The organism is Stenotrophomonas rhizophila, assembly GCF_020857975.1.
Taxonomy (GTDB): Bacteria; Pseudomonadota; Gammaproteobacteria; order Xanthomonadales; family Xanthomonadaceae; genus Stenotrophomonas; species Stenotrophomonas rhizophila_C.
In genome coordinates this window covers 1-57,671 of record NZ_JACWUO010000012.1, presented here as the reverse complement: position 1 = coordinate 57,671, position 57,671 = coordinate 1, and the positions used below count along the sequence as shown (strand labels likewise).

Sequence of the window (57,671 nt, the reverse complement as noted above, 5' to 3'; positions counted from 1 at the left end):
TAGGCCAGCGGCGGGCCCATGAACGGGGCCACGCAGGGGCTGGCCACCACACAGGCCAGCACGCCGGCCCAGAAATCGCCGGCGTAGCCGCGCTTGGCCAACAGCTTCTGCCCGCCCTGCCCTACCGCGCCGCCCAGGGTGAACATGCCGGCCAGGCTCAGGCCGACCAGCACCATCAACCAGGCCAGCGCCGCCACGAACACCGGCTGCTGCAGCTGGAAGCCCCAGCCGAGCACGTTGCCGCCGGCGCGCAGCGCGATGATCAGCAGGCCGATCAGTGCGAACGACAGCACCACCCCGGCGGTATAGGCCAGCGCATGCCGCCGCGCCTGGCCGGGCGCGGCGCCGGCGTCGAGCAGCGACAGTACCTTCAACGACAGCACCGGCAGCACGCACGGCATCAGGTTCAACACCAGGCCGCCCAGTACCGCCAGCGCAAGGATCAGCGGCAGGCCGCCGGCCAGCGGGGCCAGGTCGGCGGGCACGGCGGCGTGAGCCTGGCTGCTGGCCAGCAGCAGGAAGGGAAGCAGCAGCCGGCGCGCGGCAGGACGGGAGCAGAGCATGGGCATTCCTGTGGGATCGCGGCGTGCCCGGCAGCGCAGCGCGCCCGGACCAAGGCCAATCGATCAAGCTAGACAACAGCGCTGCCGATGTCTTTACAACTTTTCGTAAAAATGGGGGTGTTGTGGTTCCCATAGCGCCGGGCTCTGCCGTTTCGGTAGTGCCGGCCGCTGGCCGGATGCTTTTGCTTTTCCGCTTCGCGGATGAGCTCAACGTCAACAGCTTTCGTGCCCCTTCGGGGCGCGAGTCACCTTTCTTTGCTCGTGCAAAGAAACGTAACCCAAAGAAAGCACGCCCCATCCGCGATCCGGCGGGCTGCGCCCGCCGGTGCCCTGCGCTTCTCGCGTCGGCAAGGGACGGTGCGGAACTCGCTGCGCTCGCGCCACCAGACCAGCGGGCGCCGATTGGTCCAGCGCGTCGCCACGCGCCCATGTGCTGCCGCACAGCCCTCAGCACGCTTCATGTTTGGCCCGCGCCTCTTCGCCCCCGCTGCCGCTGCGATGCTCGGCTCGCTCCAAGGGGGAGGTAGGTCAAGATCACGGGCAACAGCAACAGCAACAGCAACAGCAACAGCAACTGAAGCCGGGCAATCCCCGGCTCTACGCGCCGGCAAAATCCATCGTGTGTGCCCTGCCCGGCACCAACCACCCGCCCGGCAGCGCCGTCTGCAATGCCTGTTCGATGATGCCGGCCAGGTGCGCGGCTGGCGCGCTGTTCTGCTGCGGCGCGCGGTGCAGGGCCAGCCCCAACGATGGCAGCGGCGGCAGGCCATGCGCACCGGGGGACAGTGCACGCAACGTGGCCGGCAGCCCGATCGGCGTGCGCAGCGCGAAACCGAGGCCGGCGGCGGTGGCCGCCCACAAGCCGCCCAGGCTGGGGCTGACGAAGGCCAGCCGCCAGGGGATGCCGTGCCGGTCCAGCGCCTCGCAAGCCAGCGTGCGCATCAGGCACGGTGCCTCCAGGGCGATCAGCGGCAGCGGCTCGCCGCTGTTGCGGTGCCATTGCGGGCCGCCGTCAGCCGCGCCCAGCCAGCACAGTGGTACTACGGCGATCCGCGCCGCTGCAGCATTGCCCTCGTCCCAGGTCAGGGCCAGGTCGAGCTGGCCGCCGGCCACCTTGTCCAGCAGCTCGGCATTGCGTGCGATCCGGCCCTCGATGCGCACCTGCGGATGGGCCTGTGCGAACTGCCCCAGCACCTGCGGCAGCACGCTTTGCCCGAAGTCCTCCTGGATGCCCAGCCGCACCCAGCCCTGCAGCGGCTCGCGGCGCAATGCGGCGATGGCTTCATCGTTGAGACCGAGCAGGCGTCGTGCGTAGGGCAACAGCGCTTCGCCCGCGCCGGTCAGGCCCAGCCCGCGACCGGCACGTTGCAGCAACGGTGCCCCGACCTGCTCCTCCAGCTTTTTCAGCTGGGCGCTTACCGCCGAGGTCGAGCGGCCCAGGCGGTCGGCGGCACGCGCATACGAGCCGGCATCCAGGCCGGTCACGAAACTGCGCAGCGCATCCAGGTCGAGATTGGTCAGGCGCATGCAACCATCCTGTATATCGGGATTATGGGTCCCGAATAATCTGATTTTCAGGATGACCCGGGCAGGCGAGAGTACACCTCCCTCGTCCACTTTGGGAGCATCCCATGCCCTTTACCCGCATCTCGCTACTTGCCGGCCGTTCGCCGGCCTACCTGCGCGCGCTCACCGACGCGCTGGACCGCGCCCTGGTCGACAGCTTCCAGGTGCCACCGCACGACCGCTTCGTCGCCGTGCACCCGCACGCGCCCGGCGAGCTGCTGTTCGACCGCGACTACCGTGGCGGCCCGCGCTCGGACCAGTACGTGCTGTTCCATATCACCACCGGCAAACCGCGCAGCGCCGCCACCAAGGCCGCCTTCTACCGGCAGCTGGTCGATGAGCTGGAGCGGGCGCCGGGCATTCCCGCGCAGGATGTGATGGTGGTGATCGCCGAATCGGGCTGGGAAGACTGGTCGTTCGGCGGCGGCATCTCGGCCGCCGATGACAGTGCGGCAACGCCATGATCGCCATGCAGTACAGCCTTGCGCTGGCCGACGACCACGCCATGGCGCGCATCGATCGCCGTATCGCCGACAAGGGCCCGCAGTTCGACGGCTACCCGCAGCTGCATATGAAAGCCTGGCTGACCGCGCGCAGGCAGCCGGAGCTGCAGGGCAGCGTCAACTTGTACGCGCCGTTCTATCTGTGGGCCTCGCCACAGGGCCAGACCGATTTCCTCGCCAGCCCGGCGTTTGCCACGCTGTGCCGCGACCTGGGGCGGCCGGCGGTGCAGACCTGGTTGCCGTGGCATACCGAACTGGCGCCGGGCCTGGCGCAGGCGCGCCACGCCAGCCGCAGCATTACCGCCATCGCCGCCGATGCCGACCTGGCGGCACTACGTGCGCAGGCCGCTGTGGAGGCGCGTGCGGCGATGGCGCGCGGCGCGCTGGCGGTGGTGACCGGGTTCGATCCTGCCGGCTGGACGCAGCTGCGCGTCCAGCTATGGAAGCAGGCCCCTGCCGTGCAGGATCCGGCAGCGCAGGTATATGCGGTCGGGCATGTGTCGTTGCCGACCGCGTGAATGCAAGGTGGGAAACAGGGCGTTGACGTGGCCACGCAAGCCACTGCGCCCTGCTTCCCGGCTGCGGGGCCAATCCCTGGTCCAATCCCGCAGCGACGCTACTGTGCCTGCCGCACCCGCCCGCGGTCCATGCGAGTTTTCGTAAAAATGGCGCCGATCCCCGAACAGTTCAGCCGCGGTTGTGCGGGTTGAAACGATTGCAGGGGCCGATGCAGGCCGACGGATACGACAAGGGCTCCCGCAGGAGCCCTTGTCGATACCAGCGCGATGCGCTGTTACCAGCTGGCGCGCATGCCCAGCTGGGCATTCACTTCGCGGTAGCCGCCATCGCCCCGCTGCCAACCCACATCGCCCCACGCGCTCCAGCGCGAGCCCAGCTGCAGCTGCGCACCACCCTTCACTTCGTAGCGATCCTGCGGCAGGCCGCCGGCCAGTTGCTGCCCGTCGAAACGCAGGCGGTTGTCGCTGGATTCGCGGATCCAGTTGACCGCCATGAACGGCTGCACCCGGTTGCCGGTGCGGGTGATGGTGTGGCCGAACACGCGCACGCCCACCAGGCTGCCCAGGCCGTCGGCATCGCTGCCGTCGATGACCGTGCCGTTGCGTTCGATGTGGCGATCGGCCCGGTAGCTGCCGTAGCGCAACTGCATCTGCGGCTGCACGAACACCGCCAACGCGCCGCGCCCGGCGACGCTGAAACCGTATGCGGCTTCGACCGAGGCGCTGTTGCCGCGGCTGTCATAGCGCTCGGTGGCCAGCGCATCGCCCTGCACGCGGTTGGCGAAGCGCGCATGCTGCAGCGCGCCGCCGACGATCAGACCGGTGGCGCCACCCGGCATCTGGCTCCAGTCGGCGTAGACGCCCACCGCCCGTCCGTCCACCTTGCCGTGGGCGCTGTAGCCGGTCAGCCGCGAGGTGCTGGTGCTGCTGGCGCGGCCACTGCCCAGCATCACGCCGAACCGGCCACGGCCGCCCTCGCCCCAACCCAGCAGGTCGGTACCCAGCTGTAGTGCCGAGGTGTTGCCCTGCACTTGCAGCTGGTCGCCGACTGCGCCGTAACGTGCCTGGCCGGCGCTGACCGCCGCCCATGCACCGCGCGCACCATCGCCCGTTGCGCCACTGCGCTGGCGATCCTGCATGCCGGTGCCGAACATGCTGCGCGCCGAGCGCTGGTTGGCCAGGTACGCACCCGGCTCCGGCCGCAGCACCGGCACCGGCGGCAGGCACTGCGGCAGCGACGGGTCGATCTGGCACGGCTCGGGCAAGGTGATGGTGCAGCCCGGCGCCGCCGGGTCGGCCGCGCACGGGTCGGTCACCGGCTGCAGCGCCGAGCGCAGGTACCAGTGGCCATCGTCGGGATCGGTGCTGCCGCCCTTGAACAGGAAATATTCGTATTGCCCACCCACCGCACGACCTTCAAGCCTGAAGTCGGCAGCGGACACGCCATCGACGTGGATCAGTTGAATGCCGTCCACGGTCTGGCCACCGCGCCCGCCAAGGTTGTTGACCACGATCGCGCCGTGGCCGGCGGTATCGCCCTGCACCCACAGCCGGTCGGCCGGCGCGGCGTCATCGCCCAGCGCGCTGTCGAACACCAGGGTGCTGTCGGTGATGTCCAGGTTGCCGCGCACAGTGAACCGGTCGCCCACGCTGCCGGCGCCCAGCAGCAGGGTGCTGCCGTTGTGCAGGCCCAGTGCATCCACCTGCGACTGGCCCCAGGCATCCCAGCGGCTGGCGTCCAGCTGCATGTCCAGGCGCGAGGTATCGTCGGCGAATGCGCTGCCCTGCAGCTGGGCGCCGCGCGCCTGTATGTCGATCCGGCCGCCGTTGCGCGCCTGCGCCAGGCCCTGCCCGGCCGCCACCTGCACCTCGCTGTTGTCCAGGCGCAGCTGCAGCCCGGCGCCGTTGTCGGCCACCAGCGCCTGCGCGCCGCGGCCGATCAGGGTCGAATCGGTGGCATCGACCTGGCTGAAACTGTTGGCCTCGCCGGCGAACAGCACTGCATCGCCGCCGTCGAGCACGCTGCCGGCACTCAGGCTCAAGGTGTTTTCCCTGCCGCGCAGGAACTGCACGGCATGGCTCTGCGCCGAACGCACAAGGGAACGTTCCATGCGCACGGTCGCGCCGATGCCGTCGGGCGTGCCGTTGTCTTCATAGCCGGCCAGCAGGCCGACGCTGCCGGCGCCATGGGTGTTGACCGTGGTGTTGGTCAGGCCCAGATCGGCGCGATAGACCACGCCCGGCCGCCCACCGATGCTCCAGCGCATCGAGCGCGCATGCACGCCATGCGCACCCTCGCCGGTGGTTTCCACGCTGGCGCTGTCCATGCCGACGATGCCGCCCATCATGTGCACGCCGGCCGCGCCCTGCCCGCTCGTCTGGATCTGCGAGCCGAAGAAATCGACCTTGTTGACGCCGCTCACGCTCATGCCATGCGATTGCGCGCCCGAGGTGGCCACGCTGCTGTCGCGCACGGTGATCATGCCCACCCGGTTCAACTCGCCGGTGCTGCTGTCGAAGGTGGTCCCGCCGAACTGCAGGCCGGAAGCATCGTCACCCTGGGTGACAAAGTCCGAGCTTTCGATCACCGCGTCGTAAACCACGCCGTTGTTGTAGTACTCCCCACCGTAATAGGCCACGGCAGCCATCTTGTCACCGGTGGTGAGAACTTGCGTGCGTTCCATGCGCAGATTGCCACGGTCGACACTCACCGCCCCCCACGTGCCATCCGCCACTTGGTGATTGATGACGTTGGAGTCATAGACCTCTGCATGACCATAAGTAACCGGCCAGACCTTCTCCACGTCGTCGTCGCGGATGATCACGGTCTCGGTCGCGAAGGCTGCTGCAGGCGCCACGGTGGCAGTGAGCGCGGCGGCAACGGCAAGGCACAGCGCATTGCTGCGCAGGGAAGCGATGATCATCGGAGGGAATCCTGAAAGGGGCACGGTGGCCTGGAGCGATGACCGTCGCTGGGACGCGGGGATGGCGCGTCCGCCGATACGACGGTCAAGCGGTCGCGGGAGCCCTGCCCCGAAATGTCGGCGAAAGCCCTGCGAGGTGTGCATTCTCCGGATTGCCGCATTCAGGCCTATGCAACTAATACGAAAACCCCGATGAGGCCGAAAACGTTCATTTTTCGTAAATTCCGGGCAGAAGCATCAACAGCGCCAGCGCTACCCCAACCAACAAAAAGGGGCCGGTTGCCCGGCCCCTGCTCCTTGCTGCTGCAGCACTAGCCACTACACCGACGCAGCCACTTCATACCCATTGAAACGCATGTCGCTAGACGCGCGCCCCTGGGTCAGCGAACGCAGCGACGTGGTATAGCCACCAAGCCGGGCCAGCGGTGCATAGCCCAGCACTTCGGCCTGCCCATCCTGGTCCTCGATCGAGGCCACCCGCCCACTGCGGCGGTTGAGGTCGCCGACCACATCGCCGACGTTGCCCGATGGTGCGTGGATGGCGATCTCCATCACCGGCTCCAGCAGCTGCGTGCCTGCCTGGGCCAGCGCAGCTTTTACCGCTTCACTGCCGGCACGATGGAAGGCCATGTCCGAGGAGTCCTTGACGTGGGTCTGACCGTCGACCAGCGCCACCTCGATCCCGACCACCGGATGGCCCAGCGGACCTTCGCCCAATGCCGCACGCACGCCCTTCTCCACCGCGTTGACGAACCCGCGCGGGATCGCACCGCCCACGGTGCGGTCGACGAAGCTCACCTCGCCATCCTCACGCGGCGCCACATCGATCAGCACCTGGGCGAACTGGCCCTGGCCACCGGTCTGCTTGGCGACCTTGCCTTCCACCCGCTGCACTGCACGCTTCGGCGTCTCCTGATAGGCCACGCGCGGCTGGCCGGTGCGAACGTTGACGCCCCACTCCGTGCGCAGGCGCTCGACCATCACCTCCAGATGCAGCTCGCCCATGCCCCAGATCAGGGTTTCACCGCTTTCCGCATCGGTCTCGACACGGAACGACGGATCCTCCTGCGCCAGGCTGGCCAGTCCCTGGCTGATGCGGATCAGGTCCGAGGCCTTCTCCGCCGTCAACCGCCATGCCAGCACCGCATGCTGCGCCTGGATCGTATCGAGCAGCAGCGGGCGCGAGGGCGCACTCAGCGTTTCACCGCTGACGGCATCCTTCCAGCCCAGCACCGCGACGATGTCACCGGCCACGGCCTGCTTGATGTCGTGGGTCTGGTCGGCCTGCACCCGCACCAGGCGGCTGACGCGTCGCCCGTGTGCATGCTGCGAGCTGGCCAGCGCGTCGCCCACCTTCAGCGTGCCCGAATACACCCGCACGAAGCTCAGCGCACCGTGGTTCTGGTGCGTGATCTTGAACAGCAGCGCCGCGAGCGGACCATCGGGATCAGGAGGCAGCAGCAGATCGTTGCCGTTCTCGGTGGCGACCACCGCCGGCCGATCCAGTGGCGACGGCAGATAGTCGACCACGGCATCGAGCAGCGTTTCCACGCCCTTGCTCTTGAACGCCGAGCCTGCGAGCACCGGTACGCCGGCACCGGCCAGGGTGCCGCGACGGATCGCCGCGCGCAGCTGCGCGTTGTCGATCGCCGCGCCTTCCAGCCACGCCTGCGCCAGCACGTCGTCGGCATCGGCCACGGCCTCGATCAGTGCCTCGCGCTGCGGCATCCACTGGGCCGCCTCATCGGTCGTCCAGGCATGACGCAACGCCGTGCCCTTGTCGTCCCAGTGCACGGTGCTGCGGTCGACCAGGTCCACCCAGCCGTTGAACTGGCTTTCGGTGCCGAGCGGCACGCCGAGCGCCCACGGTGTGGCCCGCAGCTTCTCGCGCAGTTGCGCGAGCACGCGTTCGAACGCAGCACCGGTGCGGTCCATCTTGTTGACGAAGGCGATCAGCGGCACCCCGTGGCGACGCGCCTGGCGCCAGACCGATTCGGACTGGGGCTGCACGCCATCCACGGCGGAGAACACCGCCACCGCGCCATCAAGCACGCGCAGGGAACGCTCCACTTCGATCGCGAAATCGATGTGGCCGGGGGTGTCGATCAAGGTCAGGTGGTGGATCGGCTGGTCGCGCGGCGCCCAATGCGCCTGCACGGCGGCCGCGCCGATGGTGATGCCGCGCTCGCGCTCGATCGCCGAGAAATCGGTGGTCGCCGCGCCGTCGTGGACCTCGCCGACGCGATGGATCTCGCCGGTTTTCCACAGCAGGCGCTCGGTGAGCGTGGTCTTGCCGGCGTCGATGTGGGCAATGATGCCGAGGTTGCGCCGGAGGGATAGGGTCTGGGTATGGGTGTTCATGGGAAAGGTCTCGCTGCCAACATCAAGGTGCCGCACGCCGCCGTTGGCTAACGGGCGTGCGGCCAGGTTTGGGGCTCGGCGGTCAGGTGCATGGCACGTTCTCCTTGGGGACGTTTGCGGTCACGGAAACGAAAAGAGCGCCCGGTGGGCGCTCTGTCTGGGGTCGTTCAGGGTTGCCGGTTTGCCGGTCAACCGCCTGAGGAGCCGCAGGGCAGACGCGCCCGTACCGCGCTTGCGCGGTTGCGGGTAAAAAACGTCAGGAGCGGCATCGAAGTCATGGCGGCAGGTTCGGGGTGATGCGCGCATTCTAGACCTCGCCACGCGGCATGCAAGCGATCATTAACATCACTTCCAGAACACTGCGTGATTTTTCGGCGCTTTGCAACCACCGATATCGACCATCTGCACCCGAACCCGTCCCTTATATGCGAATGGGTCGCAATTGCATAAATCGCCGGAATCCCTAGAATGCAGCGGCAACCGTCGCCGCGTGCGACACCGCAGACGCTGGCGGCGGCCCCGGGCCGCGCATGCAAGGCCAGCGCCCGCGCCCCTTCCGTGTCTTCGAGTGTGCCGCCATGCCCTTCCCCGCCGTTTCCTTCCGCCGGTTGCACCCCAACCTGCTTGCCCTTGCCTGCGTACTGGCGGCCACCGGCGCCCTGCCGGCGCAGGCGCAGACCGCCACCGACCTGGATGCGGTCCGGGTCAATGCCTACCGCGCTGCCAACAGCACCAGCGGCGCCACCAAGACCAGCACCAGCATTGCTGAAACCCCGCAATCGGTGTCGGTGATCGAGCGCGCCGAGCTGGACGCGCGCGGGGTGCAGTCGCTCAACGATGCGATGCGCTACGTAGCCGGGGTCAGCCTGGAAAGCAGCGGCATCGACAACCGCGTCGACGACTTCCGCATCCGCGGCTTCGAGGCCGGCAGCTGGGCCAACAACGTGACCCTGGATGGCATGCGCGCCCCGCAGGGCAGCCAGTGGAACCGCAGCATGTTCGACAGCTGGAACCTGGAGCGGGTGGAAGTACTCAAGGGGCCGTCGGCGGTGATGTATGGCCAGGTCGCACCCGGCGGCATGGTCAACCAGGTCAGCAAGACGCCCACGCCATACCAGCAACAGCAGTTGCGGCTGGGCCTGGACGGCAATGGCCAGTACAGCGCCGCGTTCGATGTGGGCACCGGCACCGCCGGCGACGACCACCTGTTCCGATTGGTGGGCCTGTACCGCGACGGCGCTACCCAGATCCAGCACACCGAGCAGCGGCACTGGTTCCTGGCGCCCAGCTACACCTGGCAGATCGCCGAACGCACCCGTCTGACCCTGTTGGGCATGTACCAGCAGGACGACGGCGGCTCCACCTACCAGTTCCTGCCTGCCGTCGGCACGCTCAGCCCCACCCGCTATGGCCATATGAAGAACAGCACCTTCATCGGCGAGCCCGGCTGGAACACCTTCGACCGCACCCTGTGGACTGCCGGCTGGCTGTTCGAGCACCAGTTCAACGACCACCTCACGCTCACCCAGAGCGCGCGCCGCACCCACGTGGATTCGCTGTACCGCGGCGTGGTCACCTTCGGCGCGCTCAATGCCGATGGCCGCACCCAGAACCGTCGCGGGGTGATGGGTAGCGGCGACTCGGATGGCGACACCTTCGATACGCGCCTGCAGGCCCGCTTCGCCACCGGCGCGGTCGACCACACCGTGCTGCTGGGCTGGGACTGGCAGCGCGCCGACTGGGAAGGCGTGCGCAGCGCGATGAGCAGCCCGCGCCCGATCGACATCTTCAACCCGGTCTACGCCCGCTATGTGCCCACCGTGAGCAGCGAAACCCCCACCGCCGGCATCAACCGCCAGAGCGGGGTGTACCTGCAGGACCAGGTCGCGCTGGGCGACTGGCGGCTCACCCTCGGCGGCCGCTACGACTGGACCAAGGACGACAGCAGCAGCGCCACCCGCAATATCGCCACCGGCGTTTCCACCCCGGGCGGGCGCAACGTGATCAAGAGCGAGGCCTTCACCGGCCGCGCCGGGCTGCTGTACGTGTTCGAGAATGGCCTCACCCCGTATCTGAGCTATGCCGAGTCGTTCCAGCCGTCGAGCAAGTCGCCGCTGGACAGCTACACCCACATCGCCTTCGAACCGGTCACCGGCGCGCAGTGGGAAGCCGGACTGAAGTACCAGCCGGCGTCGGTGGACGGATTGGTGACCCTGGCGGTATACGACCTGCGCCAGCAGAACATGATCGTCGACGACCCGATCGCCAGCCACCGCAACTGCGGCGCCACCGGTACCGCCACCTGCTCGGTGCAGGGCGACGAGGGTCGCGTGCGCGGCATCGAACTGGAAGGCCGGATCACCCCGTTGCCCGGCTTCAGCCTGATCGGCGCGGCATCGAAGATGGACTCGGAGATGATCCGCTCGGCGTCGTACCAGGGCAGGCAGCTGGCGATGGTGCCCGATGTCACCGCCTCGTTCTGGGCCGACTACACCTTCCAGGCCGGCGCATTGCAGGGCCTGAGCCTGGCCGCCGGCGCGCGTTACAACGGGGTCAGCTATGGCGACAGCGCCAACCTGTACCGGATCCCGTCCTACACCCTGTTCGACGCGGCCATCCGCTACGACCTGGGCCGGATCGGCAGCACCGGCGTGCAGTTGGCACTCAACGCCAGCAACCTGGCCGACAAACGCTTCGTCTCCACCTGCACCGGAGTGTCGTCGTGTTACTACGGCAGCGGCCGCACGGTCATGGCCACCGCCACGTTCGGTTGGTAACCCGCGGTAGTGCCGGCCGCTGGCCGGCTCCAGGCGGTGTTGGATCAAGAGGAGCCGGCCAGCGGCCGGCACTACCCTTTCCGACCACGTTGAGTTGGTAGCCCGGCGGTGCCGGTCGCAACCGAGCGTGGCGCCGCTCAAGCCGGGTCGGCGACCACCACCAGCGGTACGCCACGCTGCGGATGCTGCAGCACGATCACCGGCTGCTGATAGACGCGGCCGAGATTGGCCTCGGTAAGCACCTGCGCCGGGGTACCGTCGGCCGCCACCCTGCCCTGTTCCAGCAGCACGATGCGGTCGGCATAACCGGCGGCCAGGTTGAGGTCGTGCAGCACCACGATCACGCACGCGCCGGCATCGGCCAGCGCGCGCACGCTGCGCAGGGTGCGTTCCTGGTGGCGCAGGTCCAGCGCGGCGGTCGGCTCGTCAAGCAGCAGCAACGGCGTGCACTGCGCCAATACCCGCGCAAACGTGGTGCGCGCCGATTCGCCACCGGACAGCTGCTGCACCTCGCGCTGGCGCAATGCCTGCAATTCGGCCGCATCCAGCGCGCGCTCCACCTGCGCCTGATCCTGCAACGGGTCCGGTGGATGCGGCAAGCGCCCCATCGCCACCACTTCCTCCACGCTGAAGGCAAAGCGCACCCCGTGCTCCTGCGGCATCACCGCGCGCGTGCGCGCCAGCGGTGCGGCCCTGTAGCCGGCCAGCGGCGCGTCCTGCAGCAGCACCTGCCCGGCATCGGGGTGCAGGTCGCCGGCGGCTACCGCCAGCAAGGTCGATTTGCCCGCACCATTCGGGCCGACCAGCGCGGTGACCGTGCCCGGCACGAAATCCAGCGCGATGCCATGCAGGATCTCGCGCTGCTGGCGGCGCACGACCACCCCGTGCAGCTGCAGCAGCGCGCTCATGGCATTTCCTTGCGGCGCTGCTGCAGCACCAGCCACAGGAAGAACGGTGCGCCCAGCGCGGCCGAGAACAGACCCAGCGGAATTTCCGCCGGCGGGTCGAGCGTGCGCGCGGCGGTATCGGCCACCACGATCAGCACCGCGCCAAGCACGCCGGACACCGGCAGCAACCAGCGGTGCCCCGGGCCGACCAGCATCCGCGCCACGTGCGGCACCACCAGCCCGACAAAGGCCACCGACCCGGCAAACGCCACCGCCGCACCGACCAGCAAGGCACTGAAGGCCACCAGCCGGCGCCGCGTGCGCGCCACGTCCAGCCCCAGGTGCTGGGCCTGGCGCTCGCCCAGCGCCAGCATGTCCAGCGGCGTGGCCAGTCGCTGCAGCGCCAGCGCACCCAACGCAAACAACGGCGCCACCGCGGCCACGTCGTTCCAGCTGGCACGGGCCAGCGAGCCCATCTGCCAGAACACCAGCGACTGCAGTTCGCTCTCGCTGGCGATATAGGTCAGGAAACCGATCAGCGCCGAACAGAACGCGGCCATCGCAATGCCCACCAGCAGCAGGGTGGCATTGCCGCTGCCACGGCCCGGCCGCGCCAGCAGGTAGGTCAGGCTGATCGCCAGCGCACCGCCAACGAACGCGGCCAGTGGCACGATCCAGCCGGCCGCCCCGGCCGCGCCCAGTACGATTGCCGCCACCGCGCCCAATGCCGCGCCCTGGCTGACCCCGACAATGCCCGGGTCGGCCAGCGGATTGCCGAACAGGCCCTGCAGGCTGGCACCGGCCATCGCCAGCGCCGCGCCCACCAGCGCCCCCAGCAGCGCGCGCGGAATGCGCAGCTGCCAGACCACGGCCAGGTCGCGGCCGCTCACCGATTGCGGCTCGACCATCCCCAGCTTCACCGCGATCGCCTGCAACACCTCCAGCGGCGGCAACCGCAACGGCCCCACCGCGAACGAGGCCAGCACCGCCAGCAGCAAGGCCACCGAGGCCAGCAGCAACATGCCGCGGCCGCGCCGTCGGCGACGATCGGCCGGGCTCATGCCGGCGGCAGCGCCGCCAACGCCCTGGCCAGGGCCAGCGCGCCCACGCCCGAACCCACGCTGGCGTACTTGAGCTGCACATCGGGCATCACCCAGACCCGGTTGGCCTGCCCGGCCGGGGTCTGCTTCAGGGTTGGATAGGCCTTCCACAGGCCGTCGGCACCGCCGAACAAAGCCAGGTCATGCTCGGTCACCAGGATCACTTCCGGCGCCGCGGCGACCACGCCTTCGTTGCTCAACGCCGAGTAGTTGGCCACCCCGGCTTCGGTGCCGATGTTGAGCCCGCCGGCCAGCGCGATCAGCTTGGCCGAGGCACTGTCGGCGCCGGCCACGGTCGGCGCGCCACCGGCGCCGGTGGCCGAGACATGGATCACCCGCGGCATGCGGCCGCTGGCCTTGCCGATCGCCGCGGCCTGGTCCAGCTGCTGTTGTACCTGGCCGGCCAGCTGCCCGCCGGCCGCAGCCAGGCCGAGCGTGGCGGCGATCTTGCGTACCTTGTCCGGCGCCGGCTGCAGGTCGTCCACCACCACCGCCGGTTCGCCCACCGCGCGCAGCTTCTGCGCCAGCTCGGTGTGCCGGCGCAGGCTGTTGCCCAGGAACAGGCTGCCCTGCAGGCTCAGCACGCCTTCCACGCCGGTGGTGCGGTTGAACAGGAACTGGCGCGGCGCGGCGCGGCCGGACGCGGTGGTGGTGTTCTTCGGCGCGGCAAACACCTGGCTGCCCAGGCCCAGCGCATCGATCACCGCGATCACGTCATCGCCGCCGACGATGATCCGGCTGGTGTCATCCACCAGCACCTCGGCCCCATCATCCGAACGCACCTTGGCCGGCAGCGTGGCGGCCTGCCCGACCAGGCTGGGCAATGCGCCTCCATCCAGCCGCGTCCAACCGGCCGGCAACGCGGCCACCGGCAGATCGGTTGCGGCGGCCGGGGAAGCCGGCGCGGCCGCGTCGCCGGCTGGCGGCGTGGCCGGATTGCTGCAGGCGGCCAGTGCGATGGCCAGCGCGAGCGGCAACAGCCGCCGGGACATAGTCGATTTCATCCTGACTCCTTTCGGCAAGGCGGCCGTAGCCGCCCTGCCTGTTGGCTGTGGCTCAACGCTGGCGCAGCGCGATGCGGGTAATGCGGTCGCCCTTGGGGTCGTCGGTGCCGCGCGACTTGTTCACCGCAAACACATTGCCCTTGCCGTCGGCGCGCACATGGTTGGGGAAGGTGCCGCCGTCGAGGTTGCCCACCACCTTGCCGCCGCGGTCGACCACGGTCACCGTGCCGGCACCGCGGCTGGTCACATAGGCCAGCCCGGTCTTGGGATCGAACGCCACGTTCAATGCACCGGCGCCCACCGCCACGTCATGCAGCACCTTGCCGCTGACGACATCGACGATCAGCAGGTTGTCGGTGCCCTGCGAGGCCACATACAGCCGGTTCTGCTGCGCGTCATGGGCCACGCCGGAGGCGCTGATCGAATTGCCCAGGTCGATCACCTTGTCGACCTTGCCGCTGGCCACGTCGATCACCGCCGCTTCCGGGGTGCCGATGCTGACCGTGAACAGCTTGCCGCCGGCCTCATCCAGCACCAGGCTCATCGGCACGAATTTTTCGTCGTCCACCCCGGAGGCCAGGCTGATCGGCGCCAGCGCCTGCAAGGTCTTGGCATCGAACACCGACAGGTGGTCTTCGCCGGCGGCCGAGGCAAACACCTTGCCGCGAGCGGCATCGACCACCACGTCGCGGGCGTGCGGTACGGTGCCGACCGGGAACTGGTGCACCAGCGACAGATCCGCCTGGCGGTACACCGCCACCGTGTCCTGGCGGGTATTGGTCACCCAGACGTTGCCGTTGGCATCGTCCACGCCCACCCCGTACACGGCAAATACGCTGCCGCCCTTGGCATCGGGCACCGGCGCCGGGGTGATCGCCTTGGTCACCTTGAGCGTCCTGGGGTCCAGCTTGAGCAGCTGCGACTGGGTCACCGGCGGACGGCCCACCGCCGAGGTCACAAACACCGCATTGCTGGCCGCGCTGTAGGCGGACTGATACAGGCCCGGCACCAGCTTGTTGGACCGGGTGGCGAACTGCGCCTGCCCGGACAGCGGCAGTTGCGGCGACACGCGCAGGTTGAGCACCGTGGCGGCGGCCGGCTGGCTGGCGCGCACCACCACCGGGTGGGTGCCAGGCACCGCATCGGCGGGAATCTGCAGCTGGGTCTTGAAGCTGCCGTCGGCACCGACGGTCAGTGGCTGGCCGTTGAGCACGGTCTCACCGCGCACCAGGCTGACCTGCTGGCCGGGCACGAAGCCACGGCCGATCACCTCGGCGCTGCTGCCGGGCACCACGTTCTCGCCACGCGAGACGACGGTGCCCTTGAACACGCTCGCGGGCTGGTCGAACACCGGCTGGGCCTGGCCGGCGACGGCCAGCAGCAGGCCGGCGGCCAGGGTGGTGAGACGGAACGAAGAACGCAATGACATGACAGGCTCCTTGTACGGGTACCGCGCACACTGCGCGGTGGATCAACAGTTGCCTGGGCCGGTGCGACAGCGCGCATGGAGCCTGGGTAGCGGAAGCACGCGCGGGGCGTGCCGAATCGGTGGCGCCGCGCTCAGGGCTGCGCCGGGGGCAGCGTCGTGCTGCGGTCGGCAACGCCGTACAACACGCTCAGCGCTGCCTGCAGCGAGGCCTGCAGCATCGGGCCGTGGCCCAGCCCGGGGAATTCGCGGTACTGCACCTCCAACCCGGGCAGCGCGCCCAGGCGCCGGGCCAGGTGCATGGCCGCATCCGGGCTGGCACCGCCGATGCGGCGCAGGTGCGCGACCACGCGCGGGTTGCCCATATCGCGCTTGCCGCGGTCGCCGACGCGCTCGGCACCGCCCAGCATGATCCAGACCTTCGCGGCCTGGCCGTGCTGGCTGTGCAGGAACTGTTGTTCCATGTCGCCCAGCGGCGCGCCCTGGCTCCACCACAGCGACGGGCTGGCCGCCAGGTAGTACTGGAATGCGGCCGGGCGCGTGTACAGGCTGCTCAACACGAACAGGCCGCCCAGCGAATGGCCCCACAACGCCTGCTGGCTGCGGTCGATGCGCGCGCGCTTTTCCACTTCCGGCTTGATCCGGCGTTCGATCAGGTCCTGGAACGCGAACGCGCCACCGCCGGCCACCGTCGGCGCGCCGTTTTCATCGGCGGCACGGTCGATCCAGGCGGTGTAGTCGATCGTGCGCGCCGCCGAATCGATGCGCAGGTCGTTGTCGTAGCCGATGAACACCAGCACCGGTGCCGCCTTGCCGGCCAGCTCGGCCAGCAGGGCCTGGTCCATCACCATCGCCGCGGCATTGCCGTCGAGCATGTACAGCACCGGCGCCGGCGCCTTGCCGGCACGCAGCGGAATGCCGACATTGACCTGCCAGCGGCGCTGCCGATCCGGGCTGTCCAGGCTGAAGCGCTCGAAGCGGTAGCTCTCGGCCTTCTGCTCGAAGATGGTGTTGCCGACCCGCTGCTGCGGGTTGCGCTGCTGCGCCGACGCGGCCGGCACCACGCAGGCCAGGCTCAGGAGCAGGCCGGCCAGCGGCAACAGGGCGGGCAATGGGCGGCCGCGGGCCGCAAAAAACAACGTCATCGGCACTCGGGGGGTGGCAGCACGCAGCCGCACAACCCGCTTCATAGGGGGACGCGCCAGTCTACCCTAAATGCGAATGCGTATCACATAGATCAGTGCGGCAACGTGATGCTGCCATCGGGGCCTGCATCAACTGCGGGCGACCATTGCCACGATCGCCGCGGCCAGCTCTTGCTGCGCCTGCTCCGCGGTGACATCGCCGTTGACCGTCGCATAGGCCAGCCCTTCGGCAGCGCCCAGCATGCCCCACAGGCCGGCCGCCGACAGCGCGCCAGATGGCGCGAATGGCACCAGCAGACGGCGGCACTGCTCGATGAACACCGTTTCGTAGGCGCGCTTGAGCCGGGCCAGTTCCGGCGTGCCGGCCAGTGCGGCCATCACCCCGGGGATCTCGCGGCCCTGGGTCTGTACACAGGCCACGTACGACTGCGCGATGACCTCGGCCTTGTCCTGCAAGGTGGGCCCGCTGGCGGCCCAGGCCGCCTCCATCACCGCCGCCTGGCGCTGGTCGAATTGTCGATACAGCGCGGCCAGCAGGCCGGCGCGGCTGCCGAAGTGGTCATACACCACCGGCTTGGTCACCCCGGCCTGCTCGGCCAGCCGGCCCAGCGTCAACGCTTCGGTGCCCTCCTCGCGGACCAGCCGCCAAGCTTGGTCCAGCAGCTGCTGGACCCGGTCGGCACGGCTCAGGCGACGGCGCGGCGCGGCATCGGCAGGAACGGAGGATGGGCTTGACATCGTTATATACCACCAGTAACTTACGATTAGTAACTTACGGAAGGTAAGTTGCCCGCAGCATACACCCCCTCCCCGACCGGATCCATCGCATGCGCACCCTGATCGTGCTTTCCCACCCTTCGCCGGACTCGCTTACCCATGCCGTCGCCGCAGCCATCGGCAACGGCATCACCAGCGCCCGGCCCGAAGCCAGCGTGACGCTGGCCGACCTCAGCGCCGAAGGCTTCGACCCGCGCTACCGCCAGGCCGACGTCGACGCGCACCACCAGCGCCAGCCGTTCCCGGACGACGTGCTGGCCGAGCAGGCCCGGCTGGACCACGTGGACACCCTGGTACTGGTGTTCCCGGTGTACTGGTGGTCGATGCCCGCCCAGCTCAAAGGCTGGATCGATCGGGTGTTCTCCAATGGCTGGGCCTATGCCGAGGCCGAGGCCGACGGCCGCGTCGTCAAGAAACTGCAGCGGCTTCGGGTGCACCTGGTCGGGCTGGGCGGCGCCGATCAGCGCACCTGGTCCAAGCGCGGCTACGACACGGCGATGAAGGCCCAGATCGATACCGGCATCTTCGACTACTGCGGCGCGCAGGTGGTCTCGTCCACGCTGTTGCTGGAGGTGGACAGCACCGATGCCGCCCCGCACCTGGCCACCGCCCACGCCATCGGCCATGCGATCGGCTGAGCCAATGCACAAGGGCTCCCGCAGGCGCCCTTGGGATCGATCTTCAGCCGATGCCGCGCGACTGCCTGCCCCTGCCCGACGACGGCCGGGCCCGACGCCGCACACTCAGCGCGGGGAGCAGCCGTTGCGTGCCCGCTCCACCGTCGTGGGCGTCGCGCCCTCATTGGCCTCCCATCCCTGCAGCGTCATCTGGTCAGGCACCTGCGCCTGCCGGGCGGCGGTGGATACCAGCAGCTCGCGCCACGCCCCCACCGGCTCCAGTTCGGCCAAGCGCGCGGCGCGGTCGTCGTCCGTGCTGAACGCATCGTCGGGCGCGGACGCCGGCGTGGTGGTGAGCGTGGCCAGCTTGGTCATCAGAATCCGCAGCCGCTGCGGGTCCGGGCGCTCCACCTCCAGCGCGAAGCGCTCCTTGCCGTAGGCCCAGGACGTTTCGGCGGTGGTTTCCAGGCGTGCGCCGGGCTCGGGCAGTATCAGCGCCTTGCCGGCGGTGCCCTGCACCATCGCCACGCCGCCGAGCAAGGCCATGTACTGCCCCATGCGCGCAGCCTTCAATGCATCACCCTGCACGTTCACCGCATCCGGCAACCCGCCCACCATATTGAAGTACACCGATTGCCCGCACAGGATCATCAGGATCGGCTCGCCATCGGCGGTGTCGGCGCCGCCTTGCAGCAACATGCTGTCGCCGTTGGCATACTGCTGCAACTGTGCCTGGTCGATGACCTGCCCGGCCACCTGTCCCTGGCGCACGGTCACGCGGGAGCTGTTTTCAAGCAGCGATTCGATCGACGCGGTCGGCGCAGCCGCAGCGGCGGCGCCTGCAGTGGCCAGCAGCAGCGCGCAGGCCAGCGCACGGGGCAGGGGTACAACCTTCATGTTCATCATCCTTGCAGCAACAGGTGCAGCGGCAGTGCCGATGCATGGGCTGCACAGGATACGCCCACTCAAGCGATGCGGCGCGCCAAACAAAACGTCCGGCCATCCCGGCCGGACGCATTGACCGTTTCGGCTGCGACAACGCTTATTCTTCCTCGTCCTGCCCGCCCTGCTGGCCGCCGCGCTCGCGCCGGTTCTGGTCGGCATCCTGCTGCTGTTGCTGCTGGCCCTGGCGCTGGTTGTCGCGGTCCTGCTGGTTCTGCTGGTTCTGCTGGCCGGGCTGACCCTGCCGATTGTTCTGGCCCGGCGCGTTCTGCTGGTTCTGCTGCGGATTGTTCTGGTTGCCCATGACGGTATCTCCAGTGATCGGCAACGTGATCGTCGCCGGTGAATCCATCCTGGGCGCACGCGCGTTACCCGGACGTGCGCGGCGCCGCCCTGGGCGTGCACGCGGTGGGCACCTGATTGAACAATTCACAACCGCGCGTGCAGCGGTCACGCCACTGTCGCGTGGCGCTCGGCATGGCCTCCACTACGCCGACGCAGTCGCGCAGATCGGCAAAAAAAGGTCCTTCGCCTATTTGCGGAACTACAACCAGCCATTGTCCGGATGCATTGGCGTTGCTGTTCTGCTTCGCGGACAAACTCAAAAGCGTTTCGTGCCCCTGCGGGGCGCGAGTCACTTTCTGATGTCGCACATCCGTGTGCGCCACCCTACGGGCCAGCTACGCTGTTCCGCGCCGCTCCTGCGGCGCTGGTGCTCGTGCAAGAAAGTAACCAAAGAACACGCCCGCGCCTCCGTAACAACGAATTTCCGTAGTGAAGAACGCGTCGCAACGCGCCCGTTTCCGGACGCATGGGATTGCGATGCTCGGCTCGCTCCAAGGGGGAGGTAGATCAAGATCGCGAGCAACGGCAACAGCAACGGCAACAGCGGCCGATCAACGGTCGGGTCTACGCAGCCTGTTCCAGGCCCTACCATCGCAGGTAGTTCCGACCCGCGATCGGACAGCATTCTTTGGACGCCAGGCTGTCTGACCGTAGCTCGGATCTGCCGTTTTCTGTGAGTACCAGCAATGTATGAAGGGTTGGCGTGGGTGGGTTGGCGGGACTGTCGAAAACATGGATGTTTTCGCCAAGCCCCCAAGGAGGGGTTCACGGCGTGTCCCGCCAACCCACCCGCGCCAGCCCAATCCGCACATAGATGAGTCGCTGCCTTTGATCTGAGCCTGCAGTTCGCTGCTGGCTCCCCATAAATCGGCGAGGAACCAAAAAAAACGCCCCGCAATGCGGGGCGCTCGGTACATCAGCACGCAGGCCGGATCAGACCGTCGGCGGCACCGGGCCGAAGCGGTTGTCGCCCGGGGTGCCCGGCAGCACGTTGAACACCAGCAGCACCAGACCGCCGACGAACGGGATCAGGCCCACCAGCAGGAACCAGCCGGACTTGTCGATGTCGTGCAGGCGGCGGATGCCCACCGCGATCGCCGGAACGATCACCGCCAGCGAGAACACGCCCAGCAGCACGCCGAACAGGCCGGTCAGCAGGTTGCTCTCCATCGCCACGCCAATGCCCATGCCGGCATAGCCGACCAGGATCACCAGGAACAGGAACAGCTGGAACATCCAGTATTCCTTGCGGCCGGCACGGCCATCGAACTGGGCATAACGCTTAAGCGGAAGCAGCATGGATTTCATTGGAGTCACTTCATCCTGAAAGTAGTAAGCCCTGCATCTCCGTGACCGCGGCTGCGCGCCACGGAACAGGGCGGCGCGCAGGATAACAGCTGTTCAGGTAGTTTTCGATGGCTGAATCGGGTATTGACAGGTCCGGGCTGTCGCAAGCCACCTCGCGTTCGACGCCCAACTTGCCATACGGCGAGGTACGGGGTGCTTGAGGCGTGGTGTCGCCAGCCAAACGCGAATCAAGCGCCCAGCCGGCGATCCAACCGACTCACTCTCCCAGCTCCCGGGATCAACGCCCGGCTCGCAAAATCCCAAACACCGTTCGCAGAGACAGACGCAATCAAGGCACCGCGACTGACGCTATCGGCTTCGTATTGGCGATACTACGGTCTTGCAAATGGAGCGCCGTAACGGTTCTCGTCCTTGTCACCTTCGACGAGCATGAAATACACCATGATCAACGGACCGACCGACGGAATCAGCGAAAGCAGCATGAACCAGGCCGAGCGATTGCCATCATGCAGCCGCCTGACCAGCAGTGCAGTCAGCGGCCAGATCGTTGCGACCAGCACGGCAGAGCCGATCATTGCACCCGCGCGGATGGGCGGCGTCATCCCTGTTCGGACCCGATACGCTTCTGCGGATACGCCGTAAATCATCAGGCCAACGCAAGCAATCAACGTCCAGCCAACAACCAGAACCAGCGGACGCGCCTCCTTGACATCCGATCGTCCGGAGAAATCCAGCGCCCTGCGGAAGGGCAGCAGTAGATTGTTCATCGCAACTCCTCAGGCACGCGTGTCGGGCGGGCCAAAACGATTGTCGCCAGGCGTGCCGGGCAGCAGCATCATGAACAGCACGACCAACGCGCCCAACGGGATCAGGATCAGCAGTACAAGCCAGTCCGGCTTATTGCTGTCATGCAGCCTTCTGACGGTCACCGTGACGGTGGGGACGAAGCAGGCGAGCGAAAATAGCGCCAGCACAACCATGCCACTGACGGAAAGCAAGCTACTCTCCATCGCCGCACCAACACCTATGACGGCGTAGCAGGCAATCGTCACCAGCATAGTAAATAGGATGAACCTCCAGTATTCCTTGCGACCAGATCGGCCGGAACACTGGGCATAGCGGTTGAACGGAAGCAGCATCGAACGCATGTAGGCATCATCTCTAGGCGGAAGAAAGCCGAGAGTGCGTACGCCGATGTCGCCGCTGCCTCTCGGCGTGGCGGCGATGATGGGGCCGCAGGGTGCGGATTGACATGCAATTTGTTTCAAATGGGCTGGCGGAGCTGCGTTTTACGAAAATTGTGAGCGCCCATCCGACCATGGGTCGAATCTACCCGCGCAGGTCCGTGCACGGCTCGGACCTGCATTCAATCGCGCGCCGCCTGCCATGCGCCCACCTTGGCGCGGGTCTGTTCCAGCAGCGCATCCAGCGCCTTGCGATCGTATACCTGCCCGCGCAGCACGACCGTATCGATACTGCGGGTGGCATGGATGTCCTCCAGCGGATTACGCTGCAGCAGCACCAGGTCGGCAGCCTTGCCGGCGGCGATGCCACCGTAGCGGTCCAGCGTGCCGAACCAGGCCGGACCGGCGCGGGTGGCCGCCGACAGCGCCTGCGCCGGGGTCAGCCCTTCCTTGACGAACAGGTCCAGCTCATCGTGCAGGCCGATGCCGGGATAGTTGAATGAATTGAGAAAGCCCGCGTCGGTGCCGGCCATGATGGTGACACCGGCCTGCTGCAGCAGCGGCAGCACCGCTGCCACCCGGTGGTAGCCATCGTGCCGCGCCTGGATCTGCGCCGGGCTGGCCTTGGCCGCGCGTTCCACCCGCCACGCATAGGTTGCCTGCAGCTTCGGGCCGATATAGGCCAGGTACGGATCGTGGGCGTGGTCGTCCTGGTCCAGGAAGTCCAGGATGCGCCCACCGTTGAGGGTCGGGGTGACATACACGCCCTTGGCGGCGAAACCGCGGTAGGCGGCCATCGCGGTGGCGCGATCGAAGCCGGCGTCCAGGCGCTGGTTGGCCTGCGCACGGTCGATGCGGCCGGCGGCGAAGTCCGCGGCGATCGCCGCCTCATCCTTGACCCCGGCCTTGTAGGCATAGTCCAGGTGCTCGATCGAACTGATCCCGGCATCGACCGCCTGCTGCACGGTCAAGGCCATCGGAATATGCCCGGACGCGCGCAGGCCGTTGGCGCGCGCGCCACGCACCGCGGCCAGGAACAGGTCCGGGGTCAGGGCGCTGTCGGTGATCTTGACGAAGTCCACCTGGTCGCGCTTGAGCCGTACGAAGGCCGCATCCAGATCGGCCTGACTGCCCACCTCGATCGTGCCCTTCCAGACCGGCTTGAGGCCTTCGATCTTGGCCCCGGAGGTGAACAACTGCGGGCCGGCCAGGCTGCCGCCGCGGATCTGTGCGCGCCACTGCAGCACCTGCCCGGGCAGGTCGCCGGAGGCATCGCGGATGCTGGTGATGCCATGGGCGATATACAGCGGCAGCAGGGCCTTGTTCTCTTCGATCAGGTCCGGGCCCCCGCCGAAGTGCACATGCATGTCCCATAGGCCCGGAATCAGGTAACGGCCCTTGGCCTGGATACGATGCGGCGCGGTCCACGCCCGGGCGATGGCCTGGTCATCGCCGACGGCGACGATGTCATCGCCGCGCACCACCACGCTCTGGCCGGGCACGGTACGTTCGTGCTCGATATCGACCACGGTGGCGTGATGGATGATCAGGTCGGCCTGCTCGGCGGCAAACGCCGGCGTGGCCAGCAACAGCAGGGCCGGCAGCAGCAGGCGGTACGACGAGAGGTTCATGGGCGGCACCGCGACAAGGGGATGGCGGCCACGATAGGGCCGCCTCCCGGGCATGCACCAGTTAAATTTCGGCATGCGCGGCATGCACACGGCAAATACCACCCGCCCCGCCGCACAACGGCGGGGCGGGTGCCGGCGGTTTAGACCTCGCCCTGCAGCGCCGGGCGCGCCTGCACGGCGGTCAGCCAGGCCTTGACCGCCGGATGCGCCTCGACGCCGGCACCCAGATACACGCCATAGCCCACCACCGAGCCCACCACCAGGTCGGCCAGCGAATAGTCCGCACCCAGCATCCAGCGCTGCGCCGACAGCCGCGCCTGCAGCAGGTCCAGCAGTTCATTGACGGCGGCCAGGGCCGCGGCAGCGTGGCCCGGGCTACGCAGCGCCTCGTCCTGGGTGGCCAGCCACAGCCGATTCAATACCGTCATATAGGTGACATAGGCCCAACTGGTCCACGACAACGCCTGCAGGCGCTCGGGCGTGCCCTCGGCCGGCCACAGGCCCTGGGCAACGCCATGCTGCGCCCCCAGCCACTGCAGGATCGCCAGGCCTTCGAACAGCGGGGTGCCATCGACCACCAGGCAAGGCACCTTGCCATTGGGGTTGATCGCCAGGTACTCGGCGGTGCGCTGTTCGCTGCTGCGGATGTCGATCCTGACCCGCTCGTGCGGCACGCCCAGTTCGGCCAGGGCACAGGTAACCGGGGTAGCGCTGGACATCGGGTGCCAATAGTAGACGAGGGACATATGCAATTCCTTGTGGATGATCGAGGGTGAACAAACGGTGCGGCCTGGATCCCGCAGGGGACGGCCTTGCACCCTGGCCACAGGCTAGCCACCATTGCGGCCAGTTCCTGTCCTCGATAGCGGCCACCCTGCCCCCATGCTGACCACCTCCGCCCGCCTGCTGAGCCTGCTGTCGCTGCTGCAATCGCGCCCGCACTGGGCCGGCAGCGCACTCGCCGAACGCAGTGGCGTGCATCCGCGCACCCTGCGCCGCGACATCGACCGCCTGCGCCAGCTCGGCTACCCGATCCAGGCCAGCAGCGGCGTGGCCGGCGGCTACGCGTTCCGCGCCGGTCGCGCGCTGCCGCCGCTGCTGCTGGACGACGAGGAAGCCCTGGCCGCCGCGGTTGCACTGCGCACCGCGGTGACCGGCACGGTCAGCGGCATCGAACAGACCGCCATCACCGCCCTGGTCAAACTGGAACAGGTGATGCCGCCGCGCCTGCGCAAGCGACTGGACGCCCTGCGTTCGGCGATCCTGCCGCTGGACCAGGTGGGCCCGGTGGTCGATGCCGGCCTGCTGGCCGCATTGGCCGGCGCCTGCCGCGACCAGCTGCAGCTGCGCTTCGACTATTCCGACCGCACCGGCCAGCCCAGCCAGCGCCTCACCGAACCGCAGGGCGTGGTGCATACCGACCGGCGCTGGTACCTGGTGGCCTGGGATACCACCCGCCAGGACTGGCGCACCTTCCGCATCGACCGCATCGTCGGTGCGCCCAGCGTGGGCGCGCATTTCAGCCCCCGCCCGGGGCCCGGCGATGGCGACCTGCGCCAATGGGTGGTGCAGGCGCTGTCGCTGGGCCAGTACGCCGAGCAGGCTCGGATCATCCTGCACGCGCCGCTGGCCACACTGCGCAACCAGATCCCGGCCTCGGCCGGAACGCTGGAAGCGGTGGATGAACAACGCTGCCTGCTACGTTGCGGGGCCAACCCACTGGGGTCGGTGGTGTACTGGCTGATGGCGCTGGAACTTGAGTTCGAGGTGCTGGGCCCGCCGGCCCTGCGTGAACGCCTGCGCGATGCCGGCCAGCGGCTGGCGCGCAGCCTGGCGCGCGGCGAGACAAAGGCAGGCAACCCCGGTTGAGCTGGCGTGGCGGTTTGCCGCTCCCGGCACCCCAGGCGCGCTGCTGCTGCCTTCAGCCGTGCCGATGGCCGCGCCATCGGTGCCGATGACGCGCGTGGTGCGGGTGGCGGTGGGTCCGGCCCAGCACCGGGTGCTGTCGCCCGATTCGATGCCGTGCTACTGCAGCCTGGCCGACATGAGCGGCTACCACCTGGCCGTATCGCTGCGCAGGATGGAACAGCAGCGCCGGCGCACGCCGGCCTCCCGCACCACCCGCACCACCTGGGGTGCTGCAGACTCTTGGCCAGCCGGCGGCGGCCGAAGTGTCTGGCGACCTGTATGCACTCGACGTGGAGATCGCACCGGAGCGGCGCGAAATCGACCGCCTGCTGCGGCACCTGGAACAGGTGATCGCCGCGCTGGACACCGACGCGATCACCTGAGCCGGGCAGCGCAGGCGCACCTACTTGAGCTGCAGGGGGTAACGCTGCCACAGCACGTGCACCAGGAACCCGGTCAACTCCGGGTCCTTGCTGCTGATCGCCGCGCGGATCTTGTCCAGCAGCACCATGTCGCTGCAGCTGCGCACATCGGCGTGGTCGGCCTGGCCGGCGCGGCGCGCGCGGTAGCGTGCCGCACGCTGTGCATCGGTCATCGCATAGCCGAACGTGGGCGGACGGCCGCGTTTGCGCGGCAGCGTCAGTTCCAGGGTGCCGGGGTCTTGTTCATCGCGCATGACGGACGAAGATGCGAACGGGGGCGCGCACGATATCGTGAGACATCACTTTAATCCAGCGTTTTCGGCGTTAATCCGCACATTGCGTGCGTGTGATGCAGCGCGTGGGGTAATGGTAGGGTCGCATGCCAATCGACTGCCCGTAACGCTGATCGGCCCTCGAAGGCATGACCTAGAACGGAGCCTGCGCTTCGAATGGCGCCATGCCTTCGCCGCACCGGTCGGCAGGGTCGGCAGTCGATCGGGGATGCGACCCTACCAGGGGGCATGCCGGGGCTGCATCAAATGGTTGCGCTGCGCCTTGGCAGGGTCGCATCCCGATCGACTGCCCACAGCGGTGATCGGCCGTTGGAGGCATGACCTCAAACGGAGCCCGTGTTTCGGACGGCGCCATGCCTTCGCCGCATCGATCAGCAAGGTCGGCAATCGATCGGGGATGCGACCCTACACCGGGTCATGCCTTCGTGGCGCCGGTCGACGGTTGATGCGGGGTGACGCCCAGGCAGGGCCGCCCTGCCCTCAGCGCCAGGCGTCGGCCAGCCGCGCGCCGGCCCAGACCAGGGCCATGCCGCCGGCCAGGCTGATGCCCAGGTACAGCGGCAACATCAGGCCGCGATCGCTGCGCGCCAACAGCAGCGTCTCCAGCATCATCGAAGAGAACGTGGTCAGGCCGCCGAGGATGCCCACCAGCAGGAACGCGCGCCAGTACACCGCCGCATGGCCACGGCCCTGCAGCCACACCATCACGTAACCGGCGGCAAAGGCGCCGACCAGATTCACCGTCAGCGTGCCCCAGGGGAAACCATTGCCGAACTGGCGCAGCAGCGCATCGCCGACCATGAAACGCAGTGCCGCGCCCAGCGCGCCGCCGGCCATCACCAGGCCCAGCTGCTGCCACCACAGCGCGAAATCACCCATCACCGCCGTCCTTGTCGGCGCGGGCCTGCGCCCGGGCCGCACGCAAGCGGTCGAGCTTTTCCTTCAACTTGATCTCCAGCCCGCGCGCCACCGGCTGGTAGTACACCCGCTCGCCCATCGCATCGGGGAAACCGGTCTGGTCCAGCGCGATACCGCCGTCGGCGTCGTGGTCGTACTGGTAGGCCTTGCCGTAGCCCAGCTCCTTCATCAGCTTGGTCGGTGCGTTGCGCAGGTGCAGCGGCACCTCCTGGGTGCCGGTTTCCCGCACTTCCGCCTTGGCCAGGTTGAAGGCGGCGTAGCCGGCGTTGGACTTGGCGGTGCTGGCCAGGTACAGCACCAGCTGCGCGAACGCCAACTCGCCTTCCGGGCTGCCCAGCCGCTCGTAGATATCCCAGGCTTCCAGCGCCATCGACTGCGCGCGCGGGTCGGCCAGGCCGATATCCTCGATCGCCATGCGGGTCAGGCGCCGCGCCAGGTAGGACGGATCGCAGCCGCCATCGAGCATCCGGGTCAGCCAGTACAGCGCGGCATCGGGGTTGGAGCTGCGCACCGACTTGTGCAATGCCGAAATCTGGTCATAGAACTGTTCGCCGCCCTTGTCGAAGCGGCGGGTACGGTCGGCCAGCACCTGCACCAGCATCTCCGGACTGATCCGGCCACCGTCACCGCCGGCCAGTTCGGCGGCGATCTCCAGCAGGGTCAGGGCGCGGCGCACATCGCCGTCGGCGGCGGTGGCAATCTCCAGCAGCGATTCGGGCGCTACCTGCAGCCCCTCCCCGGCCAGCCCGCGCGGCACATCGTCCAGTGCGCGCTGCAGCGCCTCGACGATATCGGCCGGCGACACCGATTCAAGCACATGCACGCGGCAGCGCGAGAGCAGCGCCGAGTTCAGTTCGAACGAGGGGTTTTCGGTGGTGGCGCCGACGAACACGATGGTGCCGCGCTCGATATGCGGCAGGAACGCATCCTGCTGGGCCTTGTTGAAGCGGTGCACCTCGTCGACGAACAGTACCGTGCGCCGTCCTTCGGCGAAGCGTTGCGCGGCCTCGGCCAGCACCTGGCGCACCTCGGGCAGGCCTGACAGCACCGCCGAGATCGCGCGGAATTCGGCATCGGCGTAATGGGCCAGCAGCAGCGCCAGGGTGGTCTTGCCGCAGCCCGGCGGGCCCCACAGGATCATCGAATGCACATGCCCGGATTCGACCGCGCGGCGCAGCGCGCTGCCCGGCGCGAGCAGGCGTTTCTGCCCGACCATCTCGTCCAGGGTCTGCGGGCGCATGCGCTCGGCGAGCGGACGCATGTTGTCCCGATCCACGCTCAGCAGATCGGGCCCGTTGAATGTCGTTCGGTTTCTGGCCACGTGCTTATTCTACCGTGACCGGCCTGACACCGCGCCTCCGCTGGCAGCACCGGGCCTGGGGTCGCCCTGGTAGTGCCGGCCGCTGGCCGGCTCCTCATGAAGCCAGGCAGGATCAAATGCGTTTCGTGCCCCTTCGGGGCGCGAGTCACTTTCTGATGTCGCACATCCGTGTGCGCCACCCTACGGGCCAGCTACGCTGTTCCGCGCCGCTCCTGCGGCGCTGGTGCTCGTGCAAGAAAGTAACCAAAGAACACGCCCCCGTCCGCTCGCCGCCGGGCTTTGCCCGTCGGTGCCCTGCGCTTCTCGCGTCATCGGGGGACGGCGCGGAACTCGCTGCGCTCGCGCCCCTAGACCAGCGGGCGCCCGTTATTCCAACGCGTCGCCACGCGCCCATGCGTTGCCGCACAGCCCTCAGCACGCTTCATGCTTGGCCCGCGCCTCTTCGCCCGCGCCTCCGTAGCAATGAATGTCCATAGTGAAGAACGCGTCGCTACGCGTCTGTTCCCGGACGAATGGGATTGCGATGCTCGGCTCGCTCCAAGGGGGAGGTAGATCAAGATCACGAACAAACCGCCGGGCAAGGCCCGGCAACAGCAGGGCCTCGGCCTTACTCGCCGATGACGTCGGTACCCTTGGGCGCGGCGAAGCTGAAGGTGCCGGCGGCAAAGGCCGGGTTGCGCTTCCAGCCGGTGAAGCTGATCACCGTGCGCTGGCCCACCGCGTCCACCACTTCCATCCGGGCCAGGCCCTGGGCGTTGAAGCCCAGCGCGGCGTACTGGAAAGCGGTATCGGTCTCGCGCTTAGGGGTCAGCGACAACCACTGCAGGCCATCGCGCGCGGCCGCTTCCTGGCTGACGTCGTATTGCTTGTCCAGCAGCGCCGGGTTGATCAGCGCGGTCAGCGGGCTGTTCTGCTCCTGCGCGCCCTGTGCACGCACCGTGGCCTGCTCCAGGTCCGGCTCGTACACCCAGACCTTCTTGCCATCGGCCACGATCAGCTGCTCGTGCGGCTTGATGTACTCCCAACGGAACAGCCGCGGCGCCGACAGCGCGACCCGGCCGCTGGTGGTTTCCTTGATCTTGCCCTTGCTGTCGAACACCTGCTGGCTGAACTGCCCGTCCAGGCCCTTCAGGCCCTGGGTGAACCGGTTGAGCTCATCGCGGGCGCCGGCCCAGGCCGAGGCCGAACCGACGCTGGCCACGACCAGGGTGGCGGCGACCAGATAGCGGCGGAAGGAGGTGTGCATGCGGGTATCCAGACGAAAGTGAAGGATGGAAGGCAGTGTGCCCATGCCAAGCTGAATGGGCGATCAGGAATAGTATGCACCGCCCCGCCGCGTCGGCGACACGGCCGTCCCGCTACGGGCCGGCCTGGACGCTGCCGAGGTCGCCATACACCACCTGGCCGCGGAAGCCGCGCCGCACCTGCTGGTACAGCGCACGGAAGGCGGCGTAGTCCTGCGGCTGGCACAGCGCCTGCGGGCCGCGCACCGCGCGCTGGTGCAGGCGATGGCGGGCAACGACGACCTGCCCCTGCCGGCTCCAGTCCAGGCGGTATTCGCCGGCGGCGTTCTGGAACCGCTGGCTGCGCGGGATCGCCACGATAGGCACCCCGGCCGGGAATGCCAGCCGGTAGGTTTCCTCGCGCAGGCTGTCGTTGCAGTAGAACGGGGTGGCGTTGTCCGGCGCCGAGGCGGTGGCGTAGATGTCGCGGAACGATTCGCCGCCGGGCGCGTCGGGCAGCAGCATGCCGCCGACCACGCCGAAATCGACGTAGTCGCTGGCGCGGAAGTCGTAGCGGTAGTTGAACGGCCGGGTCAGGTCCTGCGGGTCGCCGAGCAGGGTCAGCGTGCCGCTGCCATCGAAGCCGGAGGACGCCATGATCGACTCCTCCACCCGCGCGCGGTTCTGCGCGTTGAGCCGGGCAAAGGAGCCGCGCATTCCAATCTCGCCCACCTCGCCAGGCTGCAGCACGGTCTGCCCGGACAGGTTGCCGGCCGCATCGAACTGGAAGCCGACCTCCAGCCCGGCGCCGTTGCGCGTGGCATCGTTGTCCGGGGTGCGCGCCAGCACGGCCTGGCGGGTATGCAGTACCGGCGCGCCAAGGTCGCCGTCGGGCAGCTGGCCGAAGCGTGCATAGGCGCTGGTCGAATCCAGGTACAGATCGAACTCGGGCACATAGGTGATGGCATGGTTGAAGCGGCCCAGCAGCGGGATCGCCGGCAGGCTCGGCCCGCCGCCGGCGCCGATCAGCACCGGCGTGCTGTCGATGCCGCGCGCGGCCAGCAGCGCCTCCAGGATCACCACGTGGTCCTTGCAGTCGCCATAGTGGTTGTCCAGGATGCGCTGCGCCGGGTTGGGCTCCAGCCCGCCGTTGCCCAGGTACACCGCCACGTAGCGGATGTTCTGCGACACCCAGCGGTACAACACCGCAGCCTGTTGGCGGCGGTCGACGATGCCGGCGGTGAGCTGGTCGGCCAGGGCCTGGATGCCGGGGGTGACCTTGGCCGCCAGCCCGCCCTTGAGCTGGTAGGCCTGGCCCACCTGCGCCCAGTCGCGGTAGGTGCTGGCCATGATGGTCGGGCTGAATTCCCATGCCGCGGCCGACCAGTTCTGCGCCTGCAGCGGATCGGTGCGCCGGTAGCGCCATTCCCACTGCGCCTGCCCACCACGGATCCGCGGCTGGTCGCTGCCCTGCACACCGCGCTGCTGCACGTGCATCGGCAAACTGGCCGGGGCGCTCAGGGTGACCTGCGCATCGTCGTACTGGGTGAACACGCTGAAGGTTTCCCACAGCCCGAAATAGCCCGGGAAATACGGCGTGGTCTGGGTGCGCCGGGTGCGGTAGACCACCCGCGTGCCCGGCGCCAGGTTGGGAAATACCACCACCCGCACCTTGCGGTCGGCATACATCGCCGCCGCGGCGCTGGAATAGCTTTCCTGGGTGTAGATGCGGTCGGCCGGCACGTCGCGGCGCTGGCCATCGGCGGTCAGCGTGTAGGCAGCCAGTACTTCCAGGGTTTCCATCTTTTCGCTGTAGCTCAGCCGCACCTGGCTGAACTGCTCTACCGCTGCCTTGGTCTTGAGCAGGATTTCATACTCTTCGGTCTGCACGTTGCCGGCATCGGCGCGCACTACGTAATCGGCGCGGTAGCGCACGAAACTGTAGTTGTTGCTGGCCTGGGCCTCGCTGGCCGGCGCAGGCGCGGCCGGGGCGACCGGAGCCGGTGGCGCGGCCGCCGGTGGTGGCGCGGCAGCGGCCAGTGCCAGGGCCGGCGCGAACGCCAGCCCGCCCCACATCATCCAGACCATCGGCTTCATTGCAGGTTCCTTGGTACGCGGCCGGGCGGCGGCATGCGCGGTCAATGCCGGGCGCACGCCGGTGCGTTCATCGCAGCGGCGTGGTTATTTCGGTGGGGGCGGCGCCAGCACGCTGCGGTCGCCGTTGTGTTCGGGCGGGCTGACCACCCCGGCCATTTCCATCGCCTCGATCAGGCGCGCGGCACGGTTGTAGCCGATCTTCAGGCGGCGCTGCACCCCGGAGATCGAGGCGCGGCGGGTTTCGGTGACGATGCGCAGGGCCTCGTCGTACAGCGGGTCGGACTCATCGCCACCGCCGCCGCTGGCCTCGGGCAGGCCGCCGGCGCCCACCACCACGCCATCGCCCATCATCTGCACTTCATCGAGCACGCCGCTGATGTAGTCGGCCGGGCCGCTGGCCTTGAGGTGTTCGACCACCCGGTGCACTTCCTCGTCGGACACGAACGCGCCGTGCACGCGGTCGGGCAACGCGGTGCCCGGCGGCAGGTACAGCATGTCGCCGTGGCCAAGCAGGGTTTCGGCGCCGGACTGGTCCAGGATGGTGCGCGAATCGATCTTGGAGCTGACCTGGAAGCCGATGCGGGTGGGGATGTTGGCCTTGATCAGGCCGGTGATCACATCCACCGACGGGCGCTGGGTGGCCAGGATCAGGTGGATGCCGGCCGCACGCGCCTTCTGCGCCAGGCGCGCGATCAGTTCTTCGACCTTCTTGCCGACGATCATCATCATGTCGGCGAATTCGTCGATGAAGATCACGATGAACGGCAACGTCTCCAGCGGGCGCGGCGCCTCGCCCAGCTCCGGGTTGGGCTTGAACAGCGGGTCCATCATCGGCTGGCCGGCGTCCTCGGCGTCCTTGACCTTCTTGTTGAAGCCGGCCAGGTTGCGCACGCCCACCGCGCTCATCAGCTTGTAGCGCCGCTCCATTTCGGCCACGCACCAGCGCAGGCCGTTGGCGGCTTCCTTCATGTCGGTGACCACCGGCGCCAGCAGGTGCGGGATGCCCTGGTAGACGCTCAGCTCGAGCATCTTCGGGTCGATCATCAGCATCCGCAGGTCTTTCGGCGAGGCCTTGTAGAGCAGGCTGAGCACCATCGCGTTGACCGCCACCGACTTGCCCGAGCCGGTGGTACCGGCCACCAGCAGGTGCGGCATGCGCGCCAGGTCGGCCACGGTCGGGCGGCCGGCGATGTCCTTGCCCAGCGCCAGGGTCAGCGGGCTGGCCGACTTGTCGTACTCCTTGGAGCGCAGCAGTTCGGACAGGTAGATCATCTCGCGGGTGACGTTGGGGATTTCCAGCCCCACCACCGACTTGCCCGGGATCACATCGACCACCCGCACCGACTTGACCGACAGCCCGCGCGCGATGTCCTTGTCCAGCGAGCTGATCTGGCTGACCTTGATGCCCGGCGCCGGCTCGATCTCGAAGCGGGTGATCACCGGGCCCGGGTAGGCGCCCACCACCTGGGCCTCGATGCGGAAGTCCTTGAGCTTGAACTCGATCTGCCGCGACAGCGTTTCCAGGGTGTCCTCGTCGTAGCCCTTGGGCTGCGGCTTGGGATCATCCAGCAACGCCAGCGGCGGCAGGTCCGAGCCATCGCCATTGACCCCGCGGAACATCGGGATCTGGGTCTCGCGCTTGGCGCGGTCGCTCTTCTCCAGCACCGGCTCGGGGCGCGGCTCGATCTTGACCGGCTCGCGCTTGGCGCGTACCTCGGCATCGACCTTGCGCACTTCCTGGCGTTCTTCGCGCATGGCGCGGGTCTGCTGCCATTCGGTGGCCTGTTCCTTCTTCTTGTTGAGCATCGGCTGCAGCGCCAGCACCCAGCGGCCGATCTTTTCCATCACCACGAACCAGGAGATGCCGGTGGCCAGGGTGATCGAGGCCAGCAGCAGTACCAGCACGAACAGGTTGGCGCCCAGCGCGCCGAAGCCGGCACTGAGCGAATTGCCGACCAGCCGGCCGAGGATGCCGCCGGCATGGGCCACATCGCCGGTGAACAGGCGCACGTGCAGGAAGCCGGTGCCAGCGATCAGGAAGCCGACCAGGCCGACCAGCCGCAGCGCCGGGTCCAGGTCATGCTCGCCCTTGCTCTCGCGCTTGAGCCCGAACATGGCGATCCAGGCCAGCGCACCGAGCACGATCGGCAGGACGAAGGCGACATAGCCGAACAGCTGCAGCAGCACATCGGCCACCCAGGCACCCACGCGGCCGCCCATGTTCTGCACCGGCGCGACCACGCTGCCGGTATGCGACCAGCCCGGGTCGGAGGCCGAATAGGTGAACAGGCTGGCCACCAGGTACAGCAGCGCCGGGGCGATGGCGATCAGGCCCAGGTCGCGCCACAGCCGTTGCCGCCGCGGGTTGTCGGCAGGCGCAGGCGCGGGCGCGGCCTTGCGCGACGCCGGCTTGCTGTCAGGGGACTTGGATCGTTCCGGGAGCTGCTTCGCCACCTTAGACCACACCTTGGGAATGCACTGTTAGTGCTTGATAATAAACGACCAACCGCCACCGGGGGTAGGTACCGGCTGTCAGTCGGTACAGCTTCCCGGCGCGGCCACGCCAAAACCCCGGCACCGGGCCCGGTCGCGCGCCGGCTGGGCTGCGGCGTTCCACCGGCCGCCTTGAATCGCCCCGCCCCTGCCGCCACTCTATGACCTGCCTTGGACGCCGTGCAATCACCACCGGCGCCCCGCCCCATCACCTTAACGCGAGTCTACATGAGCCATTCCCTGCCCTCCCGCCACCAGAAGCTCGTCATCCTCGGCTCCGGCCCGGCCGGCTGGACCGCCGCGGTCTACGCCGCCCGCGCCAACCTCAAGCCGGTGGTGATCACCGGTTTGCAGCAGGGTGGCCAGCTGATGACCACCACCGAAGTGGACAACTGGCCCGGCGACGCGCACGGGCTGATGGGCCCGGACCTGATGAGCCGGATGCAGGCCCACGCCGAACGCTTCGAGACCGAGGTGATCTTCGACCACATCCACACCGCCGACCTGTCCCAGCGCCCGTTCCGGCTGATCGGCGACAGCGCCGAGTACACCTGCGACGCGCTGATCATCGCCACCGGCGCCACCGCCAAGTACCTGGGCATTGCGTCGGAAGAAGCCTTCAAGGGCCGCGGTGTGTCGGCCTGCGCCACCTGCGACGGCTTCTTCTACCGCGACCAGGACGTGGTAGTGGTGGGCGGCGGCAACACGGCCGTGGAAGAGGCGCTGTACCTGTCCAACATCGCCCGCAAGGTCTACCTGGTGCACCGCCGCGACACCCTCAAGGCGGAAAAGATCATGCAGGACAAACTGTTCGCCAAGGTCGCCGCCGGCAAGATCGAGACCGTCTGGCACCACCAGGTGGACGAAGTACTGGGCAACGACGCCGGCGTCACCGGCGTGCGGGTGAAGTCCACCCTGGATGGCAGCACCCGCGACATCGAGGCGCACGGCTTCTTCGTGGCCATCGGCCACCACCCCAACACCAGCCTGTTCGATGGCCAGCTGAACATGAACAACGGCTACCTGGACATCCGTTCTGGCCTGGGCGGCAACGCCACCCAGACCTCGGTGGAAGGCGTGTTCGCCGCCGGCGACGTCGCCGACCAGCACTACCGCCAGGCCATCACCTCGGCCGGTTTTGGCTGCATGGCCGCGCTGGACGCCGAGCGTTACCTGGACGCCAAGGGCGCGTTGGGCTGAGGCCGGGCAGCACCGGCGCAGTAGCAACGGAAGGCCGGCGCAGTGCGCCGGTCTTTTTGTTGGTGGTGTGGGCTATGTGGCGCCATGGCAGCTCAAGCCTGGCAGCTGCGACGCATAGTGGCGTGACCCAGCTTCATTTTTGTCCGCAGCTCCACCGCCCTCCCGGGAGTATGGCCCTGGAAAGTAATGCTCAAACGGAAGCCCTTCATACAAAACATCCACCTGCACCTCGTGAAGGCCCGCCTTTTCTGCATAGACGCGCAGGCTGTTGCTGATGTACTGCTCAATTTCCTCCGTCGAGCTGTCATCCTGCGCCGGCAAAAACCCTGGCCCGAAGTCAATGATCACCCGATCTCCGGCGATGTCCGCCCTCGCCTTGACGGTTACGTTCGGCGGCTTGGATCGCTTGAGCCGATCGGCATCCAGTATCCGCTGCGCTTCGCGCGTAAGCAGCAGATCCAGCCCCGTATCGCTCTCTACGACAGACCCTGCCGACCGTTGTTGCGCGACCGTCGCCCACGAGGTCCCGCTGCCAACCACCAGCAGCATCAGCGCAGCCCACCGCCAACGACGGAATGTCTTCATGCTCACTCCCAGCCAACGAAGCATCAAACGCGGCTACCCGAATACTGAGCCAGCGGTGGCGCAGCCATCCCGTGTCAACCCGGCCTACGAACTACGGATGCACTGCTGCCGATACCGGACCGGCACCGATTTGACCCCGTCATCGTCAACCAGCGAAGTCTCCCAGAACAATGGTGCCGAACCGCTGTTGTTGCAGGACAACGCGATCTTCAACGGCGTCGGCTGCGGTGCGTCCACGGTGATCTCGCTGCCGCGACACACCCAGCCCGGCGGGCACCCCACGTTGCGCGTCACGATACGCAACGGATACTGCGGATAGCCCTCGAACGGCACCTCGATCTCGCGCGAAGCGCCCTGGGACATGCTGACATCCTCGATGGCTTCGCCCTTGAGCGGCTTGCAGTCCTTGCCTTCGCGGAACAGGCGGTAGCCTTTTTCGACGCCTTTCATTGAGGCGATGCGGAATTCTGGATCGAGTAGCGCAGCTGCATCATCAGGATTGGTATGAAATGCCGTTTCAACGATTATTGACGGCATGTGCGCCTCTCGATTCTCCCCTTTGTTATCAACATGCGGGGCGGGCGCCACCACAAAAGCCTCATAGCCGGCCCTACTTTGTATCAGCTCTTTCATTGAGCACAGCACACTACGTCCCAGTGCAGCGTCAACAGCCCGGCCCGGCTGGACTATGACCCGGCTACCACGCACCACGCCGCTGTCTTCGCCATTGCTGTGAAGATGTATCAGCACATTTGCCCCGACGTGGTTGGCTAGCTTTGGCCTGCTATTGATGTCCTCCCGCTCTTCCCTGTCCCATAGCGTACTGCCTGCGTATGTATTCCATATCCCGGTCTCCATGGGGTATTGCTGCGCGATTGCATAGCGCGCGGCCATGGTCCACCACTCGAATCCACTCTCCGGATGAGTCGTACCTGCCTCCTGTACGCGGGCCCTTGTGACTGCCATACCACTACGAGCCTCCACCAAAGCCCTCAACTCACCTGCATACAAAGGCGTCAGCAACCCCTCGCTCACACCGTTGTGCTCGTCGCGGGAGGTTACCCACGTATTGGTCCTATAGCTCATGAAATAACCATGGCCTGCCGCAACAACTGCCATCCCGGACCGTCCCGTCGCTTGCCGCCGCCGCTCGCCTTCCAAGCGGGCAGCGTCATCGGCAGCCTTGACTTCGGGAAAGTAGTGGTAGATGTCCTTGCCGTCATACAGGTACTCCACGGTACTGACTGGAGCGAACTTTTCGGCCTCATAGATCAAGCCGTTGTTTATGTTGCTTCTCTGGTCCTCGAATGAAGGGCCGTAGTCCTCAGGAAGAAATGACCTGTCCAGGCGCACCGTAATCACCCCGGTTGCGATGTTCAGCGAGGCATCGACATGCCGGGGGCGCAACTGACCGCCTACCAGCGCCACCCGTTCCAAGGCATATCGAGCGCGCTGCGTCAACAAGGTATCGAGCTCGACATCGCGTTCTAACTGCAGCGACTCTGCACTTGCACCGCGCACCGACGCGACGAGAAGAAGGTTCGCCGCTGTAATTAATCCGACCAGCAGTAGAATGGAAGTCATTTGGCGTGACATTGACGTTCTCCATAGGATCAAGTGGCGTGCATGGCCGCATCACCTCGTCACCAGCTTGCCCCGCCCTATCAATGCTAAACACGCGCTTCCGCACGCTTCGCGAAGCTCGCGAAACCTTGATCCAATCGATCCAACGAAACAAATTGATAAGACCTACTCATTCTTTCAATCCACGGCGCGGCGTCATACCGATATTTCCAAGGTTCAGGGCGCGCGACGCACCTGGAACGGGCAGTACGCGCGGAACGGGGCTACAGCCCACCAGGTCCGGCCAATCTGCGCTGCCTGGCATGCACAGAACCCGGCTCACCTCACAGTTCTCCACATCAGCCTTTGAAGGTTTCAATCGCCTCCACAAGTAGCATTGAACTCCCCATCACCCCCCCACGCACCATCGGCCTGCCCTATCCTTCCCCCATGCCCGATACACGCTTCCTGCACCGCCTGTCCGACCTCCCGGCCGCCGCCTGGGATGCCCTGCACGACGGCGGCAATCCGTTCGTCTGCCACGCCTTCCTGGCCGGGCTGGAAGAACATGGCTGCCTGCGCCCGGAATGGGGCTGGCGGCCGCGTCACTTCACCCTGTGGGACGGCGACAACCTGATCGCGGCGATCCCGGGCTATCTGAAGGACAACTCGCACGGCGAGTTCGTGTTCGACCACGCCTGGGCCAACGCCTATGCGCGGCACGGGCGGGACTACTACCCCAAGTGGCTGGGCGCGGTGCCGTATTCGCCGGTGACCGGGCCGCGCCTGCTGGCGCGCGGCGATACCGACCGCGCCGCACTGCTGGAGGCGCTCCGGAACGAGGTCGACCGGATGGGCTGGTCCTCGGCCCACATCAATTTCCATACCGGCGCCGAGGACGCCGCGTTCGGGCCGGACTGGCTACTGCGCCAGGACATCCAGTTCCAGTGGCACAACCCCGGGAATTGGTATTGCTTCGACGACTTCCTGGCGGCGATGAACCACAAGCACCGCAAGAACATCCGCCAGGAACGCAGCAAGCTGGCTCGCAGCGGCGTCACCTACCGGATCGTGCACGGCGATGAAGCCAGTGCGGACGACCTGCAGGCTATGCACGGCTTCTACCTGCAGACCTTCGCCGAATACGGCAACTCCCCGGCGCTGACCCTGCCGTTCCTGCGCCACCTGGCCCAGGCCCTGCCGCGCCAGTTGGTGATCTTCCTGGCCGAGCAGGACGGTGCGCCGGTGGCCGGGGCGCTGTGCCTGCGCGGCGGCGACACTTTGTACGGCCGCTACTGGGGCGGGGCCACCCTGCCCGGCCTGCACTTTGAGACCTGCTACTACCAGGGCATCGAATACTGCCTGCGCGAAGGCGTGGCGCGCTTCGAGCCCGGCGCGCAGGGCGAGCACAAGCTGGCGCGCGGCTTCCTGCCGCAGACCGTGCGCAGCCGCCACTGGATCGCCGCACCGGACTTTGCCGGCGCCCTGGCCGGCTGGTGCGGACAGGAACGCGAGGACGTGGCGCGCTATGCGCAGGCCTTGGCTACGCACAGCCCATTCAAGGCGGAGGCCGAATGAGCCATACCGCCCGCCCCTGGCGCCTGGACCCGCGCCCCGACGCGCCCTTCCCGCCGGCCGACACCGCGTTGCGCGAGCCCGACGGGCTGCTGGCGATCGGCGGCGACCTGTCGCCAGTGCGCCTGCTCAATGCCTACGCCGCCGGCATATTCCCGTGGTTTTCGGCCGGCCAACCGCTGCTGTGGTGGTCGCCGGACCCACGCATGGTGTTCCGCACCGACGCGGTGCACCTGTCGGCACGGTTCCGGCGCAGCCTGCGCGGCAGTGCCTGGACGCTGCGCGCCGATACCTGTTTCGAGGCGGTGATCGCCGCCTGCGCGGCCAGCCCGCGGCCGGGCCAGGACGGCACCTGGATCACCGCGCAGATGCGCCAGGCCTATGTGCAGCTGCATCGGCTCGGCCATGCGCATTCGGTGGAGGTGTTCGACGGTGGCACGCTGGTGGGCGGCATCTACGGGGTGGCGATCGGGCGGATGTTCTTCGGCGAAAGCATGTTCAGCGCGGCCAGCGGCGGCTCCAAGGTGGCCCTGGCCGGGTTGGCGCGGCGGCTGGCGCAGTGGGGCTGGCCGCTGATCGATGCGCAGGTGGAGAACGACCACCTGCTGCGGATGGGTGCCGAGCATTGGCCGCGGTCGCGGTTTCTGCAGCAGGTGCATGCGCTGGTACGGCAGGAGGCGCCTGCGGGGAGTTGGTGCGAACGGTTCGGGGAGATGCCGGCGGCGGCGCTGGCCGGGGCGGAACCGGCAGACGGCCGGGGATGAGGCGGCGCGGGATGACTGAGGAGCCGGCCAGCGGCCGCAGTGAGGCGCGCTGCCGGATCACGGAGAGCCGGCCAGCGGCCGGCACTACCGGGCGATTGGTGTGAAGGGCGGCTAAACCGGGGCAATTAACGCAAACTTTGCATCGCGGGGCCGACGCGCGTAAAATGCCCGCTCTTAAGGCCAGCTCGGCCGTTTACAGAACTGCACAGGACTACATGTCGAAAGACGACTCCATCGAGTTCGAAGGCACCGTCAGCGAGACGCTGCCTAACACCACTTTCCGCGTTCGACTGGAAAACGGGCATGAAATCATCGCCCACATCTCCGGCCGCATGCGCAAGAACTACATCCGCATCCTGACGGGCGACCGTGTCAAGGTCGAAATGACGCCCTACGACCTGACCAAGGGTCGTATCACCTACCGCATGAAGTAAGCGGTTCGGGGCGGCTGCCCAATGCAAGCCCCGCCGGAAGGCCAGCCAGGTGCTGGCCTTTTTGCGTGGGTGGGATTTGCCTCCCAACCGTGCCAGGCGGCACCCTGACCCTGTGCACCCTGACATCGGTCAGGCTGCCTTGCTGCAGATTCGCCCCGGCCGCGCCGGCGCCACTGTGGCGGTCGATCCAATCCGGATCGCGATCCCCCGGCCCCTGCCATGAAGATCCTGTCCCTGTTGAGCCTGCTGGCCATCGCCGGCGCTGCCAGTACCGCCCACGCCGCCGAAACGGTCACCGACGCGGCCGCACCGTGCGTGAGCCTGTCGACCGACCAGCAGATCGTGCGCGCCAACGCTTCGGAGAACGTGTTGCTGCGCAATGCCGACCAGCACTACATCGTGCATTTCCAGGACAGCTGCAGCAGCGCGGCACGTTCGCCGAAGCTGGCCTTCACCACCCCCGGCCGCGACGGCCAGTTGTGCGGCGGCGGCGTCAGCAGCCTGCGCACCAGCTCGCAGAAGTGCGTGGTCAGCACGCTGGAGCCGATCACCGCAGAACAGTTCGCCACCCGCGCCCGCGCGCGGCGCTGAACGGCACAACGCCCCCCATGAGGGGGCGTTGTGGTGATGCCTCACCACCCGATATGCCTCACCACCAACGGTGGTGAGCTACCGTCGTTGTCGGTGGTGAGGCGCGCGTCGTTGTCGGTGGTGAGGCGCGCGCCGGCGGTAGTGGTGAGGCGCGCGACGTCGCCGGCGGGGTGACCGCCGGCGATGGCTGCGTTACACCGTTGCCGGGAGCAGGCGCTCGGGTTCGGCCTGCGTTTCGACGAACAGTTCGTCGTCGCGCACATCGATGCTGACCCGGCCGCCATTGACCAGCTTGCCGAACAGCAGCTCGTCGGCCAGCGGGCGCTTGACCTTGTCCTGGATCACCCGCGCCATCGGGCGGGCGCCCATCAGCGGGTCGAAGCCGTGGCGGGCCAGCCAGTCGCGCGCGGTCGGGGTAGCCGACAGGCTGACGTGCTTTTCCTGCAGCAGCATTTCCAGTTCGATCAGGAACTTGTCGACCACGCGCAGGATGTGCTCGAAGCCCAGCGGCTGGAACTGCACCACCGCATCGAGGCGGTTGCGGAATTCCGGGGTGAAGCTCTTGCGCAGGATCTCCATCGCATCGGTGGCATGGTCCTGGCGGGTGAAGCCGATCGAACGCCGCGAGGCCTGGGCCGCGCCGGCATTGGTGGTCATCACCAGCACCACGTTCTTGAAGTTGGCCTCGCGCCCGTTGGTGTCGGTGAGCACGCCACGGTCCATGACCTGCAGCAGGATGTTGAAGATGTCCGGGTGGGCTTTTTCCACCTCGTCCAGCAACAGCACGCAGTGCGGGGTCTTGACGATCTTCTCGGTGAGCAGGCCACCCTGGTCGAAGCCCACATAGCCCGGGGGCGCACCGATCAGGCGGCTGATCGAGTGCGGCTCCATGTACTCGCTCATGTCGAAGCGGACCAGCTCGATGCCCAGCTGCAGCGCCAGCTGCTTGGTCACCTCGGTCTTGCCCACGCCGGTGGGGCCGGCGAACAGGAAGTTGCCGATCGGCTTTTCCGGGTTGGCCAGGCCCGAGCGGGCCAGCTTGATCGCCGAGGACAGGGTCTCGATGGCCGGATCCTGGCCGAAGATCACCATCTTCAGGTTGCGCTCCAGGTGCTGCAGCACATCCTTGTCGGTGGCGCTGACCTGCTTGGCCGGAATGCGCGCCATCTTGGCCACGATGGTCTCGATCTCCTCGATGTCGATCAGTTCCTTGCGCTCGCCTGCCGGCAGCAGCCGCTGGCGTGCGCCGGCCTCGTCGATCACGTCGATCGCCTTGTCCGGCAGCAGGCGGTCGCCGATGTGCTTGACCGACAGGTCCACCGCCGCCTGCAGCGCATCATCGGCGTAGGTCACGCCGTGGTGCGCCTCGTAGCGGGGCTTGAGGCCCTGCAGGATTTCGTAGGTTTCGCCCACGGTCGGCTCGACGATGTCGATCTTCTGGAAGCGCCGCGCCAGCGCGCGGTCCTTCTCGAAGATGCCGCGGTATTCCTGGAAGGTGGTCGAGCCGATGCAGCGCAGCTCGCCCGACGCCAGCGCCGGCTTGATCAGGTTGGAGGCATCCATGGTGCCACCGGAGGCCGAACCGGCGCCGATGATGGTGTGGATCTCGTCGATGAACAGCACCGCGTTGGGCAGCTTCTTCAGCGCGGTAAGCACGCCCTTGAGGCGCTTTTCGAAATCGCCGCGGTATTTGGTCCCGGCCACTAGCGCGCCCAGGTCCAGCGAATAGATCACCGCATCGGCCAGTACGTCGGGCACCGAGCCTTCGACGATGCGCTTGGCCAGGCCTTCGGCGATGGCGGTCTTGCCCACGCCGGCCTCGCCCACGTACAGCGGGTTGTTCTTGCGGCGGCGGCACAGCACCTGGATGGTGCGCTCGATTTCATCGCGGCGGCCGACCAGCGGGTCGATCCGGCCGTTGCGCGCGGCTTCGTTGAGGTTGCTGGCGAACTCGGCCAGCGCATCACCCTTGCCCTCGCCCTCTGCGCCCTCGGCACGGCCCTCGCCCTCGGCGGCCGGCGGCACTTCGCCGTCTTCACCCAGCTTGGCGATGCCATGGGACAGGTAATTGACGATATCCAGCCGGGTCACGTCCTGCTGGTTGAGGTAATAGACGGCGTGGGAGTCCTTTTCGCCGAAGATGGCGACCAGCACGTTGGCGCCGGTGACCTCCTTCTTGCCCGAGGACTGCACGTGGTACACCGCGCGCTGCAGCACCCGCTGGAAGCCCAGGGTGGGCTGGGTGTCGCGGCCGTCGTCTTCGGCCAGGCGCGAGACCGAGGCCTCGATGGCCTGCTCCAGTTCCTGGCGCAGGCGCTCGGCGTCGGCGCCGCAGGCCTTGAGTACGGCCTGGGCGGACGGGTTGTCGAGCAGGGCCAAAAGCAGGTGTTCGACCGTCATGAATTCATGCCGGGCCTCACGGGCGCGCTTGTAGCACTGTCCGATGGTGTGTTCGAGGTCTTTGCTGAACATGTTCTACTCCGGCGGCAGTTAGGAACAATATGCGGCCTAGCTATGCAATTTCCATCACCCTGGCCGATCGGTGCGTTCAGACGGGGTTGGCACTCCGGCTGCCGCGCCTGGATACGCCAGGGAGGTCCCAGCAACACCATCATGCCCGAACTTGTGTCCACGATTGCCAGCTTGAACGTGATGGCAATGTCGTGGTTGGCCCCGGCGCACGGCCCGGTGGAACCGGCGTGTTGTACCGGAGCACGCAGGAGCAGGCGCGCAACGGCCATCGCCGGACATGGCGACGCGCTGGCGCTGCATGGATGGAACAGTGCGGACTGCCCACGGCCGGCCCTGTGGCGGCGTGGACGGAGTCGATCCAGGGGAGCGTACGGGTGACCGGGCGGTGACCGGGCGGTGGCCGGGCCGATCGGCCCGGGGTCAGCCGCTGGTCTTTTCCATCGTGCACAACAGCGGATGCTGGTTCATGCGCGAGAATTCGTTGACCTGGGCAACCTTGGATTCGGCCACTTCGCGGGTGAACACCCCGCACACCCCGCGGCCACGGGTATGCACGTGCAGCATCACCTGGGTGGCCTTGTCCAGGTCCATGGCAAAGAAGTGCTGCAGCACGGTCACCACGAAATCCATCGGGGTGTAGTCGTCGTTCAACAGCATGACCTGGTAGAACGGCGGCGGCGCCACCTCCGGGCGGGCCGGCTCGAGCAGGACGCCGTGGTCGTGGTGGGGTTCTTGGGAAGGCTGGCGTGGCATCGTCCCATTATAGAGCCCCGGCCGCGGGATTGGACGTTGCCCCCTGCCGCCCTTCACAATCCACCTGTTGTTCCACACATTCACAGGGATTTCATGAAAAGGATCGCCACCGCATTGCTGCTGACCGCCACCGTGTTCGGGGCCCATGCCGCCGAGGCCGACAAGGCCGTGGGCCGGGTGCTGGACAAGCTGGACTATCCCTACGAGATCGACGAGGACGGCGACTACAAGCTGGTCTTCGACGCCGGCGATGACCGTACCCAGCTGGTGTTCGTGCGCTCGTCGGTGGAGGAATTCGGCACCCACAAGGTGCGCGAGATCTGGTCGCCGGGGTACAACTCGCCGGGCAAGCAGTTCCCCGCCGCGGTAGCCAACCGGCTGCTGGAAGACTCGCAGGACGCCAAGCTCGGCGCCTGGGTCAAGCAGGACCAGCTGGCCATGTTCGTGGTCAAGGTCGATGCCGCCGCCAGTGCCGAGGCCCTGAGCGATGCCATCGATGCGGCCATGCGTACCGCCGATGCCATGGAAAACGAACTGACCAAGACGGACGAATACTGAGGTGAATGCCGTGCAGGACCCGCGCTGGGCGCCCCATGTCACCGTCGCCACCGTGGTGGCGGGTGACGGGCGCCTGTTGCTGGTGGAAGAGCGCATCGACGGCCTGGAGGTGCTCAACCAGCCGGCCGGGCACCTGGAGCCGGGCGAAAGCCTGGCCGCGGCGGCGCTGCGCGAAACCCTGGAGGAAACCGGCTGGCAGGTGCGCCTGAGCGCCTTCATCGGGGTCTACCAGTGGACCGCACCGGATGGCACCCCCTTCCTGCGCTTCGCCTTTGCCGCCGAACCGATCGCGCACGATCCGGCCCGGCCGTTGGATGCGGGCATCCTGCGGGCGCTGTGGCTGACCCCGGCCGAGCTGCAGGCGCAGGCCGCGCGCCTGCGCAGCCCGCTGGTGTGGGAGGTGGTGGCCGACTACCTGGCCGGCCAGCGCCACCCGCTGGCCATCGTCAAGGAGACCGCATGAGTACCCCGCGGATCATGGTCGGCGTCTCCGGCGGCGTGGATTCGTCGGTGGCGGCGTGGCGGCTGGTGCAGCAGGGCGAGCCGGTCGCCGGGCTGTTCATGCAGAACTGGGCCGACGACGGCAGCGGCGACTGCCGTGCCGAGGACGACCGCCGCGACGCGGTGGCGGTCTGCGGTCTGCTGGGCATCCCGTTCCACTTCCGCGATTTCTCCGGCGAGTACTGGCGGGGGGTGTTCGAGCACTTCCTGGCCGAGTACGCCGCCGGGCGCACGCCCAACCCGGACGTGCTGTGCAACCGCGAGGTCAAGTTCAAGCACTTCCTGGATGCGGCGCGCGAACTGGGCGCCGAGCGCATCGCCACCGGCCACTACGCCCGCACCGCCAAGGTGGACGGGCGCTGGGCACTGCTGCGCGGGGTCGACCAGGGCAAGGACCAGAGCTACTTCCTGCACCAGCTGGGCCAGCAACAGCTGGCCGCCACCGTGTTCCCGATCGGCGAACTGCAGAAGAACGACCTGCGCCGGATCGCCCGCGATGCGCGCCTGCCCACCCATGCCAAGAAGGATTCCACCGGGATCTGCTTCATCGGCGAGCGCGATTTCCGCGAGTTCCTCGGCCGTTACCTGCCGGCCAGGACCGGGGAGATCCGCGACCCGGACGGTGCGCTGATCGCCGAGCATCCGGGCGTGTTCTATTTCACCCTGGGCCAGCGCGAGGGCCTGAACATCGGCGGCGTACGCGGCCGCCCGGCAGCGCCGTGGTACGTGGTGGGCAAGGACGTGGCCAGCAACGTGCTGTACGTGGACCAGGACCGCGACAGCCCGTGGCTGCTGTCCAGCCAGCTGCAGTCCGAACCGGCCCACTGGATTGCCGGTGCCCCGCCCGCCCGCCGCTTCAGCTGCACCGCCCAGACCCGCTACCGCCAGCCCGACGAGCCGTGCACGGTGGAGGTGCGCGACGACGGCACCGTGCTGGCGCGCTTCGCCCGCCCGCAGCGCGCCGTCACCCCCGGTCAATCCCTGGTGTTGTATGACGACCAGGTCTGCCTGGGTGGCGCGGTGATCGCCGCCACCGACGCGCCGCTGGAACAGCGGCTGCGCACCGTCCCTTCCCCCTTCGAGGTATCTGCTGCATGAGTTTTTCCGTCGACGACCGCGTTCTTGCTCTGGCCGGCATCGCCCAGGCCCTGCAGCAGGTGCGCCGCATCGCCGAAACCGGCCATTCCGAGGCGGCCGTGGTGCGTACCGCGATCGACAGCGTATTGCGCATCGACGCCGACAGCCCCCAGGCCATCTTCGGCAATGCCGGCAACGTGGCCCCGGGCCTGCGCCTGCTGCACAACTATTTCCGCAACCAGGGCCAGGACGACGCGTTGCCGCGGCTGGCGCTGGCGGTGCTGCAGCTGGAACGCCGCTTCGTGCGTGAACGGGCGGTGGTCGAGCAGGTCAGCCAGGGCATCGCCCGCGCCCAGCGCCAGGCCGACGAACTGGGCGACAGCGCCCACCCGGACGTGCTGGCCGCGCTCGGCGGGCTGTATGCCGACACCATCAGCCATCTCAAGCCGCGGGTGATGGTGCAGGGCAACCCGCATTACCTCGGCCAGGCCGGGGTGGTGGCCGAGATCCGCGCGCTGTTGCTGGGGGCAGTGCGCGCGGCGGTGCTGTGGCGCCAGACCGGCGGGCAGTACTGGGATTTCCTGCTGTCGCGCAAGGCGATGATCGAAGCGGTGGACCGCCAGCTGCGCTGATCCGGGGGCATGCGACCTGCCCATGCCATGCAGCCACCCATGGGGTGGCCCTACCCCGCGGACGGGGGGCAACGTACGGTTTTTGATCGAATGTGCAGTGCAGCACTAAAGCAAACGGGGGTACGGCCGATACATCAACCGTGCACTTCCCGAGAACGTCCATGTACTCACGCATCTTCATCCGTCTGGCCGCCCCCCTGGTCCTGACCCTGCTCCTTCCCTTCGCCATCGGCTTTGAATGGCCCGCGCCGCTGCGTTGGGCGATTCTGACCACGATGACGCTCAGCTGGCTGGTATTTGCCTGGTGGACCGCCCGCTCCCAGAACCAACGCTCGCCTGAACACGCCCGCATGCTGCGTGAACAGGACCAGCTGCTGACCGAACTGCGTTCGTTCGTCGGCAACGAAGTCGAAGGTTCACGCGGCGAAGTCGAACGCGCCCGTGACCTGATCCGCCATGCCGTCAGCGGCCTGGGCGGCAGCTTCGAGGCGATGAACCGCAAGTCCCGCCAGCAGAGCCAGGCGCTGGCCCGCATCGTCGACCGTGCCGGTGAAGACGGCGGCGCCGGGGTCGACGTGGCCCGCTTCGCCCAGCACGCCAGCCACCGCATGGAACAGCTGGTGGAGGCGCTGGAACAGGTCAGCGGCCAGAGCAGCAATACCGTGCAGCACATCGACCAGATGGCCCAGCACCTGGATGGCATCTTCGCGCTGCTGGAGGACGTCAAGTCGATTGCCGACCAGACCAACCTGCTGGCCTTGAACGCGGCCATCGAAGCGGCCCGTGCCGGTGAGGCCGGTCGCGGCTTTGCGGTGGTGGCCGACGAGGTGCGCAACCTGTCCGAGCGGTCCACCACCTTCAACGAGCAGATCCGGAAGCTGGCGCATAGTTCCAAGGACGCCATTGCCAAGGTCCGCGAGACGGTGTCGCACATGGCCTCGCGCGACATGGACCGTTCCCGCGAAGCGCGCCATGAAGCGGCGCAGATGCTGGACAACGTGGCCCAGATCAATGCCTCGCTGGGCGACGGCATGCGCGAAATCTCCGAGTGCGCCCGGGCCATCGACGGCAGCGTGGCCGAAGCGGTGCGCGCCCTGCAGTTCGAGGACATCGCCACCCAGGCCCTGGGCGGCGTGCACACCCACCTGGACCGGCTGACCGCGATCAACCGCGAAGCGGTGGCGCTGCAGGAGCTGCTGCATCGCAACGGCGGGGTGTTCGACGAAGAAGTGGCCACTGCCCTGCAGCGCACCGGCAACCGCCTGCGCGACATGCGCAGCGAGTGGGAACGCCCGCCGCACAAGGCCGTGGCCCAGCAGAGCATGGCCGCCGGTGCGGTCGAGCTGTTCTGATCCAGATGACCCATGCCGGTTCCGGTACCCCGCAGCGGCCCCGGTATCCCCGGGGCCGTTGCGCTTGCGCCCCCCGCCCCGGCTGCAGATGATTGCCCGATGCTGTTGAACTCCCTCCCCGTGTCTCCCGCCCCCGCCGCCATCGAGCCGACTGCCGTCGAGAGCGCCTGCGCCGCTGCATTGCAGGGGCGCGCACTGCTGGCGCAGCTGGAAGCCCTGGCGCAATGCGAGCTGGTGCAGCTCGCCGCCGAGCGCGCGCCGATCAGCACCTCCCTCCCCCACGGCCTCGATCCGGCACTGGCCGGGCTGGCCTGGGATCTTGGCTTGAGCGGCGCTGCGCTGGAAGCGGCAGCAACCGGGCGCGACTAGGCGTCGGCCAGCCCGCGCAACGGCTGCGCCCTGGTAGGGTCGCATCCCGATCGACTGCACGTGGCAGTCCCCGGCGCGTCGAAGGCATGACCCCAGCCGAAGCCGGCTTCGATGCTTGCCATGCCATTACCGGGGTGCCGCAGAGGGTCGGCAGTCGATCGGGATGCGACCCTACCGTCGATTTCCGAAGTTGCATCTGCATCGATGCCGGCCGCCACCGTCGGTCACAGGAAATGCCGGAAAGGCGCGACGAGCCCACGCTCTGGTAGGGTCGCATTCCAATCGACTGCACGTGGCAGTGCCCGGCGCGTCGAAGGCATGACCCCCAGCCGAAGCCGGCTTCGATGCTTGCCATGCCATTACCGGGGTGCCGCAGAGGGTCGGCAGTCGATCGGGATGCGACCCTACCGTCGATTTCCGAAGTTGCATCTGCATCAATGCCGGCCGCCACCGTCGGACATCACAGGAAATGCCGGAAAGGCGCGGCGAGCCCCCGCTCTGGTAGGGTCGCATTCCAATCGACTGCACGTGGCAGTGCCCGGCGCGTCGAAGGCATGACCCAAGCCGAAGCCGCTTGTTCACCCGGCTACGACACCAACCAAGAGACTCCAGCATGCCCAAGCAATCCGCCCTGAGGTACCTGGCACTGCACCGGCAGGGCCTGACCTCGCCACCGGCCTTCGGCCAGGGCGTATCGGCAACGCACCGGGCGATCTGCCACCTGGGCTATGTGCAGATCGATACGCTGTCGGTGGTGGAACGGGCGCACCACCATGTGTTGTGGAACCGGGTGCCCGGTTATGCGCCGGCCCACCTGAACCAGCTGGTCGGCGAGCGGCAGATATTCGAATACTGGTTCCACGCCGCTGCCTACCTTCCGATGCGCGACTACCGCTATGCGTTGCCGCTGATGGAATCGATCCGCAACGGTCAAGGCCGTTATTTCCGCCAGGGCGAGCCGCGCTTGATGAAGGAAATCCTGGCCCGCATCCGCGTGGACGGGCCCATGCGCCTGCGCAATCTCGATCAGCGCAACCAGGACAAGGGCAGCTGGTGGAACCAGGGCCCGGGCAGGAAGGCCTTCGAGACATTGTTCATGCAGGGCGATCTGATGGTCTGCGAGCGCCATGGCATGGAAAAGACCTACGACCTCAGCGCACGCTGCCTGCCCGACGGAATCGATCTGCGCGTGCCGACCCCGTATGAGCAGGCCACGCATCTGTTTGAAACCACTCTCAGGGCGCACGGGGTGTTTACCCGGCAACAACTGCTGCACCTGCGATCAGGCACGGAGTTGCGCGAGGCGATGCGGGAAGTGGTCGACGAACGCCTCGACGCGGGGCAGATCGCCGTGCTGAACGATGCCGACGGCCTGGCCGGCTATGTGGACACCACGTTGCTGGACGCCGCGCCCCGGCGCGCACCGGCGGTGAAAATCCTGTCGCCCTTCGACAACCTGGTGATTCATCGGGAGCGCCTGGGCGCTCTGTTCGGCTTCGACTACCGGATCGAGTGCTATGTCCCGGCTGCAAAACGGCGGTATGGCTACTTCTGCCTGCCGGTGCTGTACGGCGACCGGCTGGTCGGCCGGATCGACTGCAAGGCCCACCGCAGTGAGCACAGGCTGCAGGTGCTGAGCCTGCACCTGGAAGACGCCAGGCTCACACGCGGCCTGTTCCTGCCGGCACTGGGCAGGGAGCTGCAACGGTTCGCCGAGTTCAACGCCTGCCCCATCCTCGACGACCGTGCCATCGCTGCAGCGAAGGCGTGACCCAGGCCGAAGGAATGGACCACGCCGTCGCCACGCCCCCTGGTAGGGTCGCATCCGGATCGACTGCACGTAGCACTGCCCGGCGCGACGAAGGCATGGCCCAATCGAAGCCGGCTTCGATGATTTCCATGCCCTCACCGGGGTGCCACAGACGGTCGGCGGTCGATCCGGATGCGACCCTACCAAGGCAACTGTCGCCTGCGCCCGGTCAGTTGAGCTGGCCGACGGGCGCCACGCTTTAGCGCGGGCCAATGCGCGAGCCGGCCTTGAGCCACTGCGCCAGGTCGCGCGGGGTGAGCGGGCGGGAATACAGGTAACCCTGGATTTCGTCGCAGCCCTGGCGGCGCAGCATGGCTTCCTCCTGTTCGGTTTCCACCCCTTCGGCCACCACTTTCATGCCCAGCGCGTGGCCCAGGTGCACGATGGCCTGGGTGACTTCGGCGGTGCCGGTGTCGTGCAGCATGCCCTGGACGAAGCTGCGGTCGATCTTCAGCCGACCGACTGGGAACCGGTTGAGGTAATGCAGGTTGGAGAAACCGGTACCGAAGTCGTCCACCGCCAGTGGAACGCCATGGCGCTCGAGGACGGCGAAGCAATGCCGCAGCACGTCGGTGTCGCGGATCAGGGCCGACTCGGTCAACTCCAGCTCCAGCCGCTGCGGCGGCCAGCCGTGGGCATGGCAGGTGTCGATGACGCGCTCGGCAAAGCCGCGGTCGCGCAGCTGTACCGCCGAGACATTGACCGCCACGCGGTCGAACTTCAGGCCGGCCGCGTCCCAGGCGGCGGCCTGGCGGCAGGCCTCGGCCAGCACCCAGTCGCCGATGCGCACGATCTCGCCGCATTTCTCGGCGATCGGGATGAACTCGGCCGGGCTGCAATAGCCGATGCCGGGACGGTGCCAGCGCAGCAGCGCTTCGATCGCCGGCGGCTGGCCGTGCGCGGCATCCAGCAATGGCTGGTAGGCCAGGCTGAACTCCTCGCGCTCGATCGCGCCCAGCAGCGCGTGCTCGATCTCCAGCTTGCGCTGGATGCGCGCCAAGGCGTCCTGGCTGTAGTACTGGTAGGTATTGCGCCCGGCTTCCTTGGCCGCGTACATGGCTGCATCGGCGGCGCGCAGCAGCGATTCGAAATCGCCGTGGCCCTCATCGAGCATGGCGATGCCGACGCTGGCGCCGACCTTCAAGGTGGTCTGCCCGCGGTGCAGCGGCTCGGCCAGCGAGGCGATCAGCTTGCGCGCGACATGGCCGGCGTCTTCGGGATCGGCCAGGTCGCGCAGCACCACGATGAACTCGTCGCCGCTGAAGCGGCCGAACAGATCGGCGTTGCGCAGGTTCTGGTGCAGGCGCGAGGCCGCGGCCTTGAGCAGTGCATCGCCGGTGGCATGGCCGAAGGTGTCGTTGATGGTCTTGAAGCCGTCCAGGTCGATGAACAGCATCGCCAGCGACGTACCGCGATCACGCGCTTCCTCGATCGCATCGGCGGTCTGCTCGCGCAGCAGCATGCGGTTGGGCAGGCCGGTGAGCAGATCGTAATGGGCCAATAGTTCAATACGTTCGTTGGCTTCACGCTCGCGGGTGATGTCACGGAACAGCACCACAAAGCGCGGTGGCAGGCCGTCGCGACGGTCCAGCTCGATCAGCACCTGTACCCAGATGCGCTGCCCGGTCTGGCGGTAGAAGCACAGGTCCAGCTGCTCGGGCAGGCCGCCCTCGGCGATCCGCAGCAAGGCCGCTTCGAACGCGGCGCGCGAATCCTCGGAATACAGCGCCAGCGCCTGGTCCAGGCTGATCGGCTCCTTGCGCAGACCGTGGATGCGGTAGCACTCCTCGGTCCACTGCATGTGGCGGGTGGCGACCTCGATTTCGCAGCCACCGATCCGGCCCAGCGCCGAGACCCGGTTGAGCAACTCGGTGCGCCAGCGGATCAGCGCATCGGTCTGGTGCTGTTCGGTGATGTTCTGGACCTGGCCAAGCAGGCGCTGGATGCGCCCATCGGCGCCCAGCAGCGGCTGCATCCACAGCCGCAGGTGCAGCGCGCCATCGCGCGGGCCCGGCAGTTCCAGCTGCAGGGTGGCCGGCTTGCCGTCGCGCAGCATGCGCCGCCAGGCATGGCGCAGCAGGCTGCGCGAACGCGGCTCCAGCCGGCGCAGCCAGTGCCGGCGGCCGGTCAGCGGCGCATCGCCCACCCCAAGCAGGCTGCGGAACTCCGGCGACCACCAGAACTGGCGCAGCTGCGGGTCCCACGACCAGCTGCCCATGCTGGCGATGCGCTGCGCTTCGCGCAGGTGCACCTGCTGTTCCAGCAGCAGCGATTCCATCTGCTTCTGCGCCTGGATATCGGTATGCGTGCCGACCATGCGCAGCGGCTGGCCGTCGGCGGTGCGCGCCACCACCCGGCCGCGGTCGAGCACCCAGCGCCAGTCGCCATCGGGATGGCGCAGCCGGTACTGGGCGGTATACACCTGGCCCTCGCCACGCAGGTGCGCATCCAGGGCGGCACGCACGGCGGGGCGGTCATCGGCATGGATCGGCGCCAGCAGCGCCGCCCCGGCCTGGCCGGGCGCCTGCTGGTCGGCGCCGGCCGGCAGGCCGTCCCAGCGTTGCGAGCGGGTGACCGCGTCGCTGGGCAGGTCCCAGTCCCACAGGCCGTGGCCGGCGTGGTCCAGGGCCAATTCCCAACGGCTACCGGCATAGCTGGCCACCGGCTCGGGCACGCTCAGCGTGAATGCCAGCAGCTGGCCATCGGCGGCGTGCACCGCGCGCAGCCAGCCGTCGAAGCGGCCACGCGGGCCGCCGGGCAGCTGGCAGGGCACCGCGCCGCCGTCGGCGGCCAGCAGGCGCAGGTCGTCCAGCAGCGCGCCATAGGCCGCCACGGTCGCCGGCAACCCATGCTCGCGCGCGGCCGGGTTGGCCGCCAGCGGGCGCCCGCTGCGGTCGAGGATGACCAGCGCCGATGCCAGTGGGTGCTGCAGCAGACTGGCGATGATCCCTTGGTCCACGCGGTATGACTCCGATAACGCACCCGACAGCCGGGAACGCAATCGTTAGCGGCAAACCACCCGGTTTATTGAGCGCCCGGCACCACTCACCCCAAAATCCACCGCAGCCTCTAAGATGCACAACGCCCGTCCCGTTCCGGTTCCCGCCCCGCCCCATGCCTGTCGTCCCGCCCGGTCCGCCGTCCCCGTCCACGCCCGAGCTGCCGCTGGCCCAGGCCCTGCGCCGCGATCGCCGGCGGGTGGTGCTGGCCTACCTGGTCATGGCCCTGGCGTGGATCGCGTGCAGCGATGCGGCGGTGCAGCTGCTCACCGATGACATCGAGACGGCCGCGCACTGGCAGACCGCCAAGGGCGCGTTCTTCGTGGTGGCCAGCGCCACCCTGCTCTACCTGCTGCTGCGCCCGCTGGCCCAACACGTGCTGCAGACCCATGCGCGGCTGGAAGATTCGGAGACCCGCCACCGGCAGATGTTCCAGGGCAACCCGGGGCCGATCCTGGTCTACGACCTGGAATCGCTGGCGATCCTGGATGTGAACCCGGCCGCCAGCAGCCTGTTCGGCTGGAGCCGCGAAGAATTCATGGCCATGCCGGTCACCGCGCTGTGGCCCGGCGGCGACACCCCGGCGCTGGCCGACAAGCTGGAACAGATCCGCGCCCAGCCCGAACAGCTGTGCGTGATCACCGCCGACCTGGTGCTTCGCGACGGCAGCCACCGGCGCATGGAAATGCGCAGCAATGCGATCGACTACGCCGGGCACCGCGCGCGGCTGTTGATCGCCATCGACCGTACCAGCGAGGACCAGGCGCTGCGCCGCCGCGACCAGGCCCTGGCGCGGGTGGAGGAAGCGCACGAGATGGCGCGCATCGGTGCCTGGGAAGTGGACCCGGCCACCGGCCTGGGCCGCTACTCCAACCAGGTCTATCAGCTGCTCGGCCGGCGCCCGCCCGAGGCACGCCGCTGGCACCGCTTCGAGGAACTGCTGGTGCCGGCCGACCCGGCCACCGCCGCGCTGGCCGAACAGCTGCTGCAGGACATGGGCAATGCGCCGGTGCAGATCGATGTGCTGCTGCCGCTGCTGGCGATGGATGGCCGCGCCCTGATGGTGCACCTGCGCGCGCAGAGCGGCAGCGACGACGCCGGCCGCCCGCGGGTGCTGGGCACGCTGCAGGACGTGACCGAACGCGAGCAGTCGCGGCGCCTGCTGCGCGAGCGCGAAGAACAGTTCCGCGAGCTGGTGCGGGTGCTGCCCGATGGCGTGGTGATCCTGTCCGAGGAGCACGTGCTGTACGCCAATGCCTGCGCGGCGGCGCAGTTCGGCTACGGCCAGCACACGCTGCTGGGCGAGCCGTTGTCCGAACTGGTGGCCGCCGAAGACCTGGCCCGGGTGCGCGCGCAGCTGTTCGCGCCGATTCCGCTGCCCAGCACCGGCGCGGCCGAGGTGATCGGCATGCTGCGGCTGGACGGCGAACGTTTCCAGGCCGGGTTGGCGGTGGGCGATGTGCGCTATGGCGGGCGCAACTGCAAGCTGCTGATCGTGCGCGACCTGAGCGAACCGGAGCGGATCCGCGCGGCGCTGGAAACCAGCAACCGCGAGCTGCAGGCGATGGCCGGGCGGTTGTTCTCGCTGCAGGAGGACGAGCGCCGGGCGATTTCGCGCGACCTGCACGACGACATCGGCCAGGCGATCACCGCGATGAAGCTGTCGGCCTACGCCGCCCAGGACGAGGCCGACGCACAGCGCCGCGACGAAGACCTGGCCCAGATCATCCAGCTGGCCGATGCCACCGTGGGCAAGCTGCGCGACATCTCCATGCTGCTGCGCCCACCGCAGCTGGACGCGCTGGGCCTGGAAGCGGCGCTGCGCTGGCAGGCCAGCGTGCTGTTCCGCTCGGCGGCGATCGAACTGCTGCCGGACATCCAGACACTGCCGCGGCGTCCGTGCGGGGACATCGAACAGGCCTGCTTCCGCATCGCCCAGGAAAGCCTGACCAATGTGCTGCGCCACGCCCGCGCCAGCCAGGTCAGCCTGCAGCTGCATGATGTGGACGACCAGGGCCTGCACCTGCAGGTGCGCGACGATGGCGAGGGTTTCGACCCGGACGGCCCGCGCGGGCTGGGCCTGATCGTGATGCGCGAGCGCGCGCAGAGCGTGGGCGGCACCTTGACGATTGAATCGGCGCACGGCGCCGGCACCCTGGTCGACCTGTACCTGCCTTACCGCAGCAGCGACCCGGCCACTCCCGATAGCCTGGATTACTGAGCCCATGTGGAACCCTTCCCTGCCCCTGGTCAGCATCGAGGACGCGCCGCCGCGACTGGGTGCGGGCAATCCCGAACTGCAGGCGATGGTCACCGAGGCCGCCTCGGGCGGTACGCCGCTGATGCTGATGCACGTGGACATCGACCACTTCGCCTCGGTCAACGAGAACATGAGCGCCGAGGTTGGCGACCAGGCGCTGGTGCTGGTGGCCCAGCGCCTGCAGCACCATCTGCGCGGGCGCGGCAAATTGTGGAGGCACGGCAGCGACGAATTCCTGATCGCGGTACCGCGCGGGGCCGACGTGCCGCTGCCGGAGGATCTGGCCGAAGAGATCCGCCAGCAGCTGGAACTGCCGCTGTCTGTGCTGCCCTATACGCTGTTCATGACCGGCAAGCTGGGCGTGAGCCTGTGCCCGGAACACGCCACCGGCACCTCGCGCCTGCTCGACCACGCCGAAGACGCCCTGCACCAGGCCGCGCGCGAAGGCGGCAATGCCGTGCGCATCCATGCGGTGGATACCCCGTCCAGCGCGCACAGCGAGAGCATCATCGCGCGCCAGATCGTCGATGCCATTCCCAATGGCGAGCTGAAGCTGCGCTACCAGCCGCTGGTCAGCGCCCGCGACGGCCACGTGGTGGGCATGGAGGCGCTGCTGCGCTGGCAGTCGCCGACCTTGGGCATGCTGGTGCCCGAACGTTTCATGCGCACCGCCGAGCGGCTGGGCATCATCGTGCAGATCGGCACCTGGGTGCTGGAAGGCGCGTTGAAGCAGGCCAGGTTGTGGCGCGACCAGGGCTTTGACGATTTCACCATCGCGGTGAACGTCTCCACCCTGCAGCTGCTGCGCCCGAACTTCTTTGCCGAGGTGATGGCGTTGATGCAGACCGCCGGGGTGCCGGCGCACATGCTGACGTTGGAGATCAACGAAAGCGCGCTGACCAACAACGTCAACTTCGTGCACGAAACCCTGGTCAACCTGCGCAATGAAGGCATCAGCCTGAGCCTGGACAACTTCGGCACCGGCGATTCCAGCCTGAGCGCGCTGGTGCGCTACCCGGTGGACAAGCTGAAGATCGACCGCAGCTTCATCAAGAGCGCCCCGGCCGGCAACCGCGAGGCGGCAATCGCCCGCGCGATCATCGCCATGGGCCACCAGCTGGGCATGACGGTGATCGCCAACGGGGTGGAATCGCAGGCGCAGCTGGGCTTTCTACGCCGTAACGACTGCGATGTGTTCCAGGGCTACCTGTTCGGCGAGCCGATGTCGGCCGACGCGGCCGGGATGACCCTGCGCCGGCGCTACCTGCGCCCGGAGGCATTCGCCGAGACGCGGCCGGACCGGACGTTGCTGCTGCTGGACGATGAGGAGAACGTGCTGCGTTCGCTGGTGCGGCTGTTCCGCCGCGACGGCTACCGGATCCTGGCGGCGGGCAACGTGCGCGATGCGTTCGACCTGCTGGCGATCAACGATGTGCAGGTGATTCTGTCCGACCAGCGAATGAGCGACATGAGCGGCACCGAGTTCCTGGGCCGGGTCAAGATGCTGTACCCGGACACGATCCGGCTGGTGCTGTCCGGCTATACCGATCTGAACACGGTGACCGACGCGATCAACCGCGGCGCGATCTACCGGTTCCTGACCAAGCCGTGGAACGATGACGAACTGCGCAAGCACATCCACCAGGCATTCCGCACGCACGAGGAGCAGCGCCGGGCCAATACCGCCCCGCCAGCGGCGATCGCCGCGCCGGAAGAAGATTGACGTTGTTGTTTTTCCGCTTCGCAGGTAAAGCCAACGGCTTTCGTGCTCTTCTCAGCTGCGAGCTATTAATGCCTCAGATCAAAGGCAGTGCCCGACGTCTGCGCTGATTGGGGCTGGCGCGGATGGGTTGGCGGGACACGCCGTGAACCCATCCGTGGGGGCTTGGCGAAAACATCCATGTTTTCGACAGTCCCGCCAAC

At 67.8% G+C, this 57,671-nt stretch carries 48 protein-coding genes (1 of these 48 running past the window's edge); 20 read left to right on the top strand and 28 right to left on the bottom strand.

Annotated elements, in window-relative coordinates; all coding sequences use genetic code 11:
• Positions 1–563, bottom strand: partial view of a protein-disulfide reductase DsbD family protein gene (locus tag IC535_RS12655; RefSeq protein ID WP_429000401.1) — the 5' portion only. It extends 751 nt beyond the left edge of the window; 563 of the gene's 1,314 nt are visible here — the first part of the coding sequence; its start codon is at positions 561–563; its stop codon lies beyond the left edge, outside the window.
• Between the two features lie 597 nt (positions 564–1,160).
• On the bottom strand, positions 1,161–2,090 hold the full coding sequence (locus IC535_RS12650; RefSeq protein ID WP_228887025.1) for a LysR substrate-binding domain-containing protein: 930 nt from the start codon (positions 2,088–2,090) through the stop codon (positions 1,161–1,163).
• Between the two features lie 104 nt (positions 2,091–2,194).
• On the opposite strand from IC535_RS12650, the gene IC535_RS12645 reads away from it, so the two are divergent.
• Both IC535_RS12645 and IC535_RS12640 read left to right on the top strand, forming a co-directional pair.
• Positions 2,195–2,593 carry a tautomerase family protein gene (locus IC535_RS12645; protein ID WP_228887026.1) on the top strand — a complete coding sequence of 133 codons (399 nt, stop codon included), beginning with the start codon at positions 2,195–2,197 and terminating at the stop codon, positions 2,591–2,593.
• 5 nt (positions 2,594–2,598) lie between these two features.
• Positions 2,599–3,150 (top strand): DUF4865 family protein, encoded by a 552-nt coding sequence (locus IC535_RS12640; RefSeq protein WP_228887027.1) that lies wholly within the window; start codon positions 2,599–2,601, stop codon positions 3,148–3,150.
• A 275-nt stretch (positions 3,151–3,425) separates the two neighbouring features.
• On the opposite strand, the gene IC535_RS12635 is transcribed toward IC535_RS12640, so the two are convergent.
• Both IC535_RS12635 and fusA read right to left on the bottom strand, forming a co-directional pair.
• A complete protein-coding gene (locus tag IC535_RS12635; protein WP_228887028.1) occupies positions 3,426–6,074 on the bottom strand; it encodes an autotransporter outer membrane beta-barrel domain-containing protein in 2,649 nt (882 codons plus the stop codon).
• Positions 6,075–6,392: 318 nt separating this feature from the next.
• A complete protein-coding gene (gene fusA, locus IC535_RS12630; RefSeq protein WP_228887029.1) occupies positions 6,393–8,435 on the bottom strand; it encodes an elongation factor G in 2,043 nt (680 codons plus the stop codon).
• A gap of 578 nt (positions 8,436–9,013) precedes the next feature.
• On the opposite strand from fusA, the gene IC535_RS12625 reads away from it, so the two are divergent.
• Positions 9,014–11,212 (top strand): TonB-dependent siderophore receptor, encoded by a 2,199-nt coding sequence (locus IC535_RS12625; protein ID WP_228887030.1) that lies wholly within the window; start codon positions 9,014–9,016, stop codon positions 11,210–11,212.
• A 137-nt stretch (positions 11,213–11,349) separates the two neighbouring features.
• Here the strand turns inward: IC535_RS12625 and IC535_RS12620 are convergent, their stop codons facing one another.
• From IC535_RS12620 to IC535_RS12595, 6 genes are all read right to left on the bottom strand, one after another.
• Entirely contained in the window at positions 11,350–12,120 is a 771-nt protein-coding gene (locus tag IC535_RS12620; RefSeq protein WP_228887031.1) for a heme ABC transporter ATP-binding protein, read from the bottom strand.
• Complete coding sequence (locus IC535_RS12615) at positions 12,117–13,160, bottom strand: FecCD family ABC transporter permease (protein WP_228887032.1); 1,044 nt, start codon at positions 13,158–13,160, stop codon at positions 12,117–12,119. Before IC535_RS12615 ends, IC535_RS12620 begins: the two co-directional genes overlap by 4 nt.
• Positions 13,157–14,203 (bottom strand): heme/hemin ABC transporter substrate-binding protein, encoded by a 1,047-nt coding sequence (locus tag IC535_RS12610; RefSeq protein WP_228887033.1) that lies wholly within the window; start codon positions 14,201–14,203, stop codon positions 13,157–13,159. The genes IC535_RS12615 and IC535_RS12610 overlap by 4 nt, the downstream gene beginning before the upstream one ends.
• 52 nt (positions 14,204–14,255) lie before the next feature.
• Entirely contained in the window at positions 14,256–15,632 is a 1,377-nt protein-coding gene (locus IC535_RS12605; RefSeq protein ID WP_228887034.1) for a YncE family protein, read from the bottom strand.
• Positions 15,633–15,763: 131 nt separating this feature from the next.
• Complete coding sequence (locus IC535_RS12600) at positions 15,764–16,774, bottom strand: alpha/beta hydrolase (protein WP_228887035.1); 1,011 nt, start codon at positions 16,772–16,774, stop codon at positions 15,764–15,766.
• 129 nt (positions 16,775–16,903) lie between these two features.
• A complete protein-coding gene (locus IC535_RS12595; protein ID WP_228887036.1) occupies positions 16,904–17,512 on the bottom strand; it encodes a TetR/AcrR family transcriptional regulator in 609 nt (202 codons plus the stop codon).
• A gap of 89 nt (positions 17,513–17,601) precedes the next feature.
• Between IC535_RS12595 and IC535_RS12590 the strand changes: the two genes are divergently transcribed.
• Positions 17,602–18,189, top strand: a complete 588-nt coding sequence (locus tag IC535_RS12590) for an NAD(P)H-dependent oxidoreductase (RefSeq protein ID WP_228887037.1) — start codon at positions 17,602–17,604, stop codon at positions 18,187–18,189.
• A gap of 105 nt (positions 18,190–18,294) precedes the next feature.
• Here IC535_RS12590 and IC535_RS12585 read toward each other — a convergent pair whose 3' ends face one another.
• The 7 genes from IC535_RS12585 to IC535_RS12555 form a co-directional block, all read right to left on the bottom strand.
• Positions 18,295–19,065: a hypothetical protein gene (locus IC535_RS12585; protein WP_228887038.1), complete on the bottom strand. Its 771-nt coding sequence runs from the start codon at positions 19,063–19,065 to the stop codon at positions 18,295–18,297.
• Positions 19,066–19,210: 145 nt separating this feature from the next.
• On the bottom strand, positions 19,211–19,414 hold the full coding sequence (locus IC535_RS12580; protein ID WP_228887039.1) for a hypothetical protein: 204 nt from the start codon (positions 19,412–19,414) through the stop codon (positions 19,211–19,213).
• Between the two features lie 974 nt (positions 19,415–20,388).
• Positions 20,389–20,763, bottom strand: a complete 375-nt coding sequence (locus IC535_RS12575; protein WP_228887040.1) for a DUF805 domain-containing protein — start codon at positions 20,761–20,763, stop codon at positions 20,389–20,391.
• 371 nt (positions 20,764–21,134) lie between these two features.
• On the bottom strand, positions 21,135–21,530 hold the full coding sequence (locus IC535_RS12570; protein WP_228887041.1) for a DUF805 domain-containing protein: 396 nt from the start codon (positions 21,528–21,530) through the stop codon (positions 21,135–21,137).
• A gap of 9 nt (positions 21,531–21,539) precedes the next feature.
• The gene (locus IC535_RS12565) at positions 21,540–21,911 is read right to left on the bottom strand and encodes a DUF805 domain-containing protein (RefSeq protein ID WP_228887042.1); all 372 of its coding nucleotides are present in this window, start codon (positions 21,909–21,911) and stop codon (positions 21,540–21,542) included.
• A gap of 218 nt (positions 21,912–22,129) precedes the next feature.
• The gene (locus IC535_RS12560; RefSeq protein ID WP_228887043.1) at positions 22,130–23,578 is read right to left on the bottom strand and encodes an amidohydrolase family protein; all 1,449 of its coding nucleotides are present in this window, start codon (positions 23,576–23,578) and stop codon (positions 22,130–22,132) included.
• Between the two features lie 140 nt (positions 23,579–23,718).
• On the bottom strand, positions 23,719–24,324 hold the full coding sequence (locus IC535_RS12555) for a glutathione S-transferase family protein (protein ID WP_228887044.1): 606 nt from the start codon (positions 24,322–24,324) through the stop codon (positions 23,719–23,721).
• A gap of 136 nt (positions 24,325–24,460) precedes the next feature.
• Between IC535_RS12555 and IC535_RS12550 the strand changes: the two genes are divergently transcribed.
• Together IC535_RS12550 and IC535_RS12545 are read left to right on the top strand one after the other, a co-directional pair.
• Complete coding sequence (locus IC535_RS12550; protein ID WP_228887045.1) at positions 24,461–25,447, top strand: helix-turn-helix transcriptional regulator; 987 nt, start codon at positions 24,461–24,463, stop codon at positions 25,445–25,447.
• 266 nt (positions 25,448–25,713) lie between these two features.
• Positions 25,714–25,869, top strand: coding sequence for a hypothetical protein (locus tag IC535_RS12545; RefSeq protein ID WP_228887046.1), 156 nt, complete (start codon positions 25,714–25,716; stop codon positions 25,867–25,869).
• Between the two features lie 20 nt (positions 25,870–25,889).
• On the opposite strand, the gene IC535_RS12540 is transcribed toward IC535_RS12545, so the two are convergent.
• The 6 genes from IC535_RS12540 to IC535_RS12515 all read right to left on the bottom strand — a co-directional run bounded on the left by IC535_RS12540 (position 25,890) and on the right by IC535_RS12515 (position 34,214).
• Entirely contained in the window at positions 25,890–26,162 is a 273-nt protein-coding gene (locus tag IC535_RS12540) for a hypothetical protein (protein ID WP_228887047.1), read from the bottom strand.
• 519 nt (positions 26,163–26,681) lie between these two features.
• Positions 26,682–27,080 (bottom strand): fluoride efflux transporter CrcB, encoded by a 399-nt coding sequence (gene crcB, locus IC535_RS12535; RefSeq protein WP_228887048.1) that lies wholly within the window; start codon positions 27,078–27,080, stop codon positions 26,682–26,684.
• Positions 27,073–28,380 (bottom strand): replication-associated recombination protein A, encoded by a 1,308-nt coding sequence (locus tag IC535_RS12530; RefSeq protein WP_228887049.1) that lies wholly within the window; start codon positions 28,378–28,380, stop codon positions 27,073–27,075. Before IC535_RS12530 ends, crcB begins: the two co-directional genes overlap by 8 nt.
• Before the next feature lie 667 nt (positions 28,381–29,047).
• Positions 29,048–29,686, bottom strand: coding sequence for an outer membrane lipoprotein chaperone LolA (lolA, locus tag IC535_RS12525; protein ID WP_228886965.1), 639 nt, complete (start codon positions 29,684–29,686; stop codon positions 29,048–29,050).
• Positions 29,687–29,798: 112 nt separating this feature from the next.
• Positions 29,799–31,760 carry a DUF3857 domain-containing transglutaminase family protein gene (locus IC535_RS12520; RefSeq protein WP_228886964.1) on the bottom strand — a complete coding sequence of 654 codons (1,962 nt, stop codon included), beginning with the start codon at positions 31,758–31,760 and terminating at the stop codon, positions 29,799–29,801.
• 84 nt (positions 31,761–31,844) lie between these two features.
• On the bottom strand, positions 31,845–34,214 hold the full coding sequence (locus tag IC535_RS12515; RefSeq protein ID WP_228886963.1) for a DNA translocase FtsK: 2,370 nt from the start codon (positions 34,212–34,214) through the stop codon (positions 31,845–31,847).
• A gap of 267 nt (positions 34,215–34,481) precedes the next feature.
• Here IC535_RS12515 and trxB point away from each other — a divergent pair, with 267 nt between their 5' ends.
• Entirely contained in the window at positions 34,482–35,453 is a 972-nt protein-coding gene (gene trxB, locus IC535_RS12510) for a thioredoxin-disulfide reductase (protein ID WP_228886962.1), read from the top strand.
• 72 nt (positions 35,454–35,525) lie between these two features.
• Here trxB and IC535_RS12505 read toward each other — a convergent pair whose 3' ends face one another.
• Both IC535_RS12505 and IC535_RS12500 read right to left on the bottom strand, forming a co-directional pair.
• Positions 35,526–36,038 (bottom strand): hypothetical protein, encoded by a 513-nt coding sequence (locus IC535_RS12505; protein WP_228886961.1) that lies wholly within the window; start codon positions 36,036–36,038, stop codon positions 35,526–35,528.
• An 84-nt stretch (positions 36,039–36,122) separates the two neighbouring features.
• Positions 36,123–37,634 carry an N-acetylmuramoyl-L-alanine amidase family protein gene (locus IC535_RS12500; RefSeq protein WP_228886960.1) on the bottom strand — a complete coding sequence of 504 codons (1,512 nt, stop codon included), beginning with the start codon at positions 37,632–37,634 and terminating at the stop codon, positions 36,123–36,125.
• Between the two features lie 417 nt (positions 37,635–38,051).
• On the opposite strand from IC535_RS12500, the gene IC535_RS12495 reads away from it, so the two are divergent.
• The 4 genes from IC535_RS12495 (at position 38,052) to IC535_RS12480 (ending at position 40,965) form a co-directional block, all read left to right on the top strand.
• Positions 38,052–39,179 carry a GNAT family N-acetyltransferase gene (locus IC535_RS12495; RefSeq protein WP_228886959.1) on the top strand — a complete coding sequence of 376 codons (1,128 nt, stop codon included), beginning with the start codon at positions 38,052–38,054 and terminating at the stop codon, positions 39,177–39,179.
• Positions 39,176–39,940, top strand: a complete 765-nt coding sequence (aat, locus tag IC535_RS12490; RefSeq protein WP_228886958.1) for a leucyl/phenylalanyl-tRNA--protein transferase — start codon at positions 39,176–39,178, stop codon at positions 39,938–39,940. The genes IC535_RS12495 and aat overlap by 4 nt, the downstream gene beginning before the upstream one ends.
• Positions 39,941–40,155: 215 nt before the next feature.
• Entirely contained in the window at positions 40,156–40,374 is a 219-nt protein-coding gene (gene infA / locus IC535_RS12485; RefSeq protein WP_005409596.1) for a translation initiation factor IF-1, read from the top strand.
• A gap of 219 nt (positions 40,375–40,593) precedes the next feature.
• On the top strand, positions 40,594–40,965 hold the full coding sequence (locus IC535_RS12480; protein WP_228886957.1) for a hypothetical protein: 372 nt from the start codon (positions 40,594–40,596) through the stop codon (positions 40,963–40,965).
• 192 nt (positions 40,966–41,157) lie between these two features.
• On the opposite strand, the gene clpA is transcribed toward IC535_RS12480, so the two are convergent.
• Positions 41,158–43,437, bottom strand: a complete 2,280-nt coding sequence (clpA, locus tag IC535_RS12475; RefSeq protein ID WP_228886956.1) for an ATP-dependent Clp protease ATP-binding subunit ClpA — start codon at positions 43,435–43,437, stop codon at positions 41,158–41,160.
• Between the two features lie 420 nt (positions 43,438–43,857).
• Positions 43,858–44,190 carry an ATP-dependent Clp protease adapter ClpS gene (clpS, locus tag IC535_RS12470; protein WP_228886955.1) on the bottom strand — a complete coding sequence of 111 codons (333 nt, stop codon included), beginning with the start codon at positions 44,188–44,190 and terminating at the stop codon, positions 43,858–43,860.
• A gap of 93 nt (positions 44,191–44,283) precedes the next feature.
• Between clpS and IC535_RS12465 the strand changes: the two genes are divergently transcribed.
• The 7 genes from IC535_RS12465 to IC535_RS12435 all read left to right on the top strand — a co-directional run bounded on the left by IC535_RS12465 (position 44,284) and on the right by IC535_RS12435 (position 50,450).
• Positions 44,284–44,748 carry a hypothetical protein gene (locus tag IC535_RS12465; RefSeq protein WP_228886954.1) on the top strand — a complete coding sequence of 155 codons (465 nt, stop codon included), beginning with the start codon at positions 44,284–44,286 and terminating at the stop codon, positions 44,746–44,748.
• Between the two features lies 1 nt (position 44,749).
• Entirely contained in the window at positions 44,750–45,211 is a 462-nt protein-coding gene (locus tag IC535_RS12460) for an NUDIX hydrolase (protein WP_228886953.1), read from the top strand.
• A complete protein-coding gene (gene mnmA / locus IC535_RS12455; RefSeq protein ID WP_228886952.1) occupies positions 45,208–46,347 on the top strand; it encodes a tRNA 2-thiouridine(34) synthase MnmA in 1,140 nt (379 codons plus the stop codon). The genes IC535_RS12460 and mnmA overlap by 4 nt, the downstream gene beginning before the upstream one ends.
• Entirely contained in the window at positions 46,344–46,958 is a 615-nt protein-coding gene (hflD, locus tag IC535_RS12450) for a high frequency lysogenization protein HflD (protein ID WP_228886951.1), read from the top strand. The genes mnmA and hflD overlap by 4 nt, the downstream gene beginning before the upstream one ends.
• Positions 46,959–47,119: 161 nt before the next feature.
• Complete coding sequence (locus IC535_RS12445) at positions 47,120–48,310, top strand: methyl-accepting chemotaxis protein (RefSeq protein ID WP_228886950.1); 1,191 nt, start codon at positions 47,120–47,122, stop codon at positions 48,308–48,310.
• Positions 48,311–48,430: 120 nt separating this feature from the next.
• On the top strand, positions 48,431–48,679 hold the full coding sequence (locus IC535_RS12440; protein WP_228886949.1) for a hypothetical protein: 249 nt from the start codon (positions 48,431–48,433) through the stop codon (positions 48,677–48,679).
• A gap of 613 nt (positions 48,680–49,292) precedes the next feature.
• Positions 49,293–50,450 (top strand): winged helix-turn-helix domain-containing protein, encoded by a 1,158-nt coding sequence (locus tag IC535_RS12435; RefSeq protein ID WP_228886948.1) that lies wholly within the window; start codon positions 49,293–49,295, stop codon positions 50,448–50,450.
• A 238-nt stretch (positions 50,451–50,688) separates the two neighbouring features.
• Here IC535_RS12435 and IC535_RS12430 read toward each other — a convergent pair whose 3' ends face one another.
• Entirely contained in the window at positions 50,689–53,448 is a 2,760-nt protein-coding gene (locus IC535_RS12430; RefSeq protein WP_228886947.1) for an EAL domain-containing protein, read from the bottom strand.
• 155 nt (positions 53,449–53,603) lie between these two features.
• Here IC535_RS12430 and IC535_RS12425 point away from each other — a divergent pair, with 155 nt between their 5' ends.
• Both IC535_RS12425 and IC535_RS12420 read left to right on the top strand, forming a co-directional pair.
• Positions 53,604–55,709 (top strand): PAS domain S-box protein, encoded by a 2,106-nt coding sequence (locus tag IC535_RS12425; RefSeq protein ID WP_228886946.1) that lies wholly within the window; start codon positions 53,604–53,606, stop codon positions 55,707–55,709.
• Positions 55,710–55,713: 4 nt separating this feature from the next.
• Positions 55,714–57,471 carry an EAL domain-containing protein gene (locus tag IC535_RS12420; RefSeq protein WP_228886945.1) on the top strand — a complete coding sequence of 586 codons (1,758 nt, stop codon included), beginning with the start codon at positions 55,714–55,716 and terminating at the stop codon, positions 57,469–57,471.
• Positions 57,472–57,671: the final 200 nt, after the last annotated feature.

Bases quoted from the DNA above. Each gene is read 5' to 3' on its own strand.
- IC535_RS12650 (WP_228887025.1), bottom strand. From the start codon at position 2,090: ATGCGCCTGACCAATCTCGACCTGGATGCGCTGCGCAGTTTCGTGACC.
- IC535_RS12645 (WP_228887026.1), top strand. From the start codon at position 2,195: ATGCCCTTTACCCGCATCTCGCTACTTGCCGGCCGTTCGCCGGCCTAC.
- IC535_RS12640 (WP_228887027.1), top strand. From the start codon at position 2,599: ATGCAGTACAGCCTTGCGCTGGCCGACGACCACGCCATGGCGCGCATC.
- IC535_RS12635 (WP_228887028.1), bottom strand. From the start codon at position 6,074: ATGATCATCGCTTCCCTGCGCAGCAATGCGCTGTGCCTTGCCGTTGCC.
- fusA (WP_228887029.1), bottom strand. From the start codon at position 8,435: ATGAACACCCATACCCAGACCCTATCCCTCCGGCGCAACCTCGGCATC.
- IC535_RS12625 (WP_228887030.1), top strand. From the start codon at position 9,014: ATGCCCTTCCCCGCCGTTTCCTTCCGCCGGTTGCACCCCAACCTGCTT.
- IC535_RS12620 (WP_228887031.1), bottom strand. From the start codon at position 12,120: ATGAGCGCGCTGCTGCAGCTGCACGGGGTGGTCGTGCGCCGCCAGCAG.
- IC535_RS12615 (WP_228887032.1), bottom strand. From the start codon at position 13,160: ATGAGCCCGGCCGATCGTCGCCGACGGCGCGGCCGCGGCATGTTGCTG.
- IC535_RS12610 (WP_228887033.1), bottom strand. From the start codon at position 14,203: ATGAAATCGACTATGTCCCGGCGGCTGTTGCCGCTCGCGCTGGCCATC.
- IC535_RS12605 (WP_228887034.1), bottom strand. From the start codon at position 15,632: ATGTCATTGCGTTCTTCGTTCCGTCTCACCACCCTGGCCGCCGGCCTG.
- IC535_RS12600 (WP_228887035.1), bottom strand. From the start codon at position 16,774: ATGACGTTGTTTTTTGCGGCCCGCGGCCGCCCATTGCCCGCCCTGTTG.
- IC535_RS12595 (WP_228887036.1), bottom strand. From the start codon at position 17,512: ATGTCAAGCCCATCCTCCGTTCCTGCCGATGCCGCGCCGCGCCGTCGC.
- IC535_RS12590 (WP_228887037.1), top strand. From the start codon at position 17,602: ATGCGCACCCTGATCGTGCTTTCCCACCCTTCGCCGGACTCGCTTACC.
- IC535_RS12585 (WP_228887038.1), bottom strand. From the start codon at position 19,065: ATGAAGGTTGTACCCCTGCCCCGTGCGCTGGCCTGCGCGCTGCTGCTG.
- IC535_RS12580 (WP_228887039.1), bottom strand. From the start codon at position 19,414: ATGGGCAACCAGAACAATCCGCAGCAGAACCAGCAGAACGCGCCGGGC.
- IC535_RS12575 (WP_228887040.1), bottom strand. From the start codon at position 20,763: ATGAAATCCATGCTGCTTCCGCTTAAGCGTTATGCCCAGTTCGATGGC.
- IC535_RS12570 (WP_228887041.1), bottom strand. From the start codon at position 21,530: ATGAACAATCTACTGCTGCCCTTCCGCAGGGCGCTGGATTTCTCCGGA.
- IC535_RS12565 (WP_228887042.1), bottom strand. From the start codon at position 21,911: ATGCGTTCGATGCTGCTTCCGTTCAACCGCTATGCCCAGTGTTCCGGC.
- IC535_RS12560 (WP_228887043.1), bottom strand. From the start codon at position 23,578: ATGAACCTCTCGTCGTACCGCCTGCTGCTGCCGGCCCTGCTGTTGCTG.
- IC535_RS12555 (WP_228887044.1), bottom strand. From the start codon at position 24,324: ATGTCCCTCGTCTACTATTGGCACCCGATGTCCAGCGCTACCCCGGTT.
- IC535_RS12550 (WP_228887045.1), top strand. From the start codon at position 24,461: ATGCTGACCACCTCCGCCCGCCTGCTGAGCCTGCTGTCGCTGCTGCAA.
- IC535_RS12540 (WP_228887047.1), bottom strand. From the start codon at position 26,162: ATGCGCGATGAACAAGACCCCGGCACCCTGGAACTGACGCTGCCGCGC.
- crcB (WP_228887048.1), bottom strand. From the start codon at position 27,080: ATGGGTGATTTCGCGCTGTGGTGGCAGCAGCTGGGCCTGGTGATGGCC.
- IC535_RS12530 (WP_228887049.1), bottom strand. From the start codon at position 28,380: ATGCGTCCGCTCGCCGAGCGCATGCGCCCGCAGACCCTGGACGAGATG.
- lolA (WP_228886965.1), bottom strand. From the start codon at position 29,686: ATGCACACCTCCTTCCGCCGCTATCTGGTCGCCGCCACCCTGGTCGTG.
- IC535_RS12520 (WP_228886964.1), bottom strand. From the start codon at position 31,760: ATGAAGCCGATGGTCTGGATGATGTGGGGCGGGCTGGCGTTCGCGCCG.
- trxB (WP_228886962.1), top strand. From the start codon at position 34,482: ATGAGCCATTCCCTGCCCTCCCGCCACCAGAAGCTCGTCATCCTCGGC.
- IC535_RS12505 (WP_228886961.1), bottom strand. From the start codon at position 36,038: ATGAAGACATTCCGTCGTTGGCGGTGGGCTGCGCTGATGCTGCTGGTG.
- IC535_RS12500 (WP_228886960.1), bottom strand. From the start codon at position 37,634: ATGTCACGCCAAATGACTTCCATTCTACTGCTGGTCGGATTAATTACA.
- IC535_RS12495 (WP_228886959.1), top strand. From the start codon at position 38,052: ATGCCCGATACACGCTTCCTGCACCGCCTGTCCGACCTCCCGGCCGCC.
- aat (WP_228886958.1), top strand. From the start codon at position 39,176: ATGAGCCATACCGCCCGCCCCTGGCGCCTGGACCCGCGCCCCGACGCG.
- infA (WP_005409596.1), top strand. From the start codon at position 40,156: ATGTCGAAAGACGACTCCATCGAGTTCGAAGGCACCGTCAGCGAGACG.
- IC535_RS12480 (WP_228886957.1), top strand. From the start codon at position 40,594: ATGAAGATCCTGTCCCTGTTGAGCCTGCTGGCCATCGCCGGCGCTGCC.
- clpA (WP_228886956.1), bottom strand. From the start codon at position 43,437: ATGTTCAGCAAAGACCTCGAACACACCATCGGACAGTGCTACAAGCGC.
- clpS (WP_228886955.1), bottom strand. From the start codon at position 44,190: ATGCCACGCCAGCCTTCCCAAGAACCCCACCACGACCACGGCGTCCTG.
- IC535_RS12465 (WP_228886954.1), top strand. From the start codon at position 44,284: ATGAAAAGGATCGCCACCGCATTGCTGCTGACCGCCACCGTGTTCGGG.
- mnmA (WP_228886952.1), top strand. From the start codon at position 45,208: ATGAGTACCCCGCGGATCATGGTCGGCGTCTCCGGCGGCGTGGATTCG.
- hflD (WP_228886951.1), top strand. From the start codon at position 46,344: ATGAGTTTTTCCGTCGACGACCGCGTTCTTGCTCTGGCCGGCATCGCC.
- IC535_RS12445 (WP_228886950.1), top strand. From the start codon at position 47,120: ATGTACTCACGCATCTTCATCCGTCTGGCCGCCCCCCTGGTCCTGACC.
- IC535_RS12435 (WP_228886948.1), top strand. From the start codon at position 49,293: ATGCCCAAGCAATCCGCCCTGAGGTACCTGGCACTGCACCGGCAGGGC.
- IC535_RS12425 (WP_228886946.1), top strand. From the start codon at position 53,604: ATGCCTGTCGTCCCGCCCGGTCCGCCGTCCCCGTCCACGCCCGAGCTG.
- IC535_RS12420 (WP_228886945.1), top strand. From the start codon at position 55,714: ATGTGGAACCCTTCCCTGCCCCTGGTCAGCATCGAGGACGCGCCGCCG.